Annotated in this window: 64 protein-coding genes and 1 tRNA gene; 23 read left to right on the forward strand and 42 right to left on the reverse strand. The window is 60.5% G+C overall.

Annotation, left to right across the window (positions count from 1 at the left end):
* The 4 genes from sucC to AB4037_RS08410 all read left to right on the forward strand — a co-directional run.
* Positions 1-1,167 (forward strand): ADP-forming succinate--CoA ligase subunit beta (gene sucC / locus AB4037_RS08395; protein WP_441771199.1); only part of this gene is annotated, 1,167 nt, incomplete at its 5' end.
* Entirely contained in the window at positions 1,167-2,093 is a 927-nt protein-coding gene (sucD, locus tag AB4037_RS08400; protein ID WP_441771200.1) for a succinate--CoA ligase subunit alpha, read from the forward strand. The genes sucC and sucD, both read left to right, overlap by 1 nt.
* Positions 2,094-2,175: 82 nt before the next feature.
* Positions 2,176-2,910 carry a GntR family transcriptional regulator gene (locus tag AB4037_RS08405; RefSeq protein WP_434955189.1) on the forward strand — a complete coding sequence of 245 codons (735 nt, stop codon included), beginning with the start codon at positions 2,176-2,178 and terminating at the stop codon, positions 2,908-2,910.
* A 181-nt stretch (positions 2,911-3,091) separates the two neighbouring features.
* Positions 3,092-4,090: an NAD(P)H-quinone oxidoreductase gene (locus tag AB4037_RS08410; RefSeq protein WP_441771201.1), complete on the forward strand. Its 999-nt coding sequence runs from the start codon at positions 3,092-3,094 to the stop codon at positions 4,088-4,090.
* 328 nt (positions 4,091-4,418) lie between these two features.
* On the opposite strand, the gene AB4037_RS08415 is transcribed toward AB4037_RS08410, so the two are convergent.
* Together AB4037_RS08415 and AB4037_RS08420 are read right to left on the reverse strand one after the other, a co-directional pair.
* Entirely contained in the window at positions 4,419-4,928 is a 510-nt protein-coding gene (locus AB4037_RS08415) for a MucR family transcriptional regulator (RefSeq protein ID WP_441771202.1), read from the reverse strand.
* Between the two features lie 306 nt (positions 4,929-5,234).
* Positions 5,235-6,758, reverse strand: coding sequence for an MFS transporter (locus AB4037_RS08420; protein ID WP_441771203.1), 1,524 nt, complete (start codon positions 6,756-6,758; stop codon positions 5,235-5,237).
* A gap of 140 nt (positions 6,759-6,898) precedes the next feature.
* On the opposite strand from AB4037_RS08420, the gene AB4037_RS08425 reads away from it, so the two are divergent.
* On the forward strand, positions 6,899-7,528 hold the full coding sequence (locus AB4037_RS08425) for a TetR/AcrR family transcriptional regulator (RefSeq protein ID WP_441771204.1): 630 nt from the start codon (positions 6,899-6,901) through the stop codon (positions 7,526-7,528).
* A gap of 21 nt (positions 7,529-7,549) precedes the next feature.
* Here the strand turns inward: AB4037_RS08425 and AB4037_RS08430 are convergent, their stop codons facing one another.
* Entirely contained in the window at positions 7,550-7,771 is a 222-nt protein-coding gene (locus AB4037_RS08430) for a hypothetical protein (RefSeq protein ID WP_441771205.1), read from the reverse strand.
* Between the two features lie 435 nt (positions 7,772-8,206).
* Between AB4037_RS08430 and AB4037_RS08435 the strand changes: the two genes are divergently transcribed.
* Positions 8,207-8,647 carry a baeRF12 domain-containing protein gene (locus AB4037_RS08435; protein ID WP_441771206.1) on the forward strand — a complete coding sequence of 147 codons (441 nt, stop codon included), beginning with the start codon at positions 8,207-8,209 and terminating at the stop codon, positions 8,645-8,647.
* A 123-nt stretch (positions 8,648-8,770) separates the two neighbouring features.
* On the opposite strand, the gene AB4037_RS08440 is transcribed toward AB4037_RS08435, so the two are convergent.
* From AB4037_RS08440 to AB4037_RS08450, 3 genes are all read right to left on the reverse strand, one after another.
* The gene (locus AB4037_RS08440) at positions 8,771-9,463 is read right to left on the reverse strand and encodes an alpha/beta hydrolase (protein ID WP_441771457.1); all 693 of its coding nucleotides are present in this window, start codon (positions 9,461-9,463) and stop codon (positions 8,771-8,773) included.
* Positions 9,464-9,689: 226 nt separating this feature from the next.
* Positions 9,690-10,034 carry a hypothetical protein gene (locus AB4037_RS08445; protein WP_441771207.1) on the reverse strand — a complete coding sequence of 115 codons (345 nt, stop codon included), beginning with the start codon at positions 10,032-10,034 and terminating at the stop codon, positions 9,690-9,692.
* A gap of 305 nt (positions 10,035-10,339) precedes the next feature.
* Positions 10,340-10,879 (reverse strand): hypothetical protein, encoded by a 540-nt coding sequence (locus tag AB4037_RS08450; protein WP_441771208.1) that lies wholly within the window; start codon positions 10,877-10,879, stop codon positions 10,340-10,342.
* Positions 10,880-11,390: 511 nt separating this feature from the next.
* Between AB4037_RS08450 and AB4037_RS08455 the strand changes: the two genes are divergently transcribed.
* Positions 11,391-11,600, forward strand: coding sequence for a cold-shock protein (locus AB4037_RS08455; protein WP_434955179.1), 210 nt, complete (start codon positions 11,391-11,393; stop codon positions 11,598-11,600).
* A gap of 304 nt (positions 11,601-11,904) precedes the next feature.
* On the opposite strand, the gene AB4037_RS08460 is transcribed toward AB4037_RS08455, so the two are convergent.
* Genes AB4037_RS08460 through AB4037_RS08470 form a run of 3 tightly spaced genes read right to left on the reverse strand, consistent with a single transcriptional unit; the run spans position 11,905 to position 13,456 of the window.
* Complete coding sequence (locus AB4037_RS08460; protein ID WP_441771209.1) at positions 11,905-12,207, reverse strand: hypothetical protein; 303 nt, start codon at positions 12,205-12,207, stop codon at positions 11,905-11,907.
* A complete protein-coding gene (locus tag AB4037_RS08465) occupies positions 12,204-13,049 on the reverse strand; it encodes a KilA-N domain-containing protein (RefSeq protein WP_441771210.1) in 846 nt (281 codons plus the stop codon). The genes AB4037_RS08460 and AB4037_RS08465 overlap by 4 nt, the downstream gene beginning before the upstream one ends.
* Before the next feature lie 11 nt (positions 13,050-13,060).
* On the reverse strand, positions 13,061-13,456 hold the full coding sequence (locus tag AB4037_RS08470) for an Arc family DNA-binding protein (RefSeq protein WP_441771211.1): 396 nt from the start codon (positions 13,454-13,456) through the stop codon (positions 13,061-13,063).
* 71 nt (positions 13,457-13,527) lie between these two features.
* Between AB4037_RS08470 and AB4037_RS08475 the strand changes: the two genes are divergently transcribed.
* The 5 genes from AB4037_RS08475 (at position 13,528) to AB4037_RS08495 (ending at position 16,416) form a co-directional block, all read left to right on the forward strand.
* On the forward strand, positions 13,528-14,028 hold the full coding sequence (locus tag AB4037_RS08475; protein ID WP_441771212.1) for an Arc family DNA-binding protein: 501 nt from the start codon (positions 13,528-13,530) through the stop codon (positions 14,026-14,028).
* A gap of 174 nt (positions 14,029-14,202) precedes the next feature.
* Complete coding sequence (locus tag AB4037_RS08480) at positions 14,203-14,451, forward strand: hypothetical protein (protein ID WP_441771213.1); 249 nt, start codon at positions 14,203-14,205, stop codon at positions 14,449-14,451.
* Positions 14,452-14,588: 137 nt separating this feature from the next.
* The gene (locus tag AB4037_RS08485; RefSeq protein WP_441771214.1) at positions 14,589-15,137 is read left to right on the forward strand and encodes a hypothetical protein; all 549 of its coding nucleotides are present in this window, start codon (positions 14,589-14,591) and stop codon (positions 15,135-15,137) included.
* 118 nt (positions 15,138-15,255) lie between these two features.
* Entirely contained in the window at positions 15,256-15,789 is a 534-nt protein-coding gene (locus AB4037_RS08490; RefSeq protein ID WP_441771215.1) for a hypothetical protein, read from the forward strand.
* Positions 15,790-16,005: 216 nt separating this feature from the next.
* Positions 16,006-16,416, forward strand: coding sequence for a hypothetical protein (locus AB4037_RS08495; protein ID WP_441771216.1), 411 nt, complete (start codon positions 16,006-16,008; stop codon positions 16,414-16,416).
* 298 nt (positions 16,417-16,714) lie between these two features.
* Here the strand turns inward: AB4037_RS08495 and AB4037_RS08500 are convergent, their stop codons facing one another.
* The 23 genes from AB4037_RS08500 to AB4037_RS08610 all read right to left on the reverse strand — a co-directional run bounded on the left by AB4037_RS08500 (position 16,715) and on the right by AB4037_RS08610 (position 40,661).
* Positions 16,715-17,752, reverse strand: a complete 1,038-nt coding sequence (locus AB4037_RS08500) for an IS110 family transposase (RefSeq protein WP_441771217.1) — start codon at positions 17,750-17,752, stop codon at positions 16,715-16,717.
* A gap of 142 nt (positions 17,753-17,894) precedes the next feature.
* Positions 17,895-18,314, reverse strand: a complete 420-nt coding sequence (locus AB4037_RS08505; protein ID WP_441771218.1) for a hypothetical protein — start codon at positions 18,312-18,314, stop codon at positions 17,895-17,897.
* A 94-nt stretch (positions 18,315-18,408) separates the two neighbouring features.
* On the reverse strand, positions 18,409-18,705 hold the full coding sequence (locus tag AB4037_RS08510) for a hypothetical protein (protein ID WP_441771219.1): 297 nt from the start codon (positions 18,703-18,705) through the stop codon (positions 18,409-18,411).
* Positions 18,702-19,499, reverse strand: coding sequence for a glycoside hydrolase family 108 protein (locus AB4037_RS08515; RefSeq protein WP_441771220.1), 798 nt, complete (start codon positions 19,497-19,499; stop codon positions 18,702-18,704). Before AB4037_RS08515 ends, AB4037_RS08510 begins: the two co-directional genes overlap by 4 nt.
* Before the next feature lie 59 nt (positions 19,500-19,558).
* Positions 19,559-19,954 (reverse strand): hypothetical protein, encoded by a 396-nt coding sequence (locus AB4037_RS08520; RefSeq protein WP_441771221.1) that lies wholly within the window; start codon positions 19,952-19,954, stop codon positions 19,559-19,561.
* 7 nt (positions 19,955-19,961) lie between these two features.
* The gene (locus tag AB4037_RS08525; RefSeq protein WP_441771222.1) at positions 19,962-21,632 is read right to left on the reverse strand and encodes a hypothetical protein; all 1,671 of its coding nucleotides are present in this window, start codon (positions 21,630-21,632) and stop codon (positions 19,962-19,964) included.
* An 828-nt stretch (positions 21,633-22,460) separates the two neighbouring features.
* A complete protein-coding gene (locus AB4037_RS08530; protein ID WP_441771223.1) occupies positions 22,461-24,524 on the reverse strand; it encodes a hypothetical protein in 2,064 nt (687 codons plus the stop codon).
* Entirely contained in the window at positions 24,521-26,923 is a 2,403-nt protein-coding gene (locus AB4037_RS08535) for a hypothetical protein (protein WP_441771224.1), read from the reverse strand. Before AB4037_RS08535 ends, AB4037_RS08530 begins: the two co-directional genes overlap by 4 nt.
* Positions 26,924-27,020: 97 nt before the next feature.
* Positions 27,021-27,374, reverse strand: coding sequence for a hypothetical protein (locus tag AB4037_RS08540; protein ID WP_441771225.1), 354 nt, complete (start codon positions 27,372-27,374; stop codon positions 27,021-27,023).
* Positions 27,374-28,393, reverse strand: coding sequence for a tail fiber domain-containing protein (locus AB4037_RS08545; protein WP_441771226.1), 1,020 nt, complete (start codon positions 28,391-28,393; stop codon positions 27,374-27,376). Before AB4037_RS08545 ends, AB4037_RS08540 begins: the two co-directional genes overlap by 1 nt.
* Complete coding sequence (locus AB4037_RS08550; RefSeq protein WP_441771227.1) at positions 28,377-28,802, reverse strand: GNAT family N-acetyltransferase; 426 nt, start codon at positions 28,800-28,802, stop codon at positions 28,377-28,379. The genes AB4037_RS08545 and AB4037_RS08550 overlap by 17 nt, the downstream gene beginning before the upstream one ends.
* Positions 28,802-30,271, reverse strand: coding sequence for a hypothetical protein (locus AB4037_RS08555; protein WP_441771228.1), 1,470 nt, complete (start codon positions 30,269-30,271; stop codon positions 28,802-28,804). Before AB4037_RS08555 ends, AB4037_RS08550 begins: the two co-directional genes overlap by 1 nt.
* A gap of 101 nt (positions 30,272-30,372) precedes the next feature.
* Entirely contained in the window at positions 30,373-31,080 is a 708-nt protein-coding gene (locus tag AB4037_RS08560) for a phage adaptor protein (protein WP_441771229.1), read from the reverse strand.
* Positions 31,080-31,721: a hypothetical protein gene (locus AB4037_RS08565; RefSeq protein ID WP_441771230.1), complete on the reverse strand. Its 642-nt coding sequence runs from the start codon at positions 31,719-31,721 to the stop codon at positions 31,080-31,082. Before AB4037_RS08565 ends, AB4037_RS08560 begins: the two co-directional genes overlap by 1 nt.
* A 72-nt stretch (positions 31,722-31,793) precedes the next feature.
* The gene (locus AB4037_RS08570; RefSeq protein WP_441771231.1) at positions 31,794-32,570 is read right to left on the reverse strand and encodes a hypothetical protein; all 777 of its coding nucleotides are present in this window, start codon (positions 32,568-32,570) and stop codon (positions 31,794-31,796) included.
* Positions 32,571-32,581: 11 nt separating this feature from the next.
* Positions 32,582-33,583, reverse strand: coding sequence for a phage major capsid protein (locus tag AB4037_RS08575; protein ID WP_441771232.1), 1,002 nt, complete (start codon positions 33,581-33,583; stop codon positions 32,582-32,584).
* 24 nt (positions 33,584-33,607) lie between these two features.
* On the reverse strand, positions 33,608-34,735 hold the full coding sequence (locus tag AB4037_RS08580) for a hypothetical protein (protein WP_441771233.1): 1,128 nt from the start codon (positions 34,733-34,735) through the stop codon (positions 33,608-33,610).
* Positions 34,736-34,778: 43 nt separating this feature from the next.
* Entirely contained in the window at positions 34,779-35,138 is a 360-nt protein-coding gene (locus AB4037_RS08585) for a hypothetical protein (protein ID WP_441771234.1), read from the reverse strand.
* A gap of 2 nt (positions 35,139-35,140) precedes the next feature.
* Complete coding sequence (locus tag AB4037_RS08590) at positions 35,141-35,416, reverse strand: hypothetical protein (RefSeq protein WP_441771235.1); 276 nt, start codon at positions 35,414-35,416, stop codon at positions 35,141-35,143.
* Complete coding sequence (locus AB4037_RS08595; protein ID WP_441771236.1) at positions 35,416-36,426, reverse strand: hypothetical protein; 1,011 nt, start codon at positions 36,424-36,426, stop codon at positions 35,416-35,418. The genes AB4037_RS08590 and AB4037_RS08595 overlap by 1 nt, the downstream gene beginning before the upstream one ends.
* On the reverse strand, positions 36,426-38,612 hold the full coding sequence (locus AB4037_RS08600) for a hypothetical protein (RefSeq protein WP_441771237.1): 2,187 nt from the start codon (positions 38,610-38,612) through the stop codon (positions 36,426-36,428). The genes AB4037_RS08595 and AB4037_RS08600 overlap by 1 nt, the downstream gene beginning before the upstream one ends.
* The gene (locus AB4037_RS08605) at positions 38,612-40,183 is read right to left on the reverse strand and encodes a terminase (protein ID WP_441771238.1); all 1,572 of its coding nucleotides are present in this window, start codon (positions 40,181-40,183) and stop codon (positions 38,612-38,614) included. The genes AB4037_RS08600 and AB4037_RS08605 overlap by 1 nt, the downstream gene beginning before the upstream one ends.
* Entirely contained in the window at positions 40,149-40,661 is a 513-nt protein-coding gene (locus AB4037_RS08610) for a terminase small subunit protein (RefSeq protein WP_441771239.1), read from the reverse strand. The genes AB4037_RS08605 and AB4037_RS08610 overlap by 35 nt, the downstream gene beginning before the upstream one ends.
* Before the next feature lie 91 nt (positions 40,662-40,752).
* Here AB4037_RS08610 and AB4037_RS08615 point away from each other — a divergent pair, with 91 nt between their 5' ends.
* From AB4037_RS08615 to AB4037_RS08630, 4 genes are all read left to right on the forward strand, one after another.
* The gene (locus AB4037_RS08615; protein ID WP_441771240.1) at positions 40,753-41,043 is read left to right on the forward strand and encodes a type II toxin-antitoxin system RelE/ParE family toxin; all 291 of its coding nucleotides are present in this window, start codon (positions 40,753-40,755) and stop codon (positions 41,041-41,043) included.
* A 2-nt stretch (positions 41,044-41,045) separates the two neighbouring features.
* A complete protein-coding gene (locus AB4037_RS08620; RefSeq protein WP_441771241.1) occupies positions 41,046-41,330 on the forward strand; it encodes an addiction module antidote protein in 285 nt (94 codons plus the stop codon).
* Between the two features lie 64 nt (positions 41,331-41,394).
* On the forward strand, positions 41,395-41,847 hold the full coding sequence (locus AB4037_RS08625; RefSeq protein WP_441771242.1) for a hypothetical protein: 453 nt from the start codon (positions 41,395-41,397) through the stop codon (positions 41,845-41,847).
* A gap of 56 nt (positions 41,848-41,903) precedes the next feature.
* Complete coding sequence (locus AB4037_RS08630) at positions 41,904-42,104, forward strand: hypothetical protein (RefSeq protein WP_441771243.1); 201 nt, start codon at positions 41,904-41,906, stop codon at positions 42,102-42,104.
* Positions 42,105-42,501: 397 nt separating this feature from the next.
* Here AB4037_RS08630 and AB4037_RS08635 read toward each other — a convergent pair whose 3' ends face one another.
* From AB4037_RS08635 to AB4037_RS08655, 5 genes are all read right to left on the reverse strand, one after another.
* Positions 42,502-43,035 (reverse strand): hypothetical protein, encoded by a 534-nt coding sequence (locus AB4037_RS08635; protein WP_441771244.1) that lies wholly within the window; start codon positions 43,033-43,035, stop codon positions 42,502-42,504.
* A gap of 36 nt (positions 43,036-43,071) precedes the next feature.
* On the reverse strand, positions 43,072-44,475 hold the full coding sequence (locus tag AB4037_RS08640; protein ID WP_441771245.1) for a DnaB-like helicase C-terminal domain-containing protein: 1,404 nt from the start codon (positions 44,473-44,475) through the stop codon (positions 43,072-43,074).
* A 255-nt stretch (positions 44,476-44,730) separates the two neighbouring features.
* Positions 44,731-45,672, reverse strand: coding sequence for a hypothetical protein (locus AB4037_RS08645; protein WP_441771246.1), 942 nt, complete (start codon positions 45,670-45,672; stop codon positions 44,731-44,733).
* A complete protein-coding gene (locus AB4037_RS08650) occupies positions 45,665-46,096 on the reverse strand; it encodes a hypothetical protein (RefSeq protein ID WP_441771247.1) in 432 nt (143 codons plus the stop codon). Before AB4037_RS08650 ends, AB4037_RS08645 begins: the two co-directional genes overlap by 8 nt.
* Positions 46,093-46,500, reverse strand: coding sequence for a hypothetical protein (locus tag AB4037_RS08655; protein WP_441771248.1), 408 nt, complete (start codon positions 46,498-46,500; stop codon positions 46,093-46,095). The genes AB4037_RS08650 and AB4037_RS08655 overlap by 4 nt, the downstream gene beginning before the upstream one ends.
* Before the next feature lie 391 nt (positions 46,501-46,891).
* On the opposite strand from AB4037_RS08655, the gene AB4037_RS08660 reads away from it, so the two are divergent.
* From AB4037_RS08660 to AB4037_RS08690, 7 genes are all read left to right on the forward strand, one after another.
* Positions 46,892-47,089: a hypothetical protein gene (locus AB4037_RS08660; RefSeq protein WP_441771249.1), complete on the forward strand. Its 198-nt coding sequence runs from the start codon at positions 46,892-46,894 to the stop codon at positions 47,087-47,089.
* A gap of 116 nt (positions 47,090-47,205) precedes the next feature.
* A complete protein-coding gene (locus AB4037_RS08665; RefSeq protein ID WP_441771250.1) occupies positions 47,206-47,886 on the forward strand; it encodes a helix-turn-helix domain-containing protein in 681 nt (226 codons plus the stop codon).
* 71 nt (positions 47,887-47,957) lie between these two features.
* The gene (locus AB4037_RS08670; protein WP_441771251.1) at positions 47,958-48,605 is read left to right on the forward strand and encodes a hypothetical protein; all 648 of its coding nucleotides are present in this window, start codon (positions 47,958-47,960) and stop codon (positions 48,603-48,605) included.
* A 3-nt stretch (positions 48,606-48,608) separates the two neighbouring features.
* Positions 48,609-48,908, forward strand: coding sequence for a hypothetical protein (locus AB4037_RS08675; protein ID WP_441771252.1), 300 nt, complete (start codon positions 48,609-48,611; stop codon positions 48,906-48,908).
* A complete protein-coding gene (locus AB4037_RS08680; protein ID WP_441771253.1) occupies positions 48,905-49,246 on the forward strand; it encodes a hypothetical protein in 342 nt (113 codons plus the stop codon). The genes AB4037_RS08675 and AB4037_RS08680 overlap by 4 nt, the downstream gene beginning before the upstream one ends.
* On the forward strand, positions 49,243-49,503 hold the full coding sequence (locus AB4037_RS08685; protein ID WP_441771254.1) for a hypothetical protein: 261 nt from the start codon (positions 49,243-49,245) through the stop codon (positions 49,501-49,503). The genes AB4037_RS08680 and AB4037_RS08685 overlap by 4 nt, the downstream gene beginning before the upstream one ends.
* Before the next feature lie 155 nt (positions 49,504-49,658).
* Positions 49,659-51,266, forward strand: coding sequence for a recombinase family protein (locus AB4037_RS08690; RefSeq protein WP_441771458.1), 1,608 nt, complete (start codon positions 49,659-49,661; stop codon positions 51,264-51,266).
* Here AB4037_RS08690 and AB4037_RS08695 read toward each other — a convergent pair.
* The 5 genes from AB4037_RS08695 to AB4037_RS08715 all read right to left on the reverse strand — a co-directional run bounded on the left by AB4037_RS08695 (position 51,223) and on the right by AB4037_RS08715 (position 54,620).
* Positions 51,223-51,299, reverse strand: a tRNA-Met gene (locus AB4037_RS08695). The two genes, AB4037_RS08690 and AB4037_RS08695, sit on opposite strands and share 44 nt — an antisense overlap.
* 137 nt (positions 51,300-51,436) lie before the next feature.
* Positions 51,437-52,225, reverse strand: a complete 789-nt coding sequence (locus tag AB4037_RS08700; RefSeq protein WP_434959589.1) for an inositol monophosphatase family protein — start codon at positions 52,223-52,225, stop codon at positions 51,437-51,439.
* A gap of 138 nt (positions 52,226-52,363) precedes the next feature.
* Positions 52,364-52,810 carry a pyridoxamine 5'-phosphate oxidase family protein gene (locus AB4037_RS08705; RefSeq protein ID WP_434955174.1) on the reverse strand — a complete coding sequence of 149 codons (447 nt, stop codon included), beginning with the start codon at positions 52,808-52,810 and terminating at the stop codon, positions 52,364-52,366.
* Positions 52,811-52,866: 56 nt separating this feature from the next.
* A complete protein-coding gene (locus AB4037_RS08710) occupies positions 52,867-53,973 on the reverse strand; it encodes a hypothetical protein (protein ID WP_434955173.1) in 1,107 nt (368 codons plus the stop codon).
* Positions 53,970-54,620 (reverse strand): thiamine phosphate synthase, encoded by a 651-nt coding sequence (locus AB4037_RS08715; RefSeq protein WP_434955172.1) that lies wholly within the window; start codon positions 54,618-54,620, stop codon positions 53,970-53,972. Before AB4037_RS08715 ends, AB4037_RS08710 begins: the two co-directional genes overlap by 4 nt.
* Positions 54,621-54,705: the final 85 nt, after the last annotated feature.

Here is a 54,705-nt window from a genome sequence, read left to right on the forward strand (position 1 = left end):
CTGAAGGAATTCGGCCTGCCCATATCGAAGGGCGTGCCTGCGCTGACGGTTGAGGAAGCGGTGAAAGGGGCCAAGGAGCTTCCGGGTCCGCTTTATGTGGTGAAGTCGCAGATCCATGCGGGCGGGCGCGGCAAGGGCAAGTTCAAGGAACTGCCTGCCGATGCCAAGGGCGGTGTGCGCCTGGCCAAGTCGATCGAGGATGTGCGTGCCAGTGCGCAGGAGATGCTGGGCAACACGCTGGTGACGGTGCAGACCGGCCCGGCCGGCAAGCAGGTCAACCGGCTCTATATCGAGGACGGCTCGGACATCGAGAAGGAGTTCTACCTCTCGGTGCTGGTCGACCGCGAGACCAGCCGCGTTGCCTTCGTGGTCTCCACCGAGGGCGGCATGGACATCGAGAAGGTGGCCCATGAGACGCCGGAGAAGATCGTGACCTTCTCGGTCGATCCGGCCACCGGGGTGATGAACCATCACGGCCTGGCGGTCGCCAAGGCGCTCGGGCTTTCCGGGGACCTGGCCAAGCAGGCGGTCAGCCTGACCACCAAGCTCTACACCGCCTTCGTGGCCAAGGACATGGCGCTGCTGGAGATCAATCCCCTGATCGTCACCAAGGACGGCCAGCTCAAATGCCTGGACGCCAAGATGGGCTTTGATGCCAACGCCCTCTACCGCCATCCCGACATCGTGGCGCTGCGCGACGAGTCGGAAGAGGATCCCAAGGAGATCGAGGCCTCGCGCTACGATCTCAGTTACATCGCCCTCGACGGCTCGATCGGCTGCATGGTGAACGGGGCTGGCTTGGCCATGGCCACGCTCGACATCATCAAGCTCTATGGCGAGGAGCCGGCCAACTTCCTGGATGTCGGCGGCGGTGCCACCAAGGAGAAGGTGACGGCGGCCTTCAAGATCATCACGGCCGATCCGAAAGTGAAGGGCATCCTGGTCAACATCTTCGGCGGCATCATGAAATGCGACGTGATCGCCGAGGGCGTGATCGCCGCGGTGCAGGAAGTCGGCCTGAAGATCCCGCTGGTGGTGCGGCTCGAAGGCACCAATGTCGAACTCGGCAAGCAGATCATCCGTGAATCCGGCCTCAATGTGATTGCTGCCGACGACCTCGACGATGCCGCCCAGAAGATTGTCAAAGCCGTGCGGGAAGCCAAGTAATGTCGATCCTGATCAACAAGCAAACCCGAGTGATCTGCCAGGGCTTCACTGGCAAGAACGGCACCTTCCATTCCGAGCAGGCGCTCAAATATGGCACGCAGCTGGTGGGGGGCACCTCGCCRGGCAAGGGCGGCTCGCAGCATCTGGGCCTGCCGGTGTTCGACACCGTGGCCGAGGCGCGCCATGTCACGCAGGCCGATGCCAGCGTGATCTATGTGCCGCCGCCGGGGGCGGCCGATGCGATCTGCGAGGCCATCGATGCCGAGATCCCGCTGATCGTGTGCATCACCGAGGGCATTCCGGTCGCCGACATGATCAAGGTGAAGCGGTCGCTGTCGGGTTCGAAGTCGCGCCTGATCGGGCCGAACTGCCCGGGKGTGATGACGGCGGACGAGTGCAAGATCGGCATCATGCCGGGCAACATCTTCAAGAAGGGCTCGGTGGGCATCGTGTCGCGCTCGGGCACGCTGACCTATGAGGCGGTGTTCCARACCTCCAATGAGGGGTTGGGGCAGACCACGGCGGTGGGCATTGGCGGCGACCCGGTGAAGGGCACCGAGTTCATCGACATGCTGGAGATGTTCCTGGGCGATCCCGACACCCATTCGATCGTGATGATCGGGGAGATCGGCGGCTCGGCCGAGGAGGATGCGGCGCAGTTCCTGATCGACGAGGCCAAGCGCGGGCGCAAGAAGCCCACCGTCGGCTTCGTGGCCGGCCGCACCGCACCGCCCGGACGGCGCATGGGCCATGCCGGCGCCATCATCTCCGGCGGCAAGGGCGATGCCGGCTCCAAGATCGCCGCGCTCGAAGCCGCTGGCGTCAGGGTATCCCCATCCCCCGCTCGCCTCGGTACCACGCTCACCGAATTGCTGAAGGCGTCATCGGCTCGAGGGCGACTTATAGGCCGTTTTAGGTATACCTAATGCAAGACCGGATCGCGTATATGCGCTATGAAGAGCATGGCACTATCCGGTCGATATAGGCGTTTTGAGAGAGGAAGAGTTCGTGGCCCCCAAGATTCAAGCGCGTTGGCCAATCGCCGACGAATCCACCCCCGAACTGGTGCTGGAACGTTTCTCTCCGGAACAGACCTACAAGACCAAAGTCTATGCCGCGCTCAAGCATGCTATCGCCCATATGGACATCTACTCTTCGCCCGACCCCACCTGGATCGACGAGCGCCAGCTCTCAGAACGCCTTGGTGTCAGCCGGACGCCGGTGCGCGAGGCTATCGCAATGCTCGAGCAGCAGGGCTTCGTCAAATCCCTGCCCCGGCGGGGCATCATCGTGCTGAAAAAAACCAAGCGCGAGGTGATCGAGATGATCCAGGCTTGGGCAGCGCTTGAAAGCATGGCGGTGCGCCTGATCTGCCAGCGCGCCAGCGACCGGGAAATCGCGCGGCTGCGCACGATCTTCCACGAGTTCAACGAGGCTCATAAGCCGGCTGACTATCCACACGAATACTCGACCGCCAATATCCGCTTCCATCAGACCATCATCGAGCTCTCCGGCTCGCAGATCCTGGCCGAGATGACCGAGAACCTCGTACTGCATGTGCGTGGCATCCGGCAGATCACCATCGGCCGCGACGATCGCGCCAGCAAATCGATCGTCGATCACCTCAACATCATCGAGGCCCTCGAAAAGCGCGATATCGCCAAGGCCGAGGCCTATGCCCGCGACCACACGCTGGGCCTGGCCGATTATGTCGCCAAGCATAGCGAAGGCATCTTCGACTGACGTCCCGGCCAAAGCGCCCTGCGACCGTAAGGTAGCGAGCGAGAACCGCAAAGACGCGTCGAAACAGGGAGTGAGAACAAAGGGGCTTTTTTTTTAAAAACGCACTTTGCTCTGGGAAAGGCCGATCAAAAGCAGCTTTTTTTGCGATCGGTCCCCTCCCCTCAAATGATCGGAATCGACCATGCCCGACCTGCCCACCACCATGACCGCCATCGCCATCAGCCGGCCGGGCGGCCCCGAAGTGCTGGTGCCCGAGGAGCGCCCGGTGCCGCAGCCCGGTGAGAGCGAGATCCTCATCCGCGTCGCCGCCGCTGGCGTCAATCGCCCGGACGTGCTGCAGCGCGCCGGTGCCTATCCGCCGCCCAAGGGCGCCTCCGATCTGCCCGGTCTCGAGGTTGCGGGCGAGGTCGTCGCCGTCGGACCGAAGGCCGCTCGCTGGAAGATCGGCGACAAGGTGGCCGCCCTCACGCCCGGCGGCGGCTATGCGCCCTATGCCGTGACGGATGCCGGCCATGCCCTGCCGGTTCCTGCCGGCCTCGACATGATCCAGGCGGCGGCCATCCCCGAAACCTTCTTCACCGTCTGGCACAATGTGTTCCAGCGCGGCCGCCTGCAGAGCGGCGAAACCCTCCTCGTTCACGGCGGCTCCTCCGGCATCGGCACCACGGCCATCATGCTGGCCAAGGCCTTCGGCGCCACCGTCATCGTCACTGCCGGCTCTCCCGAGAAATGCGAGACCTGCCGCAAGCTCGGCGCGGATGTTGCCATCGACTACAAGGCCGAGGACTGGAGCGCGGCCGTCAAACAGGCGACGGGCGGGCGCGGCCCCGATGTCATTCTCGACATGGTGGGAGGCAGCTACATCGCCAAGAATTACGAGGTGGCGGCGATGGAAGGGCGCATCGTCAACATCGCCTTCCTGCAGGGTTCGAAAGTCGAGGTCGATTTCGTACGGCTGATGACCAAGCGCCTGAGCCATATGGGCTCCACCTTGAGGGCCCAGTCGGTGGCAGCCAAAGCGGCCATCGCAGCCGCGGTGGAAGAGCATGCCTGGCCCCTGCTGGCGCAAGGGCGTTGCCGCCCGCTGATCCATGCCGTCTTCCCCCTGTCGGAAGCGGCCAAGGCCCATGCGTTGATGGAGAGCAGCAGCCATAGCGGCAAGATCGTGCTCACCGTGTGAGCCCGGCGGTTCATCGCACCGCCAAAGCATTTTGCGATTTCATGAAATCACCTGGAATCGCAAAAAGGCCCCAGCCAATCCGTCGGATTGGCTGGGAAACAAAGAGTTGGAGTAAAAGTACGGTGCAGAGAAATCGCACTTTGCTCTCGTAAATTCAGCCCGATCGTATCCGCTCTTTTCCGCAGGTCCGAAGTCCTCATGCTGCGGCAAGACTATGAGGCCGGGGCCTCATCCCGTCTTTCGATCATCTCTTCGGTAAAACGCAAAAAAGCCGGCACGGTCCCTCGCGGGACCGTTCCAGCCATCAACTCGAGATAAGGCGAGCCCCTCAGCCAGCCTTGGCGGTCTTGGCCGGCGGCGTGCTGCGCCCCCAACGCAGCGACCCAAGGCCAGCGGCCTTGGCGAGGCGGGAGCGTTCAGCAGCATAATTCGGCGCAACCATGGGATAGTCGTCCGCAAGACCCCATTTGCTACGGTATTCCTCCGGCGACATATTGTATTTGCTGCGCAGATGCCGCCTCAACGATTTGAATTTCTGGCCATCTTCCAGGCAGACGATGAAATCCGGCGTAACCGACTTGCGTACTGGTACAGCTGGACGCAACGGGGTGGCTTCTTCGACTACTGGCTGCTCCCGCAGCTTAGACAGGCTGTCGTGAACCATTGATATGAAAGATGGCAATCCGTCCGTCGGAATAGAATTATTGGCGACGTAAGCTGCGACGATATCCACCGTAATATCGATTAAATTATTGTGAGCTTCCTGCATATCCGAAATGATCCCCGAGTTACGTTTGACGAAAGCAGCATTTTGCCACGTTGGGCCAAAAAAGCACATTACATTTCGTTATAGTTAGGAATCTCTGCCTGGATCGGTATCCAAAGACCGCGACATATTGAGGCAGCGGCATAGCTAAACCGGGAATATTTGCTCAAATACCATCTCTCCTCATTCCTCAGACATGCCTTGGTTTACTGAGCATGCAACAACACAGATGATCGCCTTGCTTCCTCTGCTAACTGGCGTCGGCGCATTGGGTTGCGGGATTCGGGTCATCCAACCTCTTTTTCTGAGCAAGTAGCCCTCGGCGCTCCCCCGCCCCCTCCACCAGCCCATCGCCAGGTTCCCTTCGCCCGAGAGCGGTTAGAGATCGTCGAGGGCGGAAAGCGGCTCGGAGCGTTGCACACCGGTTCGAGAGCCAAGCACCAGCACCAGGACCGCCACCAGACCGACAAGGCCGGCGATGACGACGGCCAGGCAGAACCCGTCCGCAAAGGCACGAGCGAGCACGTGCCGGAAGTCGTGTTCAGCCATGATCAAGCCGGTCGGCATCTCATGCCGACGCACGGCAAGACTGGCCAGCGCCAGCGGAGACGTGACACCGGCTCCAGCCAAGGCCTGCGCCATCGTCGCCACCGCGCGGCCAGCCATCATGGTGCCGAGCAGGGCGATACCGACGGTCATGCCCCCTTGGCGCAGAGCGTTCATGGTTGCGGATGCGGCGCCGGACCGCGCGCGCGGAGCAGCGGCCATGATGGCTGCGCTGGTTGCCGGCACCGCCAGCCCCATGCCGATGCCAAGCAGGGCAAAAAGCGGCGCGATGGTGAAATAGGGCGTGTCCGGCTTGAACCGTGCCATCATCAGCATGGCGCCACCGAGCAGCACATAACCGAGCAGCATCAGGCGCTGCAGGCCGTAGCGTGCAGAGAGCCGGCCGAACAGCACCGCCGTCAGCGCCATGGCCGCAAAGACCGGAGCCATGCGCCAACCGGCTTGCGTGGCCGGCCATCCCTGCGCTTGCTGCAGGAAGAGCGAGAAGAAGAACAGGCTGCTATAGCCGGACAATCCGAGGGCGAAGGAGGCGAAATTGAGGGAGGCAAAAGGGATGCTGCGGAAAAGATCGACGGGCAGCACCGGACGGCTCGCTTTGCTCTCGACCACGACGAAGGCAAGGAGTGCCAGCGCCGCGGCGGCCAAGGCGCCGAGCGTCACCGGCGCGGTCCAGCCCGCTTGCCCCGCGACAATCAGTGCATAGGTCAACGTACCCAGGAACAGGATGCTCAGGAGTTGGCCGGGCGGATCGAGCGCAGCATGATCGGGATCGGCACTTTCGCTGATGCCGATCATGCCGAGACCGAAGGCGAGCGCGCCGAGCGGTAAGTTAACCAGAAAGATGCTGGGCCAGCCGACATTGTCGACCAGCAGCCCGCCGAGCATCGGGCCAAGGATCAGCGAAACAGCGCTGAAGGATGACCAGCCGCCGATGATATGGGCCCGCTCGCCGGGATCGGGAAAGGCCTGTGTTAGGATCGACAGGGCGCCCGGAATGACCAGGGCACCGGCGACGCCCTGAACGGCACTGCCGGCGATCAGCACCATGAGGGAGGGCGCCATCGCGCAGATCGCCGATCCCAGGGTGAACAAGACAATACCGATGAGCCAGGCGCGCTTGCGTCCATAGCGATCTCCGAGGGGACCGGCAGAGAGCATGAAGGCCGAAAGGCAGAGAGCATAGGAGCCGACGACCCATTGCAGGTCGGAAAGCTCGGCGCCCAGGCCCTTCTGGATGGCGGGGAGCGCCACCGTAACGATGCTGATCGCCAAAGTGGCCATGAAGGTGCCGAGATAAACAGCCGCGACGGCGGCCTTTCTGCGCAAGGAGGACATGATCGTTACCTGGCAAGGAGGATTTTTCGGCATCGATACATATCGACCGACGGTCAGTCAATCTGACTAAGCTATTCCAAAATCATTCTAAATATGGCAGAGAGCCATTCCATTCAGGACCTGGGCGAAAGAGGAGAGGCATGGCCGGAAAGATCGAGGGCCCGGGTGCGCCCATGCGGGGCGAGCGGCCGCGCCAGCGGCGCATCCAGCCGGCCGAGGTGCGGGTAGACGATCTGATGTCTGCGGCGGCGGAACTCTTTATCGCCCGCGGCATCGAGGCCACCACGGTCGACCACATCGTGGCACGCGCAGGCGTGGCCAAGGGCACGTTCTACCATTATTTCAAAACGAAGACCGATGTCATCCACGCCCTCCGCGAGCGCTTCTCGCAGGATTTCCTGTCCCGGGTCGCTGCGGCCGTCGATGCCTGCCCCCGTAACGACTATGTCGCCCGGCTTTCGGCCTGGATCGGCGGCGCCGTTGCGGCCTATCTCGCCAATTTCCAGCTGCACGACGTGGTCTTCCACGATTTCCCCCACAGCCAGCGGCAATCGCGCGAGAAGGACGCCGTGATTGCCCAGCTCGTCGCCCTGCTGGACGAGGGGCGCGCCGCCGGTGTCTGGACCGTTCCGCACAGCCGCGCGGTGGCGCTCGTCCTGTTCGACGGCATGCACGGGGTCGTCGACGACGCCATCGCCGCGGGCGAACACGAACCGCAACCTCTATGCCGCCTGCTGTCCAGCTTGTTTTCGCGCATGCTCGCGGCCTGAGCCGTCAAATCGCAAAACGCTTTAGCGCAGCGATTGGGTGAGCGATACCGAGCGGCCCGGTCCCGACATCGGCCTTTTCTTCAAGATGGCGGATTCGACGATCACGGTCAGCAGGATCGCGATTGCCAGAACGGCGACGATGCAGATGGAGAAATGGAACTGTCGACCGGCATCGCCCCGCGAGACGCGGCGGAGGCGATGGTTTTCCTCGGTGAAGTCCAACAGCGTTTCGTCGCGAGGCATGGCAGCACTCCCTCTGTCACGACAGGCTTCCGATACCTCTCAATGACAGCGGACCGGTGCTCCACTCTGTGCGAAATGGCACAGCAGTCTTTTGAAATCCTAGCTCTCCGCTGCAAGAAATGACGGTACATTTTGGTTCAAAAAAATGACGTTCCATCGTAAGATGTAAAAAATCCAGGCGTTACACGGGAAGCAATTCTGTAAGAATGCCTTCCATTTTGATGAAAGGAAGCGCTGGTTACCCCTTACGCTACGACATTATCCGGTCCCCGCGGCTGATCTCCATGCCGCTCGGATCGAAACGACATCGCATCGAAGGAGCCTCGTTCGGCAGGCGGTGGGGCTGTTGCCCAGCCGAGAGCCCTGCATCCTGAGCTTGAGACAGGAACATTTGAGCGCCTGGATGCATTCCCCTTACAGAGAGGTAGTGCAATCATGATCCTAGACGACAAGAACACCCTCGTGCTGGTCGGAGACGGCAGGAAGGCGCTCTTTCTGCGCCAGGTCGGACGTGGCAACAAGGCCAGTCTCACCGTCGACCAGGTCCTGCAGGAAGACAATCCCGCCACACGCGAACAGGGCACCGATCAGCCGGGGCGTACCGGCACCGGCACCAATGGTCGCACCAGCGCCATCAAGGAGACCGACTGGCATCGACTGGGCGAGGAACGTTTTGCGGTCGGGCTCGCCGAAATCCTGTATCGACGCGCCCATGCCGGCCAGTTCGACAGGCTGATCGTGGTCGCCCCACCTAAGGTGCTCGGCGACCTGCGCCAAGCCTTCCACCAGGAAGTGGTGGAGCGCATCAGCCGCGAAATTCCCAAGCAGCTGACCTCGCATCCGATCGAGGATATCGCAAAGATGCTGCGGGACTAGCCACGCCGCCATCCGATGCCATCGAACTTGGCCTGAGTCCGGAACACCAAGCCGGCAAGGGAGAGGCAGCAGCCTCCCCGCCCGCTTCCTCATCCCTCCGCAGCGATGCCGCGGCTGCTCGGCCTATCCAACCGCGCCTGCGGCTTCGTCGATCAGCTGACTGACCTCCACCGGCCTGGAGGCGAGCGAAGCATGGCTGGCCTCGAGCGTAATGACCTTGCGCGGGTTCATGCGCGCGGACATGCGCTTCTGGTTGTCGGGTGCGATCATGCGGTCATGGCTGGAGATGTGATACCAGACCGGCTTCGCCTTCCAGGCAGGTGTGGTGACATTGTCGCCGAAGGTGGAGGTCAATGGCGCTTTCTGTGTGACGGCCATGATCCTGGCTTCCTCCGCGCTCAGATCCTGGCAGAAACTCTCGCCGAACTTGTCGTATTTAATCCAGAGATAGCCATCGCTGTCCGGCGCGATATTGCGGAACGCCTCGGGCGGGCTCTGCTGGCTGATCGCTCCGGGGTTCTCGCCGGCATCCGGCGCGAAGGCGGCGACATAGACCAGGCCCGCCACATTCGGCAGGCCTCCGGCCTCGGTGATCACCGCGCCCCCATAGGAATGGCCGACCAGCACCACCTTGCCTTCCTGTTGCTTGACCATCTTGCGGGTACGCTCGGCATCATCGGCCAGGCCGGTGAGCGGCAGTTCCACAGCGCGGACCTTGTCATATCCCAGGCGCGTGAGTTCCGTGATCACCTTGGCCCAATGGGCCGCGCCGCCCCAGAAGCCATGGACGAGCACAATCGTCGTATCCTTAGCCATCATATGCCTCACCTGTGCTGAGTGCCCTTGCGCGCGCCATTCTATCGCGCTTTTGGGTCGGCCACGCATGAAATGACGCCAAGGAAGAACGCAGTTTCGTAACGGGCATCGCCGGAACGCGCCCTCGAAGGACCTGGACAGCCGTATCGCGCGGGTTCATCCGCTGTGGCCCCACCAGGACCTCATACGCCGGTTATCGATTTTCAGGTCGCCCCATGGGCACCCTTTAGGGGGCCGGACCGCACAACTCGGAGAGTGCCTGGCTCAGGGTCACATTGACCGGGCGCAACCTGGCCTGGGGATGGCGGCCAATATATCGCTCAAGCAGTTCGACCACCGCCTTGTCGGTCACGCCGGCGAGGCATTGCCTGCGGTGGCGTGTAAGGCTGCAGCCCTCACCGAGGCAGGTCGAGAGCTGTTCCATCACAACGGCCAGGGCGAAGCCGCGCTTGTAGTCGTCGGGCCAGGCGAGCCAGGCATCATAGCCCTGGGCCTGCACCGGCCCGCTGCACGGCAAGAACGCCGCTCCAATGAGCAGTCCGCCTATCGCAAGCCAGTTGCCGCCCTTCATCGCGCGCTCCCGACGTTCCGGATGGCAGTCTTGCATCTTTTGCCGAAAGCCGGCAGGTTTTTCAGATTGGGAAAAGACGCCAGAACAACCGGTTGCGGACGAGGTTCGCTTCACGGGCATCACGTCTTGTGGCGACCAAGAAGAAGCTATTTGAACGGGCGCGCCCATTCGGCAAGCTCCGGGCAAACGAAGGTGCACCGTCAAAGTAATTCCTGTTGTCCAGCGAAGGTGCATTCGATCGCTCAACGCCGGTAGAAACGGTAATTTTTACCGGACATCTTATCGATGCCGGCCTCCCTTCCGCTCTACGGCGGCGCCGCCTCGACGGCCGGCGTCTCAAAACCCCGACGATAGCTCCAAAAAAGCGAAACTGCGGAAATCCTGCTATCGGGCTGTGAGGCAGAGCAACGGCGCTTGAGGGGCAGCCCCGTTTGATGATCCAGCCAAGTGTGACAGGCTAGCGCCTGCCGAGCATTCGGTTTTTCATCCGCGTAGCTGAACTGATAATTCCATATGTCGTAGTCCTTGCCCAAAAGGCGCTCGGAACCGGCAAGGACGCAATCGGAATGGATGGCCTCTTTTGGCAGCCCATCCCGCCTGAATACGAAATTGCTTTCAACGTATTTCGATCCGGGATTGTTGCGTCGGTAGGCCTTCGTTCCGATCACGACAAGCTCACCATGGACCACCTTTCCATCGGAGTATTTCAGGTCTCTGACGACCTGAAACTGCTCAAGTGACCCTAGCTTGTCATTGGCCTCGAGTAGCGGCTGGCAGGAAGCATCGACTACCGCTTCCGCGGCGGCGCCTGCCGATGAGCAAAGGGCGACGATCACGATGCCCAAGGCAAGAGTCTTAGACGCAGGTCCCATTGCAGCTTCGCCTCAATCTCGAGGAAGCATGCGTTGCCTCGCCCTGTTCTGCAAGTCCCGCCCGCATCGTGAATGAAAACGAATAAGCGAGTGGATAGGCACCTAACGAACCGCGCGACCTGTTCTGCGTTTTTATCGCCAGCATGACTGTCCACCGCAGGCAAGCACGCGAGCCATGCCTGCTCCATATCACTGGATATCCGCCCCCTTGTCGGGAGCATCACTTCGGCCAGGTTGGCGGTAGCGTGAGAGCGTTTCGTTCAATCTCACCGACAAAGTATCCCCTACGGTGCGGGAACGGTGGCCGTCCGGGGATGGTAGGACAGTTCAAATCAGAGGGAGGGATTTGAACTGCCGACACCTCCCGTGTGAAGGGAACGCCCTCCCTCTGCAGCCCAAAAGCCAGAATGCAACCTGTTCATGAGGCCGATCGGGGGGTATAAGTTCGACGCGCCGAAAGGCTTTTTTATGGGATGAATTCGATATGAGCACTGGAACGGTCAAATGGTTCAACGAGCAAAAGGGCTATGGTTTCATTCAGCCGGATGACGGCTCGAAGGATGTTTTCGTTCACATCAGCGCCGTAGAGCGTGCTGGCTTCCGTTCCCTGCAGGAGGGCCAGAAGGTCAGCTATGAGCTGGTTGAAGATCGCCGTTCCGGCAAGCTGTCGGCAGATAACCTGCAGGCCAAATAAGGCCTCTGAAGCGCAAAGCCCTCTGGCCCGAAGGCCAGAGGGAACAAATCTGAAACGAAATCCGTGGAAACGGCACAAAGTGGGGAAGCGGTGAGTACCTTTGCACCCTCCCCGCGCTTGGCGCTATCCCCTCCGATAACGGCATGAAAAGTCGCGGGAAAATTCATTAGCGCAACTCGACTGCAGGAACCGGAAGTTCGCGTGATGTTCCGGGGTGAGCACAACCCTACTAGGGGGCGTCTGCAGGGGACAAAACAAGAAGACCGCCCCGAAGGACGGCCCTTGATTTCGTCAGTGCCGGTCTTCAAGCGCCATAACAGTCGATGGCGCGGAGATAGTCGGTTTTCAGTCGTTCTGTCAGTTGAGCCACGTGACGACAAGCAAAGTTCAACTGGTCCCGCTCGTACTCGGTGAACTGGCGCATAAACACCTTTGGCGCGATCTGTTCGACATCCACAACAAAGCTCGCAACAAGATCGTGAGCTAGATTTGCCATCTGGTTAACCTGTTCCACGATGTCCCCAAGATCCGACAAGTGATTGGTGGGGCCTCGCCCGGTCGGCATGGCGACAAGAGAGCTGATCTTGTCCACTAAGCCGACCATCATGCTTTCTCCATCTGAAGTTCGGCGCGGAGCGCTTCGAGCGTCTGTGTCGTCCACATCAACTGACGAACTGGCGTGCCATTGCTATGGCGCTTGCCGGTATCGGCCATATAGCCGCCCGCGACCTTGCCCTTGGCGGTCGGCTCGTAGACCAAATGACCTTTCGAATCGCGAAACGCTGTCTGATAGCCGAGCCGCGTCAGATCGATATTGACATCGCGGGCGCCCTTGCCGAGTTCGCGACCGATGACCGTGGCATTCATGACAGCGTTGTCAGAAGGAGCAATCAAATGCGTTACGCCCATTGCCGCCATCATGTCGATGCCAACCGTGGACTTCACCGCGTTGCTGGCTGAGATTACTGCCTGATTACCCTCGATCTTCATCATGCGGGCCATCTTCATGTAGTGGTTATATGAGAGGCGGGCCTCGCGGGCACAGTGCGCAGACGATGAAGGCGCTGGCGCCGCAGGATGGATCGATGCCGATCCTCCTTCCATGCGCTCCCGCACCACGGTGTTGCACCACACGTGGAACTCGGGGCTGAGATACTTCGCGTAGGCCAGAGCGATCTGCCAGTGGGCGAAGGTGCCCGGGGATTTGCCGCCGTTCTGAACCTTGAAAAGCTCAGTGTCGGATTTTCCGATAGTGACCTCGACATGTTCCACGAAGGATTTTGTCGTCGGCAATGCTCGCCATTTGGCGGGAGCCTGCTGCGGGTCGCTTCCTCCGGCCTTCCACATATCGGTAAGCGAGAGCATGTCGCCGCGATCGCGAATCGCACGGCCATCGAAGGCGAGAATTTGCGAATTCCGCGAATTTAGACTATCAATCTGGACGTTCATCGAGGTTCCTTTCAAACCTGATGCTCAGAATTTGCAGCCTTGCAGGGCTGCGGTTCATGGCGACGGTGGGGGCTGCTTTCCACGGCTTGATCCCCCACCGTCGCTCCACCCGGCCAAGGCCGAGTTGATTCGTTGTATCTGCCATTATAGCGCGACCGAGGCTCCAGAAGTGGCTCGGTACATAATCCACATTGATCCACAGCCTCACCTTTGTTCTGGCTTTGGCCTGCTGGCCGCTCCTCACGCTCCAGCCATGCACTGACGGCAAGAACAAATTCGCTGTTCATGGAACGGCGATTGCGCTTCGCCGTGGTTTTCAATCGCTCCCTCATATCGTCTGGAAGCCGAACGTTGATTTGTGGCTCTCGGGGCATCATCTCCTCACATAGCGACTCGCTATATATCATTCGTAGCGAGTCGCTATGATTGCGTCAAGCAAGGAATGATAGTTAGTCGCTACTATCAGTGGAGAAGACATATGGCCCGTGGTGGATACCCCAGCGACAAGCAGGATCAGTTTATGATCCGCTTCCCGGATGGGATGCGCGACCGCGTGAAGGCGTCGGCTGAACGTCATAAGCGATCAATGAATGCCGAGATCATAAGCATGATAGAAATGGCCTTCTTGATCGACGCGCAGGTAGAAGGATCCGATGTCGCGCCTCAGCCGAAATTGTCACCCGGCGCACAGCGCGTCGTGGAGGCTCTCACAGAGAGAGTCACCTCAAGCGAATTCCACGCACGATTAAAAGAGGCAGCCGCTAAAAATAAGCGGTCCGTGGATGCCGAAATTATTGATCGGCTCGAAAACTCTTTCGATGAGGATCGGGTGAACCTAACGATGGACAACGTACAGAAGCTCATCTCCCTCACAATCGACACGACCATTCGACAGTTGAAAAACAATCAGCGGCCGGACCTCGGCAAAAAAGGCTCTCGTCTACTGCTAGACAAGGATGAAGATAAAAAGCCTGATTGACCAGCCGATAAGGCAGTCTCGGAGTACGCTCAAATCTGAGCAGTCCAACGATTCCAGCGGGTTAAAGCCGCTTTGAGCTTCCTCGGAACAATCCAAGCCTGACTGATCTTTTCACGCCTTCGTCACGCCAAGTATTCGGGAATAGCGCGCGTAACTTAGGCGGGAGAAAATCAAATGCCGAACCAAGGACGTGACTGGCTCGACCAGTGGGTCGGCGAGAACCTGGTGGTGCCGCAATATATGGACAGCCCTGACCAATTGGCTGACGAAGTCAGAGCTTGCCGAAATGATGCTAGAGCTGCTGGCATCTCGCCCGAAGATCTCGAGGCTGCAGCCGACGGCGATCTCGCCGCATTTTTGTTTGATGCGCAGAACGCTCTCACGGATCGAGAGAGACGGCGCCTAGAGGGAAACGATCCCTAAACGCAAAAAGCGTTCCGCCAGCATACGGGCCGAAGGGATTGCTCGAATCTGAGCAATCCAAGGATTTCAGTCGGTTAGCTGCTGGGGAGAATGCCGTTATCCGAGAGCACTAGAACGCGATACTCAGGCAGGGGCATATGCTGGCATTTTACATTGCAGCGGGCATTGTCATCGCGGTTATCGTGATTTGGCTGTTTAAAGTCATAGTCGGCGCCGCGGTTCCCATCGAAGCCGGTGGTCGCATGCTGCTCAAGAGTGATCTGAAAAAGATGGGGGTCAATGTAGCCATGATCCCCGATGCCGCACTGGATGAAATCGTCTCTTATGCAATCAACCAGGCTGATGTAATGCACCGAATGGGTATGTCAGAAATGCCTATTCTTCGTGCGGCGAGGGTGAAAAGCATTGAAGATATGGCCAAGATAGCCATCGTAGAGATTGAGAAGAACAGGGATGGGCAGGAACCAGTCGGGAGCGTTGGGGAGATTCTCCTTCGATATGGTGTCTTGAAAAGCCCAGACGCGATGCTCAGAGCAAAGCAGGATCGGGCGGTTGCGCCCCTGATCGAAGCGGGCCGCCGGCTCGGAGCAAAATCAGCCCGAGAAGCAGCAGAAATGGCATCTGGTCGCGCGCTGAGCGATGTCGAATGGGAAAGACTCCGCCCAGGGTGGGAGAGGAACTGGTGACCTGCCGCGCGTTCCGATAGTGAGTTTTTGCAAGCAAATTCGATCAGTAACCTGGGATTCCCTCGCGCTGAAATCATGCTATGCAATTGCCCTCGGAGCGTCAGGCGGGGTCGTTTCCATGAAATTGGTCATCGAGAATTCGGACAAGGACCTGGCCAGGAACGCGGCTTCGGAGGAAGTCGAGAAGACGCTTAGGGAATTTGCGATCAATTTCCTGCGGGTGGTCGCTGGCGGCGGTCGATCATACGAGATCTACGGCGACATGGTTGCGTGCATCGAGGCTGCCCAGGCCTATCAAAAGGTCCATGGCCTCCTCCCCTCCTCTTGGGACATCTCCAACGCGGTCGACGGCAATAGAGCTGATCGTGAGCGGATGGAGAGCTGGTCGCCAAAAGACAGAGAATGGTACTGGACGAATGGCGAGGCGGCCATCATCGACGCGAAAATGGACATTCGCCAGGCAAGCCTGCGCATAATCGCTGCCCAAATGGCAGGGCAGAGAACAATTCAATACAATGCCCAGAACCTATTCGATAAGGGCTTGCGACGGCTCGACGATGTTCGTGAAGAACGGCGGCGAGAGCGCGCGGAAGCCGCCAAGCCACAGCGAAGGAAAGGCGGCAAGTCCAAGTGGAGCACCCCTCGCCTGTAGTTGTGATATCCGCCGGTGAGGCTCAATTGGTCGGCCCACACCACCACAGCCGCCGTTCTTCCCGCGCTGCAGCCCCTGCCTTCCACGGCCTAGCCAGGTCTTCGCGAACCAGCTGCATGCCAGCATTGACTTTGCCGTCCGCCTGCCGAAGGCTTGGGCACTAGTCGCGGTCTAAATTAGAGTGTTTCGAGTTCGATTTTTGCAATAGGAGCTAGCATGTATTCGAGGCTGTGCGCGACACTCAGCGCTGTTTTGCTTTGTTCGTGCGTCGCAACGCATGACACGAGCGCGCCGCCGAATAGAAATCTTGTATCTCTTAGCAATGCGGAAATCGAAATAGTCAAACGAGATCTCCTCAAATCACTCAAAGGCGCTGCGTCGGCAACATATGGTCGGATGCACGCGTCGAGTGACGGCAAATGGATCTATGTATGTGGCTTGGTCAACGGTACGAATAGGCTTGGAGCCCCATCAGGAATGGAGCCGTACTTTGGAATTCTTGAGGGTCCGCCGGATAATCCTACTGTATTTTCACCGATTATTTTAGGAACCGATGGCAATAAGCAGGCGGAAATTGATACGATGTGCGCCAAGTTCGGGACTTACGTCGAGCAATTCCCAATGTGATCGAGGATCAAGCCCGGTTCGCGCGACAATATCGAACCAGATCCAGCCGACCTGATGGTCCCGTATCCGTCAAATCTCATGGACATGTGGCCGATCTCCACGAATGTGAATTCGTCGGCCTACAACGAACCCGATATTCTCCACCCGATCTGAACGCAAAAAGCCCCTCTGGCCCAAAGGCCAGAGGGGTGAGTGTGCTGTAACGCTACGGTAGACAGAACCAAAGCAGTGGGGCGGCAAGCCAGCCTATAACGCGGCTTTCGAGGGCTAGACCTCGACGCCATATGATTCCCCGACTTCACCGCCCCGTCCCTTGCGGGACCTCGCGCCGGAAATCTTCGCTGTTGACCCACATCTGATGCAGGATGACTGCGATCTTGCGCGCAAGGGCCACGGCGGCCTTCTTGTGGCCTCGTCTCTCGGCGAGATGTAATGCCCAAATCCGCAGGGGGAACAGCTTCGTCACCCGCGTCATCATCACCTGGGCGGCATCATAGAGAGCGGCACGAAGCATGCCGTCTCCCATTCTGGATACGCGTCCAGACCGGTCGACCTCCCCCGATTGAAAGCCGCGCGGTGTTAGTCCGGCATATACACCAACCGTGCGCGACCGAAGGAACCGCGTCGGCACGTCGATCACAACACGGTATGTCAGTGCGATAACGGGCCCGACGCCGGGCATGGTCATCAGCCGCCGGCACACAGGATCCTCTCTGGCGACGCGCAGGACCATACCATGCAATCGGTTGTACTGTTCTCGCAGAACTCGCCGCGCCGTCAGCGCTGGATCAACGATGGCCGAGATCACTGGGTCAAACGCGGCAGCTTGGCACACCTTCTCCTCGTATATTTCGGGGGCGACGCTTCCGATGCGGGCGCCAAAAGTTTTCAGAATTCCGCGAAGGTCGGCTTCGATAGCGAGGAGCTTGGATTTTACGATTTTTCGCACTTTCAACAGAGCGCGTATCCTCTGGCTACGTCGCGTCTTGATATGAACGGCCCGGAACAGGCCGAGACGCATCATCTCGGCAATGCCGCGCGCATCATTTCGATCTGTTTTATTTTGCCGCTGGGCGCGCAGAACCTGTGCCATGTGCCGCGCGTCGACGCAGACAACCCGGAAACCAGCTTCGCCAAGAGCAGTATAGAGAAGTTCGGAGAACGTCCCAGCTTCCAGGCCAACGCGTGAAATATCCCGCGCAAGAGGGCTCAGAGCCTCAATCAACTCGCTGGGGCCTGTGGGGACTTTCCATTCACGTACGACGTCGTTCTCGGCATCGATGATGCAGACGCTCGTCATATTCAGCGAGACGTCCAGCCCTGCAAAATAAGGCATTGCTCTGCTCCCGCTCGCAAGAGGAGGGCATAGTAGTAAATAGCATCAAGCCCAAAAGCACCATCAACTATAGTATGTAATTGCGCGGAGACCCCTTTGACCAATGTCAAAGCTAGCCCCGCCCTCGGGCAGGGGAATCGTTTTAGCGCGGGCCGTTCGAACGGCTGGGCGTTCCAAGATCGTCGCCACGTTGCGAGCGCGCGTCGATCGAGCGCGTCAGAACGGCGATCGAGGTGTTGACCGATCCGACATCTTTCCGAAGCTCTTTGAGCTGATCGGTGATCGCGTCAACGGCGCGGTCAACGCGAGCGTTGATGGCGCTCATGCTGGCTTCCTGCTGCCCCATGCGGAAGGTGATGCCCTCGATCGGGGAAACCTTCACCTCGAGCTTTTCAAGCCGTTTGTCATACTCGACGCGCCAGACGTCCATGGCACCGATCGCGGCTTGCATTTGAAAGAACGCGGCCAGGCCTGCAACGACGATCGTGCCGATTGTCAGCCAGTTGCCGAGCGAGATGGTGGTTGAGAAAGACGGCTTCTGCATGGGGGAGATCTCCGTCATTGTTTATTTCCAGCATCCTGCGGCCTTGCCGCGCTCATAATGCGCGCCGAGACGGCGCTCTCCCTCGCTCGAGGTGGCCGCGACGCCGACCAAGCTATCGCGGATCACGCCGCAGGGTTTTGTCACCGGGACCGGTGAGGCACACCCGGTTAGCCCGATCCCAGCTACCGCCAGCAGAGCGGCACTGATCAAAGCGCTGGTAATAATCCGTCTCTGCCTGGTCGGCGTTCTGGTTCGCGGCATCGTTCGCCCTTTCGATTTTCTGGACAGCGTTGTCCGCGGCGGAATGCTGGATGTGTTTGACGAAGCCCACGGCAGCCATCAGCACGAGCGCGATACCCACGATGGCAGCCCATGCGCGCGCAGGGACGAGGGCAAGTAGCGCACTCATGCTGCTGCCTCCCGGTGCTTCATCTGCTGGTAGGCAACGACGGCCAGGCCGACGATAGCGGCGAGGCTTCCTCCGACCACCAGAACGGTAAAGACCGTGTCGACAAAACCGCCATTGCCGGTGAGCGGGGATAGGGAATCCTTGGCCGCACCAATCGCAGCGCCCGCCGTGCCGATCGTGGCCGTGATCGTGCCCTTGCCGGCGGGCGTGGACGAAACTTTGGTGTCCTTCGGGTCGGCAGTTTCCTGGCCACCAGCGGGGGCCGGGCGTGGCGCGACAAGTCCGCGCGCCATCGTGAGCGCCGCAACGCGGACATGCTCCACGCGGTTCGTCCAGCCCTTGCCGAAGGTGGGCCACGTCTTGAGACCACGCAGAAACTTCAGGCGCGCATCCTGCAGCTTGTCGATAAGCTCAACGCTCATGACCATGGCATCGAGCGTCTTCGCGCCCATGATGCCGTCCGCCTCGACCCCAAGAACCCGCTGCAGGGTCTTCACGGCCTGGGCCGGCCCGGAGTTCACGGCGTAGTCGAACAGGGCGTAGTCGAGGCCGGCCGGCAGCTCCGAATACCGCAAGGGCTGGGCGTACTGCTTGTCCAGGATCTGCGCGGCTTCAGCCAAGGTGAGGCGCCTCACCTCATCCGGCGTGGCCTTGCGGCCGAGTCGGCGTGAGGCGCCGAGCGTAGCAGCCGTGATGCCGTATTTGGTGGCGCCGCCCGGGTCTTTCGGATGGTTCACATAGCCGCCCTCGGAGCCGAAGACGAGCTTGATGGTCTGGGCGAGGGTATCGCTCATGGTGGCCTCAATAAAAAAGCCGCCTCGAGGGCGGCTGGTGGACAGAGTGGGAGGGGAAATCAGAACCGGGCCGCGAACGCCGCGAGTTCGGGGGAAAGGCTTGGCCAGTTACCGTCGTCTCGATAGGCAGCGTTGCCGATCAGCCCGGCGCAGGCGCCGCGCATGGCGTTGATCCAGTCCATTGCCGCGGCGAAGGTGATCAGGTCGGATTTCTGTGCATCGGTCAGCGTGCCGCCCTGCAAGGCCTTGGCGTTCAGCAGGTTGATATATCCGTTCAGATTGGCCTGCGTGGCCTGTGAGGCCGCGGCGTAGATGCGCCAGGCACATTCGGCGCGCACCGCCTCTGGAGTGGCCTTGCGCCCTTCCCACGCGGCGATTTCGTCAGCGGCAGCATCCCGGTCTCCCGGCTGACAATCGCCAAGATAGATCTCACCCGTCTTCGTATCGATCCACATTCGAGCCTCACCAAGTGCTTGTTGCGATCAGGATGTAACGCCAGTTGGCATTAGTGAGCGTCAGGCCAGCGCCATTCGTCGCGTTGAACAGGACGTAGCCATTCAGAGCGCCGGGCGTGAAGTACATCGCGTTCCTCAGCATCACGGGCTCAAGAGGTCCCCACCAAGGGCCGCCGCCGGCCTCCGTGGCAACGCCATAGACGATATCGCCCACCGCGTAGTTGCCCTCGGCGATGGCGCACTGAAGCGCAAAGGCGCCCATGATGCCGACAGCGGTACCGACGTTGTGGTTTTTCGAGGTCTTGGTACCGGCGGCAGGGAGCGAGCCGGTATCGGTATATTGGAAAGACCTCTGATAGGCATAGGCCACCGTCGACGTGATCGCGCTGGCGCTGGCAATTGCCTCACCAATGAAGACGCGATTGGTCGGCGCCGCGACCGAGCCGTTGCCGACGTACATCTGCCCCTGGCCGATGATATAGGTGTGCTGCCCAGATGCCACGCTGGCTGTGCCGCCATACTGATAGATGGGAGCCAAAGCCGCCACGCCGAGAATGCCGGTATCATCGAGCCAGATAAAGCTGGTGGCCGAAGCATTCACTGTCACTGCGAGATTGCTATTGACCACGACAACCAGGTCCTGCTGACCCTGGGCGCCGAAGCTCTGAGCGATCGTCGCGATGAGCTGGCCCGACGAGCTGACATTCTGCATTGTCAGCGTGAGGTTTGCCGAGGTCGCAGGGAAGAAGGTCGGCAGCCCATTGGTATCCATCGGGCCTTGCAGCACGGTTTGGCGCTTCGGGACCTCGATGCCGGTCAGAAGGAGCGACGCCCGCTGATAGGTGATCACCTGCCAATTGCCGCTTCCGAGATAGAGCGCGATGGCGGTGTCGCCCGCCCTGGTCAGGATATTCGCTGCGCCTGGCAAGATCAGCGACGTGGCGTTGTGGGTCAGCGTCAGGGCACCCGCGAAGGTCAGGAAATACAGCGGGAACGCCGTGCTCGCGGCCGAGCCAAACGAGGTGATCGTGGTGGTGCCAGTGATGCCGATGTTGCGGCTGGAGATCGTGCCAAGGTCGGTCGTGGCAGCCGATGCGAGAGAGGTTCGCGGGCCGGTTTCTGCGGCCACATTCTGCAGCAGGATATATTGCGTCCCGTCATAGAGAGCTTCGGTCTCCTGTCCGACGATCATTTCCCCGCCCGCCAACGGCAGAAGGCCAAGCGGGCTCATTTTCATGATGTTCTTGGCCGCGATGACGGGCGCGGTGATCGCGAGCGTGGTCGGACCGGTCGGCGTAAAGCCAGGCGTGAAGACGATGCGATAGCCGGCCGTCAGCGTGAAGGTGTTTGGGCTGACGCTGGCGAGAACCTGGGCGCCGGCCGTCCCGGTCGTGGTGCCGCCAATGAAGGTCGTGGCGCTGCCGGAAATCTGCCCGTCGACATAGCTCTTCGTCGCCGCGTCCTGGGCGCCGGTGGGATTGGCGAGCAACGTAATCCGGTTGTTGCCCATGGGCAGCGCGGCGTTCATCGCCTTCGTGCCGGAAACGTTCACCGAGTTCGTCAGTTCGTTCCCAATGTCAGCAACCAGGTTGTTGTAAGGCGTGGCATAGATGACCTCACCGTCAACACCAGCGGTGCCGGCCGGCTGAATGTAGGTTCCAGAGCCGTTACGAGGCATCGGGCATTCTCCAAAGTAAAACCCGCCACTTAGGGCGGGCTGGATTTCACGGGACGGTCACGGTGAATGTCGTTCGAAAGAGGTATCCGCAGTGGTGCGGATCAGGGGGCCATCTCGATGATCAAGATTGTGTTCGCCGCGTTAGTCGCGGCGATGTTCTCATTTGCAGTTGCACCGGCCTTCGCCGGTAGCTGCGATCATTCCTGGCAGCAGGCTAAGGACGGGTCCTCGTGCGGCGATCGTGCCGCGGATCGGCGTCAAGGTGGGGATGACGATTAAAATATTCTGAGCGGGGTCCAGACTCCGCTCATAACCGCCTGGGGGCTAGAATGAAGTCAGCGCTGAATACAATTTTTAGCAGCGTATTTGGTATTGTTTGGGCGCTAGGCGGCCCGATAACCTACATTCTGTTGGTTGTGGATACATGGCAAGGCAGAGCCTCCCCATTCGTCAAAATATTGATAAATCTTACCCTTGACGCGTTTCTTGCTACCATATGGCCGATTACAGTAGTTTTTTGGGCACTTCGCGCAGCTTTTCCAGGAGTGTTCTAGATGAATGGAATCGCAGTCATTGTTTCGGCTGGCGTTGACGTGGCGGCCAAGCCCCTAGGTGCACAGCAGAGCCCGGCTAATGCAGGGAACTTAGCACTGTGATATTGAGGTGGGATGCGCCAAACCAAATCCGACACAGACCCCAAGGAGCCCTTTTTTGGGCCGAACGCGATTCCGTGGGTCCTATCCCTGGCGTTCGCCATCGGCGTCATGTGGCTTATTAAGGAATACGCGTTGCCAATCCTTGAGCCCTATAACGCCTCGATCGCACATTTTATTGTGACCAAGCTGGGCCTATAGCCCTCCCCTCCATACCGCTCTGCTGGATCAAGGCATTCACCACCGCGCGCACTCCTGGGGAGAGTTGCGGATTGGTCTTGCCGGCCTGGTAGTTGATCAGGGCATTGACGATACGGTCGCGAGCATCGCCCTGCGCGACCGACAGGCGCCCGAGCTGGCTTGCAAAGTCGGCTGCTGCCTTCTCTCCATTTCGGCTGAGCACCTTGTCGAGCCCCTTCTTGGCGGCCCAACTGGCAACACCAAGTGTCGTCACATTGGGCGGCAGATCTGCAGGCTTCTCGATAGCCTTCATTGCCTCGCGGAAGCCCTGCGTCATGCCAGTGTCGGAGCCGTTTTCGACGCGGTTCTTCACTGTGTTGAACAAGGCTTCCCGGTCGCCTGCGGCCAAAGCCGCGTCAGCATTGTCCCGACCAAAGAGCAGGCCGAGCTTCTGGCGGTTCCAGTCGCCTTCGCCCTTCATGAGCTGGCTGAAGGCAACCGGGTCATTCGCTTTGGTGCCGAGGGTGCGGTCTATCTCGGCGCGAACACCTTGTTGGAGACGCAGAGGGGCAGCAGAAGGCCCTATTAGCGTGCCATTGGGCTGGGCCATTTCCGTGATCTGGCTCTGGAGATCAACCGGCCGAATGGTGGTTTTGCCGCTATCGAGGATCTTGTTCCCCTGCTCAAGGGCTTCCCGCTGCTGCATGAGCTGCTGAAACTGGGCATCTGGATCTTTGATGCCAGGCACAGCCCGTTGCAATTCCGCGTCCACCTGATTGCGGGCCTGTGTGAGCGCGGCAACTGCCTTCGGATCCGCCTCCGTCGAAATCATCCCGTCAATCGCCTGCCGGGTCTGAAACAAGGTATTCGGGCTTGGGTCAAGCTGTCCAGGAGCGCCCGTGATATCGAGCATGTTCCTGACACGCTGCGTTGACTGTTGTGCAGGGCCACGCAAATTGACAGCATTGGTTTCGAGGCTGGCCGCGAGAGGCTCCGTATTCACGGCCCGCGCGTTTTGGAAAAGCGGCCCATACTGCTGACGTGTAGTAGCGAGGCCCTGATCCACAGTGCGGTTGATTGCTGAAGGCTCAACCACTTGCCCGAGCGATGCGTTCAGATCGTTCGCAAGCCGAGCATTTGCGCCTGAGCCCCGCTGCAGCAACGCGTCGACTACGGCACCCCGGCTGTCAGGCACTGAGGCAGCGCCGCGTGCCACGCCGAGCCATTCGGGGGAGACATCCGCCAATGTGCCGAGTGGTCCAAGCTCTTGGGCAGATTGCAGCACATCGGGGGAGATATTCCGGCGCGCATAATCGAGGGCTGGTTTTGAAAGACTACCGATCTCAGGATCGCGGAAGGCGGTGATATAATTGGCGATTGCAGGAATTGCCTTGCTGGCTGCTCCGATCGCGGCGCCCCCGCCCCCGCCGATTTCCGCGCCGGTCAAGGCAGAGTCGAGCCGTTTCTGTACGCCTCCCTCCCCCGAGCCGAAGCCCTGGAGAGCACCATACCCCGCGCCTTCTGCCGCTCCCTTCCAGATGCTGGGGGCGCCCTTGAGCAAGGTCAGTCCAGCCTCCTGAGCCTTTCCGCCCAACATCAGGCCGCCAGCGAGATTGCCGGCGCCGGTTGCAATCGGATGATCCGTTTCGGCCTGGTGAAGCGTGCCGCGCTCGCGATCAAGGGCGCGGCCATAGGCATCTGCCATACGCTGGCCAAAGCCCTTGTCAGCGTCTTCGCCGGTGATAGCCCCCTTCAGCGCCTCGATCGGAGATAGAGCGCCGGCCATGAGCTCATCACCGAAGCCGAGCGTCATGCCTTGCTGAATGCCAGTATTACCGGCGGCCAGCGCCCCTCTCGTCGCGAACCGATGCAGGGCGCTATCGTCATCCTGACGCCCCGCCACTGCATCAGGCGCAAACTGACGATTGATGGTCTCGACTATCTGGACCGCATCAATTGGTGGCGTGAGGGCCGGTGCGGCATATTTCGCCCATGGCGGCACGTCTGCTGGAGCGGCTTCAACGGGCGCAGCATATTTTTCCCACGGTCCGGCCATCACTGCACCTTTTCCCAGCTTTCAGGCTTGCTCGGGTCACCGCCCTTGAAACGAAAGCCGCCTTCAACCGTACCAGGCTGCGGGACGCCAGGAGGTGCCTGCGTGGCCTGTGCGGTCGGAACAACGCCGCCCTGCTTCGGTGCCTCCTGGGGCCCTGTCGCCGCCTTCAGGGCGGCGAACGGATCCGGCAGAGATTGCAACTGCTTCATGCCTTCCTGTCGGTTCATCTGGTTGGTGGTGACCAGCGTCGCGATGCGGGCCTGTTCAAGCCGCTGCTGCGCCAGGGCTTCCATCGTGTCCATGATCAGCGCGTTGCCTTCTGGGGTGTTCGACAGCTTGGGCAGCGCGTCGCGGAACATCTGCACGTCGCGATCGGACGCAGCGCCCGGCATGCCCTGCCGCTGAGCCGGCGTGAGCTTGGACAAGATGGCGTTGGCATATTCGAGGTTGCCGGCGTTCTCGCCCAGCTTGATGCCGTACTGGTTCGCGATGGCCTGGGCACCACCGAGGAAACCGCCGGGCAGCGTGGCAATCGCCTTGCGCAGATTGGCGATATTCCCCAGATCGGCCTTGGCCTGCGGGCCATCTTCAGCGAGACCGAGGAACATCTTGCCCTGGCCCTCGCCAACGGTCTTGTCGAACTGGCTTTCGCCGCCCTGGATGCTGACCGAGGTCTGCGGGCCAAGGCTGGCGGGCTTGCCATCGGGGCCGAAGTAGAGAGGCATGCCGGGGGCGATGCCATACTGCGCGCGCTCCTGATCGGTGGCAGGACGGTAGCCTGAAGGCACCCCGTCTGGCGTGACATCGCGAGCGCCACCGCTGCGTGGATCGAAGGCAAGCGCGCGCCCGTTCAACTCTTTATATTCCTGGTTCGGGGGCGCCTGGAAGACGACTTGCCCGGTCTTGGTATTGACGATGTTGTTCCCGACAGTCGCGGTCGGCGGTGCCGAGAAGTCGGCCACAACTTTTCCATCCGGCATGACCAGTCTGTCACCAACCTGCATCGGCTTCGGCGTGGCCTGATAGATCGGTGCCACCGTGCCGGTGCGCGGATCGGTGCGGAGAATCGTGCCGTCAGGCAGGCTCTGGAAACCGTATTCATTCGGCTTCATGCGCTGCTGGATGATGCCGGCGACAAGCTGCTTGTCAGCAGGCGAGGCGAAGGGATCATTGAGCACCGAGGAGAACTGTTGAAGCTGCTGGGGCGAGAGGCCTCCCTGAGCTGCAGCGGCCGGGGGCGGGCTCATCGCGTTTGCCACGGCCTGCCCACCCGGGGAGAGATTCGGCGCGGCCTGCGCGACCTGCTGGGGAGCACCCGCAATGGCATTAGTGACCGCTGCCGCGCCAGACTGCGGCGCTGTCTGCGGATTTCCCGCAGATGGCGAGGCCTGGGCAGCCGGTGCGGCGGCACCCTCCTGGTCCCAATTGATCGCCTCGTTCGGGACATTATAGCCATTGTTGGCATACTGTTTGGCCTGATCTGGCGACAGGGAGCCAGGCTGGAAATTGCCTTGCTTCAGATCGGCGCCAGGCGTGAACGGGCTTGCGGGCTGCCCTGAGGCGCCAGCGGAGGCCGGAACAAAGCTTGGATCAGCCGACGCAACCTGCACAGGAGCCGGGGCGGCCGGTGGCGCGGCAGCAGCCACCGCACCGTTGCCGTAATGGCCCAGATTGTTCGCATAGGCTTGGGCAAACCGGTTCTGATTGGTGCCAGCCTCGATGCCACCAGGAAGGCTAGTCCATTGCCCGGAAAGGGCTTGACCGATCCCACCACGCGCGTTCGGGTCATTGAGATCGGCGTTGAGATCGCGGCCGGTCTTCTGAGCATAGGTCGTTGCTGCCAGATCCCAGGCCGCGAGATCCTGGTTCTCGGGAGAGAAATCCTTCAAGCCCAGCTTTTTGGCCTGACCATCCCAGGTCGAGCCAAGGAACTGGTAGCGGCCGGCCGCTGACGACGTCTTGCCGGCATTTGGGCCGCTGGCGATCGGCACCGCAACATTGGGATGCGCGGCATAGCTCTCAAACTTCTTGCCGCCGTACAGCGTGTTGTAATCCGGGCTTTCCGTACCGGCGATCGTATCAAGCAGCGCCTTCTGCGTCGGAGAAAGGCTGGTGTTTGCCGCCTGCGTGACCCGGCCGCCCGAGGGAGAAGAAGACGCTCCACTGCTGCTAGTGCTCAGAGCGGTCACCGCGGCTTGAGGCCCAGCACCACCACCCAACAGCCCGCCAAGCAAAGACGACGTGCGCTGAGAACTCGCATTGCGCGCGTTCTTCTCGTCGGTATCGGCCCAGTAGTTCTGAAGCGTGCCGGACAAAGCATCCGTGACGCGGGCCACGCCTTGCCAAGGGGATTGGATCGGGGAACTGTCCGAACCCTGCTTCATCAAGGCCATGGCGAGCATGCGCCGACGCTCCAAGGCTTCGGGCGAGAGCGCACCGGCCTGGGCGGCCTCTTCGGGCGACGGGCCGGAAATGAACGAAAGAGCCATGGTCTACCCCTCAGAGGTGGGAACCGCCGCCCATGCCGCCATGGGTGCGATTGTCGTCGAGATAGTTGGGGTTCGCCCGGAAACCTGACTGTTGCGCCCCTTGGGCGGCCGGGTTCCACGTCCCACGCGCCGCCGAACTGGGAGAGGATCCCATCATGCTCCCCATGCCGCGCTGCGGGCTCCAGGAGCCGCCCAAGATCGCATTGGTGACGTTCTGGGCTCCCGCGCTCTGCGTGGCCTGCTGACCATTGGTGCGCCAATCCGGGCCAAACAGACCTCCGAAAATCATATCCTGCATCTGCCGCACGACAGGCTTGTTGGGATCAGCGGACATCTGAAAGGAAGAGCTGGGATCGATAGGCATCACATCACCGCCTGATCATAGTTGACATGCTTGACGCCGCCGAACTCGCGTACCGCCCAAGGCTTCACGCGCTCGACTTCCTGAGCCAGAAGGCCGATTTCACGGGCGCCACCGATCTCATAGGCATGATACGAAATGCCGTTCCTGAGCGCGCCCAGGCGTCGGATATTGCGCTTCAGGCGGCGATCTGACCGAAGCCAGCCGCCCAGGCCCATGCCGGCGATGTTGCCGATCGTGCCGAAGATGCCACCCATGCTGGCCRCATTCGCTTGGTTCTGGGCGTTGTAGGCGCCGAGCTGGGCATTGTAGGAATTGTAGACGTCACCCTCGTAATCGGCGGGTTTGATCTGCGTACTCGGCGTCTGGCCATAGGTGGGGTTGGTCACCTGGGAGCCTGACATGAGCGCGTTCAGTTCATTGATCGGCTCCTGGCGCTGCGTGACCATCTGCTGAACGGCCTGTTGGCGCCCGTTGAGCAGCATCTGGTTCCACTGATCGCTGTTGCCCTGACCCTGCAGCTTTATGGCGTTGTTGTAGGCCTCCGAGCCAGCCGTGACACCCTGGGCCGCAAGCTGGGCCTGCAGAGCCTGTCCCTGCCGGTTTTGCTGATCGGTGATGCGAGGCGAATAGAGGTCGTAGAGGTGCTGATCGATCGTGGAATCGGACAGATCCAGTGGCGTGTTCAGCAGATCGCCCATCCTCTTAGACTGGTCGACGCCGATTTGAGCAACCGTCTGCTTGGTCTGATTGCTGAGGTCGTAGAGCCTCTGCTGGTCTGGCGAATAGGTCTGCGTCGCCGTGAACTGCGGGATTTCATACTCGTGCCAAGCACCATTCGCATCCTGCATCCGGTACTTGTTCATGCCGGTCTGCGAATAATTCAGGGTGCCCTGCGGCGTGACCTGGTTCGTCTGGTTGATCAGCTGCGTGCCGATCGCGCTCGCGATGTTCTGGCCAGTTTGCGCATTCGCGGTCTTGACCGGATCCGGTGCCGGGGGTGGATCAGGCGCGTCGCCCATTTTGCACCTCTAATTTCAACCAGGGAAAATCTTCGGGCAGCAGCCCGTAAATGATGGCATCCTCATCGCCGTAGCCGCGACGCTTCACGCCTTCGATCTTGAAGCCACAGCGGCCGGCCAGGCGGTGCACAAGATGATTGCTGGCCCGCACCGTCATCGAGACACGCTGGCATCCCGCCTGCACGAAAGCGTAGTGGGCGAAGGCCTTCATTACTTGGCGGGACAGGATGCCAGGGCCTGCGATCGTCATGTGAATGTCGGAACCGGTCCAGCAATTGAAGACCGCACCACCGATCAGATCACCACCTCGAGCAACGCCGATCGAGACGAAGGGCGGCGACAAGGTGAAGCCGATCAGATCGCCGACCAACCGGGCCACTTCCACATCGCGGCCCGTGACGATTTCCATCAGAAATAGCCGCCCGGCTCGTACAGGACGTTCATTTCAGTGATCTTGCAGTTCACGCCGACATTGGGCGTTGCCGGCAGAGCCTTGATCGAGACCGCCGCCGCCATCTGGTAGCCTTCACCGGTCACTGCAACCCACTTCGCCATCGTATTGTTTTGAGCCGCCCAGCGGGCCGTGCCCCACCGTGCCGAGCCCCAGAGAGACCCGCTCAGCACCGGCGACGATTGGGCGGCGGTCGGCGCCACGATATTGTAGTCGACGCAGACGGCCACCTGGGCAGCGATGCCGGGATCCGTGATGAATACTGGGCGCGCCATGCGGGCCGACTTCGTGCGCCCTTTGATGCCCAGATCGTTGAAAGCAGAGATCCATGTCGCGGCGATCGCGGTGTTGTTGTCGGCACTGCCGATTTCGGCCTGGAACACCTTGCCGGCGACGTCGCCGAAAAACAGATCGTCGCGCCGGATTCCCCAGGATGAGGCATTGAGCCCGAGATACCGGCACCAGGCACCCGTAAGCACGTTCATCACATACTGGATCGAGGTCACGCCCTCGGCGGTCGGTATGTTGATGATCGCCATGTTGCCCTTGGCATAGCTCAGGATCTGCCATCCGAAGTTCTGGCCATAGAGGGCATAGGCGTCGGTGAAAGCCTTCTGGATGTTCCAGGTGAAAGCAGCTCGAGCAGCAGCGGCGCGATCGATATTGATCGCCTGCGAGCCCGGCATCAGACCATCGGAGCACAACAACACCACGTCAGCGCCGATGTTCAGCGTGCAGCGCCTCCCTATCGGCCGGCCGACAACGAAGCGCGCCACTATTGACCATGTGGTACTGCTGGCTGGGTCGGTGCCGGCATAGACGAAAACCTCTCCCTCGGATGAGAGGAAGACGCAGTAATCTTGCGGTCCCTGGCCAGCATCATGCGTCCAGGTGCAGCCGCTGATCAGAGAACCGCCTTTCACCATCAGGGAGCCCAGAGGGAATTTCGTCGCGGCGCCGCCAATGGAATTCGGGGCGAGATACCAGGCGTCAGCCGTGCCGCTCTCAATAAACCAGAGGCGCCGCTTTGAAGCCCAGACATGGACGAGCGCGTTCGGATTTGCCGGGCCGGTGATAGCCGGTGACGTGCTCCAGCTCGTGCCATCATAGAAGCGCGGGGCATCGAAGCCGTTGACGGCCACCAGAAATTGCCCACCAGGCGTCGAGAATTCCAGCCATTGCCAACGATTGTTGCTCAGTCCAGAGACCGCGGCCGATGCGACGTTGCCGCCATTGGTGACGTCGTAGATCTTGTTGCCGACGCAGGCGAACATCTTGGTAGAGCTGCCCCCTTGCCAAACCATGATGGTTTCAACCGGCGTCGTTTCCGGCGTCGTGGCGAAGACCTGAGAACCGGGGCGCCAGCGGAGGCCATCCGGGTCGGGAAAGAAATTGTCCAGCACGACAGCCGCTTGCGGGTCCATCATGCTGATCGCCTCGTTCGCAACCCATCCCTTCGTTGAGGCCGGGATGGTGTGCTGGCGAGAGATGACATTCCGACCATTGCCGGGGCGCAGCGGCTTCCTCATCACGGCCCCGGATAGCTGATGATGCCGGGGTACCACGTATCCGCCGGCTCAAGGAGTTGGGTCGTGCTGATTTCTCGCCCGGTGTTCTCCTGGCCGGCATTGGTGTCGAAGGATGCTTCATAGCTGCGGAATTCCTCCGCATAATCGAGACCCTTGGACCGCTTCCACATCCAGATCGTGCCGAGCATGATAAGGCGCTCGGGAATGATCGAGGTGTCAGTGTCGGCGCTCCATTCGAGTTTCCGGGTCACACCGTCCTGATCGAGGATCCAAGGCGCCGTGGCATAGACATAGGTCGCTACCTCGCCGACGCCGAGAACCGGGAAGAATTCGATCTTGTTGTTGATCAAACGCCAGCAGGAAGGCTGCACCGAAACCGGCAACGCCTTGAGGCGCAACAGATCCTCTTCGTTGACCGGGCCTGGCATCGTCAGCGTGGGATAGCTGCTGGAAATGAAGGTATCGGAGGGCGACAGCGTCGCGAAGTTCGCCGGCAAAGGGAACTGTGCGGTTGCGCCATCGCCCGTGAAGGTGGCATTGCTCGATTTCAGATTGCGCCATGTCCAGCGCTCGCGCAGATCGTCGCCTGCGTCTTGGGCGAACGCCACAAGCTGCTGAATGGTCGGATCTGGGGAGCTGAAAGCCGATTGCGGAGGCAAAAGCCCTATCCGCGTGGCGGCTTTCTGGACGATGGACAGCAGGGACATCAGACAGCGTCCTTCCTGGGTCGACCAGGCCCGCGGCGCTCGTCGTCAGACTGGGATTTGACGAGGGCCGAGAGTTCAGCGAAATCGCTTTTGAGAGTGGCCATTTCATCCTTGAGACGCTGGTTCTCTTCGGCCATTTCGATCGCGAAAGCGTTGTCCGCGGCGTTCTTCAGCCATGCCGACGCCTTGTCGCGCCATTCACGCAAGCCGTGGTGCTTGGACAACTGGGCATCGGCGACGGCTGCCAGTCCTTCCACGTTGAAGATGGCCAAGGCCTCGAATTCCTTGAGCCGGGCCGGCGTCATCAATGGCCACTGCCTGAGCGGGGTGCCGGTGATTTGGTCGGCGTTCTCGCGATCTGCCTTCCACTTCCCATAGGCTTCGGCGAAGCGCTCCCGGTAATGGTCGGTAACCGGCGAGGAAATCTGATTGAAGGGGTCGCCAGCAACGAAGATTCGAACGGTCTCGATCTCATCGAAGATCGGGCGCCCTGCCTTTGCGGACGCAGCGGGATTTTCGACCGGCTCCATGTAGAAAATGGGGGTGACGCCCCTATTCATTTCAATCCATTGCTCATGGCCGTTGTGACCGATCGTCATCATCGGGTCGCCGGCATCGCCGAGCATGTCGGTATAGCTCATTGGGGTTTTTCCTGTTGATGGGAAAAGAAAAGAGGCCCCGAAGGGCCTCTCTGGTGTCATCAGCCAACCGGATCAGTTGGTCTTGTCGATGTACGGCCATTTGAAATAGGCCTCGACATAGCCGTTGGCAGTGATCGCCACCGCCGTGCCGTTCGCCGTGGCATTGGCGCTCAGCGTGATCGTGTAGTTGCCGGGATTGCCGTTGATCGAGGCAATCGTGGTGGAGCCGGGGATGCCGGTACCCGCCACGGTCTGACCAGGATAGAGGCCGGCGGTGCTCGAGATATTCGTCAGCGTCGGCGAGCCGTTGGTGGTGTTCGCGGTGAACGCCACATTGGTTTGCGCCAGATAGAGGCCGACGATGAGCTTGGAGCCGACAGTTGCCGACGCCGGGGCATTGGCTTGGCCGGCCGTTGCCGTGGTTTCAGCCAGGTTGCCGGCAGCGGCAGCGGAAGCCGCCTTGAGCAGGCTGACGCCCGAGCGCTGAACCCAAATCCCATAGGTGCCCGTGGCCGGGAACACATAGGAGAAGGGAGTGGCAGCGGGATCACCATAGCGGCCGCCCAGATAGAAGGCGCCGACAGACTGGCCGCGAACGCCGGCAGCCGTGGTGAGCTGCGTAGCGGTGCCGTTGTTGTCCCACTGGAACAGGTCGCCCTGGTTCACGGTGAGCGGGGCAGAGCCGACAGTGAAGAGGAGAAACACAAACTCCGCTTCCTGATCGCCGCTGACCACTTCGCCAACGCGGAAGGACGGCAGGGGGCCGGACTTGCCGGTGATGTCGAGAGGGCCTTCGGGCGCGTAGAGACGCGGGCCAATGCCCCCATACTGGAGGTATGCAATGGTCATTGTGAGGATCCTTACTGCCAGAGCACGCCCTGGAGGGACAGGTTGTCAGCGGACATGTTGCCCGCCCACGCGTAGATCCGCACCGTGGCGTCCTGATTGGCGTTCTGGCGATTGCCGCCAACCACCTTGAAATTCCGCTGAGTGTGAGGGCGGTATTTCAGGAAGTCGGTGTTCAGGAAGTACATGGTGTTGACGGGGATCTGGCCGTTCTTGCCGCCATCGAGGATGACATCGACCGACTTGCCGGCGCCGTAGTATTTGAGGCCGGTGAAGCCCATGCCAACCTTGTCTCCGCCGCCATCCGTGATGCGCTGGATGCTCTGCAGGGAGCTCAGATAGGCGAGGTAATAGTTGTTGTCGGCCACGATCAGATTGACGCCATCCTGATTGCGCTTCAGGCAGATCGTGGTCTTGTTCATGTACTGGACGACGTTGGTCGACGTGACGACGCCCAGCGGGTCGGTGTTCGCGTTCACCGACACGTTGCGCCACCAGGGATTTGCAGCGCGGTCGATACCGCCGATCAGGCCGGTGGTCGGCGCCTTGGAGATCAGGGCCGCAAGGCCGGTGATCTGCTTGCCGGACCAGCCGGTACCATCGGAATAGATGCCGGCAGACATCTGGTTCCAGAAAGTATCTTCGGCGCCGTCGACGCGAGCTTCGATGAGGTCGATCATCTGCTCTTCGCCGGTATTCTGGAGCTGCTCAAGGCCGGAAATCACGACCGCGATCGATGCCTGTTTGATGGGGAATCGCGCGGCGGTCATGGTGTCGTTGAGCGTGATGTTCAGGAACTCGTAGCCCGAGTAGAACATGAACGTCTGGTTCTGCGCGTAGCGCAGTTCCTCGATAATCTCGCGGCCACCGGAAAAGGGCTTGCGGCTCTTATCCTTCATGTATGCGAGCAAGGCGTTGTTGTTGGTGATGTTGTCCGAGAGCTTCTTGGAGCGGTTCTCCAAGGTGGTCGTGACGACATCGCCCCAGTCAACGGAAGTGACGAGAGGTGCAGGCATCTGCCTATGTCCTTATGATGATACTCAGGCCTCGCCGCGCTGCTCTGCGATAGAGCGCCGGATAGTCTCTCTGAGCGATTCATTGGCGGGTGGCGCGTTGGTCGGGGTCTCACCTCGAGCCGGTGCGCCGGTCACGGCTTTGGAGGCCTGGCGGGCTTGAGCTGCCGCATTGGCCTTTGCCGCGTTTGATGCGGCGGGAGTGGTGGCACGCTCGTTGATGAGCAACTGCCTGACGTCGGGATGCATCCAACAGGCCGTTTCGTAGATCGCGGGAAGGTCGATTTTCTGCCCGCTGGTGTTGGCCTGGTTGATGAGGCTCACCATGATCTCCGACACGTTGTCGGCATACCTGTTCTTGGGATCGGCGAAGAACGTGTCGACGTTCTGAGCCACGGTCTGCCTGTGCTGATTGGCTCGTTCACTCTCTTGATTGGTGACGATGCTTTTTAGCTGGGCAAGTTCCTGGAGCAGAGCCGGGTGGATCTGCACTGGATTGGTATCGTCGCCTGACTGCGTCGATACCTGACCGCCGCCAAGGCGCTGCAAGAGACCTTGCGCAAACTGTTGAGGATGGATCCCAAAGTTACTGGCAAGATGGGCGACGGCAGCGAAGGGGTCGCGCCTGAAGGAATCTTCCCAATTCGTATAGTTGGTCAGGGCACCTTCAAGCGTAGTACGGGCCTGACGCGCCCGTTCTGCAAAGGGTTCCAGCCCCTTATATTCCGTGAGCTTGGCAAACCCCTGGTTCACCTCCTGCTCGCGCTTGACGATATCGGCCTTCACCTCGGGCGGCAGGCCGTCAAAGGCGGCCTTGCTCTTGGGAGACCAACCGGGAGGCGGCCGGATAGCTTGCTGATCCTCCTGCGGAGTCTCAGGAGCGGCATTGTCGCCCTTCGGGGCATCAGCCGCGCCGGCCTTCTGCTCCTTGCCCTCTTGGGGCTTCTCCAGAGCCTTCTCCTGGCTGGCGAACCGGCCGCTCTCGTCGCGGGCGCGGGCCTGCTTTGCCTCTTCCTGCTCATTGGCAAGGGGAGTTTCAGCCGGGGTCTCCGCTACAGCCGCCCGCTGCTGCTCAATAGCCGCGGTGATCGTCGCACGCAGGTCATCGCCTGCTGGCGTCTCAATGACGCCCTCGTTCAGGACTTCGTCGGTCATGCTCTCTTGGGGGTTGCGCCGCTACCCGTTGATGTCGGGCTGGCTATTCGTCCTCAGGAAGGACAGAGGTCGGAAGAGGATCGGGCTTGTAGCCCTGCTTTACCTTCTGGACTGCCTCGGCAATCTCAGCCTTGGTCACCGGGGGGCGATCGGGCCGGGACGGTTCTTCGCCGGCTTCCATGATGCGAACGCCCTGGTCTTTGTAGGAGCGATAGAGAGCGGAACGGCTGTCGTAGAATTTGCCGTCCTGCATGCTCTTCACGGCGCCGATGTCATCGCGAACGAGCATCGGGCACGGCAGGTCAGAGCGCGCGCCGCGTGAGCGCTCAGGCTTCACCGTCTCGATCGGCATCGACCAATCGATCCGCTTGAAATTGTCGCGGTATGCCTGGTCTGCGTTCATGCTCAGTGCCCCCAAGGCAGTGTCACCGGGACGAACAGGGTTTCGCTGTCCATGATATGGATCGGAAGCGTTCCCAGCGAAGGCACCCAAGCGGCATAGGCCGGATCGTTCAGGAGACGCGCCGGCAACACGAAGAGGCCCACCAGCGTGCCAAAGCCCAGATTGTTGGCCAAAGTGTTGGTGACCACCTGAGGCATTACCGCAGCATCGGGACTATTGAGCGCGGCAGCCGCGTTCTTTTGGTCTGTGTCGAGCACGATGAAGGCTTGGACGGTCATTAGACGTTTGCTCCTATCGCGGTCATGTAGGCCTGGATAGCGGTGTAAAGCTGCCCCTGCATCGTCACGCCAAGGCTTGCTCCAATCGTGGCACAGCCAACTTGATCGGTGGTGAAGCCAAGAGAACCGCCGTCAGATGTAATGAATAGAATGCCGAATTGAGCGGCGTTCGTCGGGGCGGTGCTGGCGATCACCGACGTTCCAACTTGCGCTCCGTTCTTGAACGCCAAGAATTGCGCAGAGGATGCGCGGTCAATGGCATAGAGGCCGGGGTTTGCGGCATTCGCTATTGCCGGTGCCGAACCAGCATCGTTGAGGGCTTGATTAAACTGATCACCGGTGCCGCGTGTTTGTAGGTATGTCGCCGTCGAGCCGGTGAATACTCCCATTTGGATTGAGGCATCGGCCGCGCGCACCGAGCGATTGTAAAAAGAGATATGAGAGCTGTCCTGCTTGAACTTGAGACTGGCTGTCTCTGGAGTTATTCCGGTGACAAGGCTCGATGTCGAGCCGTCGCCAGCGTATCCACGGTCCACGGTGAATGTAGGCGCGTTTATCGCCGTCAGATTGTAGAGGTCCTGTACCCAGTTAAGCCGAGCGGACTGCGCATCATGTGCGGCCGTCACGTAAAGCGCGTCTGCCTTGGCCCATATGCCGCTGGTCTTCAACCCCACGATCGTGGAGTTGATGAGCGCCTTCCGGGTGTTGTCGGGCTGCACGGTCATGCGAGCAAAGAGAGCAGTGGCGGCCGGGTCGAAGAGCGCTGCCGGGAACGTACCGAGGGAATTCCAGTCCGGTGCGCCGTTCGCAATCGCAAAGGCGGCCATCGCCCCGTTGATCTCGGTGTAAGGGGTGCCGAGCTTTAGATTGATATAAGCCAGCAGCCGGCCGTTCCAGTCATAGGCAGGCACGCCGGCCAGGTCGAACAGGGCGGACCAATCGCCGTTATAGTCGTAGGCGGTGCCCGTGGCGGCCCGCACTGAGGCTTGGCGCAGCGCCTGGTTGGACATCAGGGTTGCCCCGTGTTCTTCGGCCGCAGCATCCCGTTCACGGCGTCCTGTGCCACCATGCGGCGCTCGTCCATCAGAACCTGCTGCTCAAGAGTGCGCATCTTGATAGCGTGATCGGCCTGCATGGCCTCCATGCCCATCCGATGCTCTTGGGCGGCCCGATCCATTTCCATCTTGGTCTGCCCCATCTTGGCCTGAGCTTCGAACTGGGACGTCTGGGCCTCGGTGTTCGCCTTCTGGATCTCCGCTTGCCCCTTGATCTTGGCGGTTTCCATCTTGATCTGCTCATCGGGCGACGGCTGGGGCGGCGGCTTGGGCTGGCCGGCCATCGCCATCAGCTTATCAGTGGTTTCCTCGATCACGTTCTGCAGCTCACGAGCGACAGGGAAGGCACGGACACCAAACAGCAGGAACTGACAGGCCATCGGTGCCAGGTCAGGCTGCTGCTGAACCATCGGCCCCCAGACCGTCATGAACTGGCTCACTGCCTGCAGGAACTCAGTGCGGTCCTGCTTCTCCTGCGTCTCGTCGGCCGACACAGTGCTGTCAGTCTCGATATCGAGGCGGAAGCGGCGAAGAACACCATTGCGGAGCAGTTCCTGAACGTCTTCCTGTGTCGGCCCGAGGTTGTTCAGGACCTGCGGCGGCTGAGGTTGGGGAGGAGGCTGCTGGCCCTGCTGCTGCGCCATCTGAGCTGCCTGCTGCCATTGCGATTGAGCCTTCTGGAACTCAAGCGCGGCCTGCTGCTGCTGCATAGCCACATCCTGCCGAGTGGGAAGCTGCGTTTCCGACACTTCCATCATCGTGGAGAGCTGGAATTGCTCGGCGATGATCTCCCCCGCCATGCTGACGATATCGCGGGCAACACGGGCAAGCTCCTTCTTGCGATCCCCCATGCGGGACGAGCCGTATTGCGCCTTGAGATTCTGCGCATGCGCCGTCTCGTTCGGATCGGTATCGCCACGCATCAGGTCGGAAATGCCGGTGATTTCCCGAACATCATCCTTGAGCTGTTTGCGAAGGTTGATGCACTCGACAATGATCTTGGCGACCTGGTCGACGGGCAGCCAGACGATCGGCGCCCCGCCCTGGGCCTTGTCGGTGAAAGCCGCCCAAGACTTCACCGCGATCATCTTGTTTTCGACGCCGGGCGTCATTGCACGCTCGATTTCCGGAGCGCCTTCGCCCTGCGGTCCAGCCGGATAGAAGCCGATGAGCTTTAGAGCATCGGTCAGGGCCGCGATCCGGTTCGTCAGGTCGTCAATTTCCTCCGTCTGATCCTGGTAGAAAATGAAATCCGGGATCGGCTCCAAGCTGTCATTGGTCAGCGTGCCATAGGCAGGACGAGGTGACGGATAAAAGCCGCTCAGCTTGAGATAGGGCGCACCCTCCTCCAGGACCTCGGCGCATCCCTTGGCAACCCACAAGACGCGCTGGTTCACCTTGTCCCAGATTTCGAATATCTCAGCCTTGCGGGTTTCGCTGTCCGAAGGCTGCCCGTCATTGGTTTCGCGGCTTTCGGAACTGTTGAGCGGCACGGCGCCGCGATAGTCGGGGAACCTCTCCTTGAACTGCTTTCCCGTCAGATAGGCCCGATATGCCAGCCAGGGCAGCTCTTCCCACGTTCGGCCCTTGGGGTGAATGAAATCCTCACGCTGCACATAGTCCAGCCGGACATTTTCAAAGGCGAGCACTTCCGTAGGGCCTGCCTCTTCGGCCTCGGCGCGCTGCTCCTGCGGAGCCTCGGTAAGGCCGTCTTCGACATCGCCCTCTTCGAACACCGCTTCATAGCGCAGCCTGGGAACGCCGCGGGCATAGAGCAAATAGTCGTCGCGGATCTGCTTCAGGAATCGGTCGAAATCGTTGGCGTCGAACTGGAACTGGATTGTCCGCTCGAGCAACTGCGAGGCGATGCGGGCGACAGGGTTGCCAGTGCGAAAACGGGTGTCCACCACCGCCTTGGGCGTCTGGGCATAGACGGCCGGCTTCATGGTCTCGATATTCGACCAGAACAACTGGAACCGCCGACGCTTGGCCGTGCGGCTGCTATCATACCGGTAGAACCTACGGATCTTGTTGCACCGCGTGCGGTATGGCTGCATGTCGCGCTGGGCGGCCTCGATCTCCGATAGCCATTTCATGGCCACGGTGCCGGGCTGTTCGCGCGAATTGTAATCGTCTGCCATCAGGCGCGCTCTCTGCGATCTGTCATCAAGTTCGCGTCCTCGTGCAGCTCATCAAATGTCCAGTCGGACAGCCCGAGCTTGGGCTTTTCTTCCTCTGGATCCTTGGGAACCAGCACCTCAGAAATCATGTGCCGGCTCACCGACAGGTACCGGAAAGCGTCGGCGCCATGGCTGGGCCAACCGTGCCAGGGCTTATCCAGCCACATGCCCCGATCGTCGGACCACTCCTTGCGGTAGGCAGACAGGGCCTTGCGGCCTTCGCTTGTCGCGCCTTCGTCAAAGTCGCAGAGCGGCAGCGTGGAGCGCACCGCGTTGATACCGTCATCGATGCTGAGATCGGCGCCGATGATGATCTTCAAGCCGTGCTGCAAGCCTTGCTCGACACGGCCCAGGCCTGAGCCCCATTCCGTCACGCGGCCATCGTGTGGCCAGATCTGCGTGCCGAGCGTCCAGCCGCGCTCCTTGGCCAGATCCTTGATCTCCTTGGCGTGGTGCGGCAGCCCCTCGCCGGCAAGCTGGTAATACCCGACAATACGAATGCGCCCGCCAATGAACTGGAAAAACCAGATCGCCGTATAGTCGTGCTTGCCGATATCCCAGGCGCCGAGAACCAAATAGCGCGGATCTGCCGGGAAGATGCCGATTCCGCCGCGAAGCTCCAGCTTGGCCAGCTCATCAGCGTAATAGGCACCCTCAACAGCCGCCTCGAAAGCCTCTTCGGGTGTCGACGGATATTCCCGCTTCATGTCCGAAAGCTGAGTTTCCGCCTTCTTGACGTACCAGGCCTTCTGACCAGGCCGCAGGCTGACAACGGTCTTGGCCAGCTTGTCGAAATACTTGGCCATGTCGTCGCCGATGACGACGACGGCCGGGTCAATCTCGTATTCCGGGTTCTTCCACCATGGGAAGAAATGGAATTTGAAATCGAGTGTCGTCAGAGGCGTGCCGGTGCGCTGTTTGGCCTGGGCAATCGTGCACGTCTCGTAATAGTGGCCTTCCTGCCCTTCCGCCGTGCTCTCGACAAAGACAAGCTGTCCAGCCTGCACGGTGTTCAGCGCGCCAGTTCGAACCTCCCTCGCCTTCTCAGGGAACTTTGCGCAGAGCTTCCCATACTCAGACACATGCAGATATTGCAGTGTGCCGGATCGGAGCGACGTGCCCACCCTCACGCTCGAATTGTTCTTCAGCAACAGTTCCTGCGAGTTGCTGTTGACGATCGGCACCGCCTCTTTGATGCCATCGGGCAGATGATCATAGGGGAGCTTCACCTTGTCCCGAAAGATTGTCTGGGCATCGCCCAGGGTGTGAGCGATGGTGCCGCACCGGATGTTCGAATTGAACACCGCGGCGTCCAGCATGAAAATCTGAATGAACGTCGTGAAGCCGAGCTGACGCGCTTTCAGGATCACGTTCTGGTAGTGCATCGCATCGAACAGGGCTTGCTGAGCCCAGTTCATCCGAAACGGTACGCGGTGCCCCTCCTTGTCCACGATCCAATAGAGGTTGCTCAGCCTCCAGCGGACGTCAGAGAACTGCTCAACCGCCGCTTGGAAGGCCGCGCGTTGTGCCATCGATCGCTTTCAGCAGTTCAGAGACTTCGCCGCTCACGCCGTGTTCAACAGCGGTCTTTTCGCCGTAGACCTTGGGCCGAAGCTTGCCCGCCATCCATCGCCGCGTCTCGATCCGCAATTTGGAGCGCTGGATATTCTCGCCATTCGCTTGCCAGCCGGCATTTTCGGGGTCGTTGCGCCGCATCCAATCGTTGCTGCCATCGTCCGCAATATCCAACGACTCGTCGAAAAGCGCATCTGCCTGGGCCTCCCGCGCGTGGGCGTACTGCTCGCGAAAGCTGGCGTTCGCCGCCAGCCAACGAAAAACTGTCGACTGTGCCGGCATGTTCCCGTCAAGGCAGATGCTGCGCAGGCTCTCCCCGTTTGCCAGCCGCTCGCAGATGGCGTCTGCAATGTCCTGCGTGAAGCTGGATGGGCGCCCTGTCTTGGGAGCGGCTGCCTCATCAGCATTATGTGTAAGATGGGTATCATCAGTCATGGAAGCTCGCCCGGTTGACGGGGCGCCTTCTGGTTATTCCGAACTGTGAATTATAGTTGACAATTACGAACTGTGAATTATAGTTCACGGCATGCCAGACATTCGCCAGACAGAAGACTTCGCCAAATGGCTCCGCAAGCTGCGGGATCAGGCCGCTGTCGCCCGGATCAACATTCGCATTCGTCGCCTGCAGATGGGCAACCCTGGCGATGTGAAGCCGGTCGGAGAAGGCGTCAGCGAAATGCGCGTGGACTATGGCCCCGGATATCGGGTCTATTTCCATCAGCGCGGCGAAACTCTGGTGATCCTTCTGTGTGGCGGCGACAAGCGCACGCAGGAGGAAGACATTGCGAAGGCCAAAGCCATGGCAAAGGAGGTTTGACAATGGCCCTTAAGACAACCCAATGGGATCCGGCCGAATACCTCGATACCCCCGAGGCGATGGCCGCTTATCTTGAAGCCGCTTTCGAAGAAGGCGATCCCACCCTTATCACCGCTGCCCTTGGCGATATTGCCAGAGCGAAAGGGATGACCCAGCTTGCCCGCGATACCGGCCTTACCCGGGAAGCTCTCTATAAGGCTCTGTCCCCCGATGGCGACCCGCGCCTGTCTACCTTCTTCGGCGTGATGAAGGCGCTCGGCATGAAGATCGAGGCGCGGGCAGCTTGAGGTGACCATGTCGGTGACATCACCGAAATGATCATGCGGAGCTTGGACTTTGAAGGGATCAGCGATGACAGGCTCGGTGAACGTACGCGGTCGAGGTGCACTGCTAACCCTCGTTGTCATCGCCCTGCTGTCCATCCTGCCCTCAGAGCGTAGCGCTGCAGCTGAAGATCTGTTTGGGACACCAGAGCAGGACCGCGCGGAGATTGTCACCCTCTGCCAGCGGAAGACATTCGGCCAAGACTGTTCTTGTGTTGAGAGTTTTTCGAACGAAATTATAGATGAAAGTCGGAAATATCTTCTGCTGGTTTTGAGAGAACAGCCTGAGAAAGCAGGCAATTATATTATAAAGTACCTAATGTTATCAAAGAGCAAGAGTGCCGTTTATCGCGCTCTTGGCGCATATGCTTACGATAAAATTACATTAAACTCCGTCGAGATAAGCATCATGTGCCACTTTAAGCCGCTTATATTTGCCTATGTGGCCGGCAAAGCGCAGCCATTCATCCGCAAGCTATGAAGCCTCGGCCTCGCCGGTCGTGCTATGATGAAAGGGAACTCGAAGAGAGAGCCCTCATGTCGAAGCTCAAAAAGATCGTTCTACAGATCTTGTTGTTCTGGTTGGCCTTTTGCGTCGCCAGGGCCGCGATCGACTGGCATCGTTTCGTATCGAACCCGATGGAGACGCTGTATGCATCTCTGATTTCAGGATTGGTCGGCGGCGGCACGCTGGCAATCTTGAACAGTATTCCCAATGGCAGGCGGGACAGGAAATAGTGCCATATCAAGCAGGGCAGAACCGGGCGAGCGCCATCCCTCGTCCGTCTGCCTGCTTGAAACTTACACGTGGCTTGGAAACGACGAATTTATCTGCAGCGTAGCTCTCGGATCGTTGGTCCCTGCCAACGACGCTGATTGCCGCAACACCAACTGGAGCACACTTGCATATGCTCGGCATCCTTGGCCTTAGCATCCCAAGGACGAACACGTCGACAACGCGCCTTCATGCGGAGAAGATCGCGAATGCGGCGGCCTCGTTTCGGTTCCTGAATTTTAGCCATATCGCACATCCATTGGTTCGGTGTGCGAAAGCCCGGCAGCTTCTTAGCTCCGGGCGCGAATATCCTCAGGTACCATTAGAGACGATGAATTTCTGACATGGGGGTTGTCAAGCCTAACTGGTGCCAACCCTTAGAAATATGCGGTAAATTGCCGTGAGACCGATGCGCAAACCGCCGTACATGTGGGGCAGGTTCGGCGTCTGGCGATCGAGTATGTGATCGAAGGCCGAAATGATCGGCATGCGGGCGATTGTGGACGCGACCTGCAGGCAGCTCATGATATCGTCCCACTTCAAAATCGTGCGCCTGCACCAGCGAGCATAGGCCTCCGGGTCGCTTCCCTCCTCTGGCAGGACAACACGGTTCGATACGGCGCCAGGCGCGGCAATCGCCTGAAGGTATTCATTCCGCTTGCCCAGATACCATTCTGCTGCCTGGAACTGGTCCTTGTTCAGCTCGCCTTGGATCCGCAGCCATCCCTGCGTGGTGCCGACATTGGGCTTCCCCAGTTCGGGCCGGCCATCCACAAGGCTCTCAGGCAAACCGGTCTGACGCATGCGGGCAGAAATCATCACGGCCTTGATATCCTTCTCGCGTTCGATCCTGGCTGGCTTCGAGCGCGATAGGCGCCCGTTCGGTTCGCGCATGCCAGGCTGTCGCTTGCGTCCTGCTCGGGCCATAGATCACCTCGTTTCATAATCGGTGGAGACGTAGCGGCGCTTTTCAAGGTCGTAATTCAGTCCGACCTTGCAGACGTAGCCCAGCTCTTCGAAGCGGGCTTTCCGCTGGTAGAGGTCTGCTTCTGTGCAGCGCTTGCCGTCCTTGAAGAAGTCAGGCCGATGCACGACAAAGCCCTGGTCCACCCTGTTGAACCAGTTCATGGAACCTGAGATGTCCTCCAGTTCCGGCGGTTCCTTCCTCAGGTGGCCATCGCGCTTGGACGGGTGGGCCAGGATCTGGACATGGCAGTGCATGTCCCGAGCGAACTGGATGACCGCGTTGAGGCAGCGCCCGATATAGTCGGTCTCGCTCTCGCGATTCTCGCGCTTGTGCTCCATGCGGTTCCAAGGATCGACCTGGATCGCCTTGACGCCGTAGCGCACAACCGCGACCTCGGCTCGATCGAGGAGCCAGTTCAGATCCGGCTGCCCTTCGGGGTGCTTGAGGAACACGTAATGATCGTCAATGAAGCGATCGGCGGCGGCCATCATCCGGCCATCCATGTTCATCTCAGGGACGAGGCTGTGCAGGGTGCGGATCTGCCGGCGAAGGTGGGGCTTTTCGCCGGTCTCGAAAGACGCCATCGCTATGCGGAATCCGTATTTGCGCACGATCTGGAACCAGATCTGAGCCCATAGGACCGTCTTTCCGTGGTTGGGCAGACCGGTGACGACACTGAGCATGCCTGGCGCGAGCTTGATCTTGTTTTCCCATTCTTCGAAGCCGGGCGACCACGTAAATATCGGTGGCGGTTCCGGGATCTCGCTCATGAGATACAGACCGTCTACCGGCCAAGGCAACGAGCCTTGTTCGACCATTTCGCGAAGCGCATCGGCGCCGTCGCTCAACAGGAAATCGTTGGCGTCCTTCACCCCGTCCGGCCATTCGAGGAAGTGAAAGCGAGCCTGCCCGAGGATCTTCGCCATGATGCGGCGCAGGATCCGTCCGGGGCCGTCACTGTCGCCACACCAGACGAATTTCCGAACCTTGTTCAGGCCCATCGCAAGCGCATCGAGAACGTACCCGAAACCGTCGGTGCTCTCCTCGTCCTCCTCGCGCAGCTTCTCAGGCGCGCCACCAGGGACCGACAGCACGCGATTGAGGGAGATGCCGGCCTCGATCAGCGATGCCGCGTCAAACTCCCCTTCCGTGATGTAAACAGCATCGAGAGGGCCGCTCAGAACGTTGTCGAGATTGAAGAACGAAGCCTTGGCGTCCTTCTGCGACACAAAGGTTTTTTCCGAGAGCGCCCTCGCCTTCCAATAAGTTCGCTGGCCGCCAACAAAATAGGGCCAGAAAAGTGCCTCGTCCCGCCGCTCAATGCCCGGGAAAAAGGTTGTACCGGACTCGGCGCTGAGCCGATCCAAAGTCGCTGAACTGATGCCCCTGCTCGCGGCGTAGGCCGTAGCCGCTGCGCTGCGCTTCGAAGAATTCGCCGCCGTTCCATCCGCAGTGGTGGCAGTACCACTGGGCGCCGCTCCCATCGACCTTGACGGAGAGGCACCGGTCGCGCTTGTGCTTCCGTTTGGCGCTGCACTCGGGGCAAACTGTTCTGAAACGTCCATTGCGGTTCGACCTGGCCTGAATGTGATGTTCTCGGAAAATCTCGTCGACGTTACGCGCTACCATCCGGTCAGCCTCCCCTCGTCGTCGTAGGTCTTGCCGCGGGATGCCCATTGGTTCGGGCCGATCGGCGTGACCGTCTCGCCAGCCTCTCGCCATTCGCTCACCCAAGGAGGGACCTTTTTGCCGTTCTTGGCCTGGGTGATCTGCTTGGCCCTGGTGACGCCGGCCTCATCCTCAAGCTCTCGGATGGTGGCGCCAAAATAGGTCGAAGGGTCTTTTGCCTTCAGGCAGCTCTGCACCAGCCGCGTGGCTGCCGGCATGGTGGTTGCCCCAGCGTGGGCCAGCTTCATGAGCTTGCCGAGACGCGAACGGGTGATGCCCTTCGCCTCGCATTCCTTGGCCAGGGACCAGAACAAGTCTTCGTCGGACTGTTCTTCGGGCAAGGCGGCCGCAGGCTGGGCAGGCGGCACCTCGGAGGTTGATACGCTAGTATCAACCGTAGAGGTGGAACTATCTAATCTAGCTTCTGGAATATGGTACGCGGACGTGCGCGTACTATGGGCTTTATCCTCCCCCTTATCCCCTTCATCGTCTTGGGGGTTAACCCCTCCGTTAACCTGAGGGATAAGGTTCGGGTTGCCTCCCCCTTTACCGTTGTTTCTGTCGCGCTCCGCTTTCTCGATATCCCGCACCATGCGCCGGCTATAGATCGCGCCGTCTTCGCTCACGCTGTAGACTGCTGCCTCCTGCAGCTCCGCGAGGAGAGCAGAGCATTCCTTCAGGCTGATGCCGGCCAACGATGCCAACTGCTTGGGCGTAACCGCTCGATCATTCACCAGCAGATGCCCGCGCTGGCTGGACTCCCACATCAGGCAAATGACTTCCATCCACAGGCCGCGCGCCGCAATGCTGCACATGCGCAGCTTTGGATCTGCCCGCCAATCGGTGGGGTAGAATTTCAGCCAGGGGCTTTTGCGTTCAGTCTTTGCACTAGCCATTGCTGAGCCCTGCCGCCGCCGCGATGATGCGGCCAGTCTGGAAATCGATGATGGAATTGATGGCCTGATCGGCGCACAGGCCGACGGCCACGCGGATCTCCGTGCCGGTGAAATGGAAGGCGCCGATGCCGTTGGCGCGCAGCTGGTTCGCCCATTGGAAATAGTCGTCGATCTCTGGCGATGTCTTCTGATCCCAGCCCACGGGATCGATCGTCACGGCTAGAAAGAAATCTGCGCCGTGAAAGGTCATGCTCACCAACAGGTCTGCATTTCGGTCGCAAACCAATCTGTTGCGCTCGATCGCTATCGTGTCGTTGCCACCAGCCCGCTTCGAGACCTGATAGCCAAGGTCAAGCGCCAGCTCACACAGGCAGGCCCGGAAGGCGTGAACGAGGTCAGACTTCTGGCGGCTCAGGGTTGTCATTCGGCGCGCCCTCGCCGGGTGAGCCTTTCAACCGTCGTGATCGCCTTTTGCATCGCAGCCTGAGCCGCCAGAATTTCACCGTTATCAGCGCCGACACCACACTGCTCAGCAAAAGCAATCTCTGCCTCCAGCGTGCGGATTTCCTTTTCAAGCTCACGTATCACAGCTCCTTGGATGCGCACGAAGAGGCCAACTGAGATGCCCTTTCGCCGGCCGCGCCGGATGTTTTCAAGAGTTCCTGAACCAGCGCCGATCGCGCGGGCTGCGGCATCCCGGCCGCGAAGGTTCTCGATACGCTCCACAAAGCTACGTGCAGCATCGTCGTAATCGATCGCTGTCGCGGCACTCATTTTTGCCTCGTCTGGAGAAAATGTCCGGTTCTGGCGGATGAAACTGCTCGGCATGTCGTGCTCCTTATGGGGTGCACGACGGGCACGGTTCTCACCGTTGCCGATCCAGTAGTTGAGCAAGGGCTCAGCGCGGCGACTGCCAGGAAGACGCGCGGGTCCGAGGAGAAACGATGCGAAAAGGCGGGGATCTGTCGCTCCGCGCCATCACAAAACTGAAGCGCGAGAGAAAAAGGGCGAGACGGCCGGCGTTGCACCGGCTGCCTACCCACCGATATCGACGTGTGATCAAGGGGAAGGGCGCAGCGAAGTGAAGCCGCGTTGCAAACGAGAGCGGATAGATTGCCGGGGTGAGCAATATCGATGTTCATGCTAGCGCGGCCTTGCTCGGCTCACGCGCGCCGCGCGCCGCGCGTACTGTGCGGCTCTGACGTGACGATGAACCTGTGTGGCATGGCTCGTCAAAAAACCAGGCATCATTCCAGGGAATGCCGTGCTTCCTGGCGTGTTCGCGGATTCGCACCATTTCCACTTGGGTTGGGTAAGCTTCACCGCGATCCCAGCGCGAGACCGTGGATTGCCGGACGCCAGCTATTTCAGCGAAAGCAATCTGCCCAAGCTTGAAGATGGAAACTCGGATGAATGAAATTTGGCTCATAAAACGCATATATGCGCATACTGATATTTTCGCAAGCGAGAAATCCGGCAGTTATCGGCTGCCGCATATTGCAAGCGCGCCCAGGCCGGGTTAGCGAGGAAGGCATGAACGCTTATTCCAAGGTAATCGCCGAGCGCGTTATTGAATTCCGCAAGAAGCACGGGCTGACGCAAACAGAGCTCGGCACGAAGCTGGGGGTTGGCCAATCCACTATCGTTCGATGGGAAAAGGGCGCACTTCCCAGATTTGCCGCCTTCAAAAAATTCCTCGAATACGCCAGAGAATCCGGCGATGAAGACATAGCAGAGGGGTTTCTCAGCGGAAAAACCGAGCCCCTTTCTCCTAGAACTTTTATCGTCATTGAAGGCACAATCGGCAATGCCAGCGCTGTCACCCAGTTCGGTAAAGTCCCTGAGGAAAATCGCGCCTTTGCTTGGGTCAATTTAATGTTGCCAGCTTCATCCTGGGCACTTCTCGTCCTAGGCGATGGGATGAGGCCGAAATATGATGAAGGTGACCTTGTCTGCCTTTCTGAGAAAGTCCCCAAGAAGATTGATATGCCGTTCCTGGGCTACGTGGAGGACTGGAATGGGAATGCCTTTCTGGGCCGGGTTATGAGGGCGGCGAAATCCGATGAAGTTCAAGTCTTTTGCTTCAACGCCGATCCCATCGCGGGATTAAATCCGAACTCTATAAGCGCGGTCGAGGCTGTGATTCCGCGCGGCAAATGGAGTTTAGATAGGGATCCCAGTCGATTTTTGCCGCCCAAATTCCAAAACGGATAATATGCGTTGACAGATAATATGCGTTAGTCGATAACAGGCTCCTCCGGATCATCGGAATGGAGAGCCTTGCCATGAATGCTTTGACCCCTATCGCCGCCCACACCCCAGTCGTCAGCCTTGCCGCAATTGAATATGCAGATGCTGAGCTAATTGAACTGGGCCGCCGGATTGATGCTCTGGACATCCAAATTTCGGAGAATTGTCGGCAGGATGCAGAACTAATCCCAATCCGTGACGCATTCTTCGACGACGTCCCAGAGTCGCTACTCGTCACCAATGATGACCGGTACTGGTGGCGTGGCACAGGCGGTGAACCTTTGCGTGCTGGCGACACGTGGAACTACTATCAGGCGGAAAAACTCGAAGTGCCCCGCGGCGCAGTTTACTCCGGCTCGCTAAAGCGAATTACGGCCCGAGTTGCTGAACTTCGGCGGGCCGCAAAAGAGCACCTTCTGCGCTACAAATCCTTCGTGATCGAAATCGGTGCAAAAGCCATCGAAGACGAGTACGGCGCTCTTTGCGAAAGGCGCGACCTCCTAGTTCAGCAGGCAATGTCGATTGTGCCCCATACGGTCAATGGTCTTGTTGTGCAGGCGAAAATCGTCCGAGCTGAAAGCCTCCTCTGGAATAAAGATCAAGCCAATTTGGATACCGGCGAATGGGAAACGATGAGCTTTGTGAGCAACGTCCTGGCATTCGCTGCCATGCAGGAGGACTGAGCGATGAACATCGCTATTCGCCAGCAGGAAGGTAGCTCGACAGAGATCGCAGCGACCTTCCTCGAACCTTTCACAGCCGCCGACTACCTCGCGACCGAACGCATGGTTGGCCACGAGGTTTCCTATTATCGCGATCGAGAGAAGCTCTTCATCTCCGTCTATTTCGGCAATCGAAAATACAAAAAGGCGACGAGGAACGCCTACATCGACGGCTTGTGGCGCTTTCGTTCGTGGCAGGACGCCAACCCCAACTGGAAAGAGCAGGTGGTTGCCGAGCTTGATCGAGAGAAGGCCGCGGCATGACCAACATCATCAACTTCACGGCGCCTCAGGCGCCGTTCTCCCGCCTCGTCAAGGACCTCATGGACCGGATCCAGGCTGGCGGCCTCTATTGGCACATCATCATCCCGGACGAAGCCCACCGGGAACGACTGATACCTCCAGATCTCTCCTTCGGCCTCATCCCTCCCAACATCCCGCCGCAAGACGCGCTCGACGCGGCCGCGGAGCTACGAGAGATCTGGTACAGCGACAGCGCCATGCGGGTGAAGATGATCCAATGGCACGCCGAGCGCGGCCTCCTGCACGAAAAGCTGCCGATGACTGATCCGTCGACATGGTCTGAGGGCGGCGTCGCATGAGCAGCCTTCGTATTCCGGTCGAATTCGACGTCGCCGACATGCCTGAGCCGAAGGAACTTCTGGACAAGCTGTCAAAGGACCAAGAACGGCGCTTCCTTGCCGTGCCCGCGCGCAAGCTGACCACCTATGACCGGGCGCTTGAGAAGGCCAGGAACATGGTCGAGCGCAACGGCATGACGGTTCGCGTCATGGAGGTTCGGGAGACGATCTATTGCCTGACCAAGAACGCGAAAGAGAGGCATTGCGCCGATGGCTAGCCCAGCCCTACCATCCTCCGCTCTTGGGGGCGGCCGTTGCAGCCAATTGCAGCGGCCGCCAGATCCGCTCTTAATCGAGTTCGTTCAAGCATTGGCACGGCGTCAGGCGCGTATCGATCACGCCCGCCTCATCGCAAACACATCGGGAAGCGGCAATGACCACCAAGCGCGGGGCGATCTACGCCAGATACTCGACTGACCTGCAGAACGATCGCAGCGTCGAGGATCAAATCGCGCTTTGCCGCTCCTACGCAGAACGGAACGGCATCAATGTGGTTTCCACGTTTCACGACCGCGCCCGTTCTGGCGCCTCTGTATTCGGGCGCGACGGGCTTCTCAGCCTGATCGACGCGTCAAAGACCGGCACCTTTACCACCATCATCGTCGAGGCCCTGGACCGTCTCTCCCGCGATCAGGAGGACCTTGCCGGCCTTTACAAGCGTCTATCATTCCGGGGCGTTGAAATCCTCGCTGTCCATGAGGGGAAGGTCGATCAGGTCCAGATCGGCGTTCGCGGCATGCTCGGCAGCCTCTATCTCGCTGACCTCGCCAACAAGGTACGTCGCGGCCTGGCTGGCGTCATCCGCGACAAAAGGCATGCCGGCGGCCGTGCCTATGGCTACCGGCCGATTCCTGGCAAACCAGGTGAAATGGAGATTGTTGAGGAAGAGGCCGCCGTCGTGCGTCGGATCTTTGCCGAGTACCGGGCAGGATCCAGCCCGAGAAGTATTGCCATCGGCCTGAACCAGGATGGCGTAACCGCGCCTCGAGGTGGCCGCTGGGCAGCGTCAACGATCAACGGCAATACCAAGCGGGGCAATGGCTTGCTGCAAAACCCGCTCTACAGCGGCCGGCTTGTCTGGAACCGCGTGCGCATGGTTCGCGACCCTGACACCGGCAAGAGGGTATCGAGGCCAAACCCTGAAAACGAATGGCAGACGGTCGACGTGCCGCATTTGCGGATTGTACGGGAAGATGACGCCGGTGAGGCAGCCGCCCGAAAGCAGGCTCTGGCGCGTGGGCCGAACTCTCGCGGCGGCCGACCGGGGAAAAGGCTGCTGTCCGGTCTGATGCGCTGCGGTGCCTGCGGCGGCAGTATGGTCATTCAAGGCCCCGACCGCGGCGGCCAGCGCATCATCTGTTCGAACCATAAGGAGGCTCGAACTTGCGACAATCAATCCCGGTACTATGTCGAGCGGATCGAGGCGGCTGTCGTCGACCACCTGCGAGCACAACTAAAAACGCCCGAGCTGCTGGCGGCCTATGTCGCTGCCTATCGGGAGGAAAGGCGAGCGCTTGAGGCTGCTTCGCGGCGCGGGCGTGCGAAACTGGAGAAGGGACTGGCGGACGCTAAAGCCGGGATCAGCCGTATTGTCGATATGATCGGGGCGGGAATTCTTGACGCTGGCGAGGCCGTTGAGCGTCTGGCGCCGTTGCGCGCCGACCGGGACCGCTATGCTGCGGAGCTGGCGACAGCCGCCAACGAGACGAACGTGATCGAGCTGCACCCGACTGCCGTGAAGGCCTTCCATCAAAATCTGGAAATGCTGCGCGTGATCCTGAGTGGAGGATTCGGCGATATCCCCGCCGATCTACGCAATCTCTTCCGGGTATTCGTCGAAGCCGTAACCATCCGCCCAAGGCAGGCGCACGAGCCATATGTCTTTGAAGTGACTGGCCACCTTGCGCCGCTCTTGAGCGATCTGTCGGTGAATTCGATGGTAGCGGGAGAGGGACTTGAACCCCCGACACGCGGATTATGATTCCGCTGCTCTAACCAGCTGAGCTACCCCGCCACGGGGCCCGGCACTGCCGGGACGGGCGGCTTATGCAAGGCTGGGCCGAAACTGTCAAGCGGGCGGGAGAGGAAATCTTCTCCCCTCCCCGTTTTTGCTGGCGTCTCGCCCCAGCGGCCGCGATGTCAGGCCCAATATCAGGCCTTGGTGAGCAGACCGAGCAGGCCCTTGTGGATGGCTTCGTTGCCGGCCACGATGTCGCCGGTGTCCAGCATGGTGTCCCCGCCCCGGATGTCGGAGATGAAGCCGCCGGCTTCGCGTACCAGCACGATGCCGGCCGCCAGGTCCCAGGAGGAGAGCCAGCGCGCGGCCAGGCCGTCGAGCCGGCCGGAAGCGACATAGGCCAGGTCCAGGGCGGCGGCGCCGAAATTGCGCACGCCGGCAACCTTGCCCATCACGGTGCCGAGATCGGCGAGGTTGGTCTGGTGCTGGCCGCGGCCGAGGCGCGCCAGGCTCATGCCCACGATCGAATCCTCCATCAGGCGGCGGCCGGAGACACGGATGCGGCGTTCGTTGTGGAAGGCGCCCTTGCCGCGCTCGGCCACGAACAGGTCCTCGGTGGCGGGATTGTAGACGACGCCGGCTACCAGCAGGCCCTCGCGCTCCAAGGCCACGGAAACGGCGAAGAAAGGCACGCCGTGCAGGAAATTGGTGGTGCCGTCGAGCGGATCGATATGCCAGCGATGGGTCTTGTCCGCGCCTTCGACGACGCCGGCTTCCTCCATCACGAAGCCATAGCCCGGACGGGCCCGCTCCAGTTCCTGATGCAGCGTGCGCTCGGCCTTCTTGTCGGCGACGGACACGAAATCGCCCGGCCCCTTGGTCGAGACCTGCAGGTTCTCCAGCTCGCCGAAATCGCGCTTGAGACCCTTGCCGGCCTTGAGCACGGCAGCAACCATCACATTCATCAAAGGTGAACGCAGCATCATGAAACTTTCAAATAACAGCCGCCCCGGAGCACGGGGCACGGGAATGGGAAGCGGCCTGTCTAATGGAAAATGCCGCCGATATGAACGGGAAAATGCGACCGGCGTGAAAATTCGAATCGCAGCGGCCCTTAAGGTTCACAGGCCCTGATAATAGGCCTTCCAATGGCTGCGCAGTGCCTCTTCCTCGGCGCCGATGTCATAGGCGGGCGATGAAATCGGCTTCACCGTCTCGACGCGAACACGCACGAAATGGCGGATGCGGTCGGCCAGGGCGCCCCAGCGGTCGAAATGCGGACGCAAAGCCGCGAAAGCCTCGCTCTCCTTGGCGATGACCTCGCAACGGCCGCGGATGCGCACGCCCTTGCGGGCCAGCACATCGACGAAATTGATCTCCACCACCGGGCGCTCGCGTATGTTGCGCAAGGTTCCCGGGGAGCGCGCCTCCCCGAAAACGATATGGTGGTCGTCCAAGGCCAGCATCATGCCCTTGGGCGACAGATTGGGCGTCCCGTCAGGATTGACGCTCGCCACATAGCCGAGCGAATGGCGCTCGATCACCGCCCTCGCCGCCGCATCCAGCACCGCCAACCTCCCCTATCGATCCTTCGTACCAACCTGAAGAAAAAGATCGGTTGGCATTACATGCCGTAGTAGCGGGCGCCCTGAATGGCCGCCGCCCGCACCTCCGGCGTTTGTCGGGCGACATATTCGTCGAGCTGCTTGTCGTCGAGCCCCGCCGCCTTGGCGAGCAGATGCCACATGCAGGCCAGCACCGGATTGGGCGCCAGGCCAATGCCGGCCGCATACATCCGCGCCAGGCGATTGCGGGCGATCGGCGAGCCACGCCGGGCCGCGCGCTCGAACCAGTCGGCCGCCATCTCCTGGTCGCGCGGCACGCCCTCCCCGTTGAAGAGGGCGATGCCATATTCCACCATGCCGTCGATATTGCTGGCATTGGCCGAGGCCAGGAAGAACTCGGTCGCCTTCTTCTTGTCGGCCGGCACGCCCTTGCCGTCCTTGGTCAGCACGCCGAGCGAATAGAGGGCATCGCCATTATTGGCGAGAGCCGCCTGGCTGAAGCGCTTATAGGCGGTGGCGTAGTCGGGCGGACCGTTGGTGGTACGCAGGGCGATGATGCCGAGATTATAGGCCGCCTCGGGCACGCCCAATTCGGCGGCGCGGTTGAGCAGCAGCATGCCACCCGGCTCGTCCTTGGGCACGTTCTTGCCCAGGAGCTTGGTCATGCCATAGGCGAACATGGCGTTGCGATCGCCGCGCTCGGCCGCCTCGGAATACCATTGCGCTGCCTTCACAGGATCGGGCGGCACGCCCAGGCCATTGGCATAGAGCTGGGCGATCAGGGTCATCGCCGCAGGATCCTTGTCGGCCACCACGCGCTTGGTGGCTTCCTCCAGCGCCCTGAGATAGTAGCCGCGCTGGAAAGCGCCATAGGCAAGATCCGGCGGCGGCCCGCCCGGCACGGCGGGGGCTGCCACCTCCGCGGGCTTGGCGGCACCGGATGGCGGCGCGGCCTCGCCAGGCGCGTTCTCCGCGGGCTTGGCGGCTTCCGATGCGGGTTGAGCAGCCGTGGCCGGCGCACCTGCCTCTGCCGGCTTGCCCGCCTCGCCGCCATTGGCTTCGGCCGGCTGTGCGGCGTCGGCAGGGGGCGAGGGTTCCGCGCGGCCCGGCAACGAGGCGAGAAGGACCGGCAGCGCGAGCGCGGCCGCAACAGCGATGCGCTTCATGCGAGACTTCCTCTCTGCTTCAGCAGCCGGTCCGCCAGCGCAACCGCTTCGGCGGGCCCCTGCTCGTGATTCCAGACGGCATTGCCGAGCGCCACGAAATCGGCACCGGCATCGGCGAACAGCGGCACCGCCGCCAGATCCGGCGCGAAGGCGACGCAAGGCACTTCGAAGAGCTCGGCCCACCAGGCGGTGCGCTCTACCACGCCCTCCAGCGGCGGCAGGCGGCCATCGCGCGCCGGCTCCCCGAACATGACATAGTCAACGCCGCTTTCGGCCACGGTCATGGCCTCGTCACGCGTGCGGATGCCGCCCGCTCCGACGATGCGCTCAGGCTTGAAGCTGTCGAGCGCGTCGGTCAGGCCCTTGCGGCCGTCATTGAGATGCACGCCATCGGCACCCGCCCGCGCCACCACCGCGCTCCAGCCGCTGACGAGCAGCGCCGCGCCCGCGCCTTGCACCACCGGCGCGATCTCCTTGATCAGCTTCTTGGCGCCGTTGTCGTCGCCGGCCACCGGGGTGAACAGCACGCAGGCAATGTCGCCGGCCGACAACGCGGCCCGCAGGGCCGGCAGGAAGGGGGCGACATCGTCGAGGGCCGGGGTGACCAGATAGATCTGGACGGGAGGGCGGGATGGAACTTCAGCCATGGAGGGAATCCCGGGCGTCCTTCTTCTTGCTACGGCATCGGGGCCGATCCCGGGATCGGCTCCGATACTGTACGATTTCGTTGTC

It is taken from the genome of Labrys sp. KB_33_2 (assembly GCF_052114505.1).
Taxonomy (GTDB): Bacteria; Pseudomonadota; Alphaproteobacteria; order Rhizobiales; family Labraceae; genus Labrys.

Coding starts and splice junctions, on each gene's coding strand:
- AB4037_RS08650 (WP_441771247.1), bottom strand. CDS start 46,096: ATGACAACCCTGAGCCGCCAGAAGTCTGACCTCGTTCACGCCTTCCGG.
- AB4037_RS08440 (WP_441771457.1), bottom strand. CDS start 9,463: ATGGCTAAGGATACGACGATTGTGCTCGTCCATGGCTTCTGGGGCGGC.
- AB4037_RS08585 (WP_441771234.1), bottom strand. CDS start 35,138: ATGAACGCAGACCAGGCATACCGCGACAATTTCAAGCGGATCGATTGG.
- AB4037_RS08615 (WP_441771240.1), top strand. CDS start 40,753: ATGCCAGACATTCGCCAGACAGAAGACTTCGCCAAATGGCTCCGCAAG.
- AB4037_RS08480 (WP_441771213.1), top strand. CDS start 14,203: ATGCCGAACCAAGGACGTGACTGGCTCGACCAGTGGGTCGGCGAGAAC.
- AB4037_RS08425 (WP_441771204.1), top strand. CDS start 6,899: ATGGCCGGAAAGATCGAGGGCCCGGGTGCGCCCATGCGGGGCGAGCGG.
- AB4037_RS08410 (WP_441771201.1), top strand. CDS start 3,092: ATGCCCGACCTGCCCACCACCATGACCGCCATCGCCATCAGCCGGCCG.
- AB4037_RS08460 (WP_441771209.1), bottom strand. CDS start 12,207: ATGATGGTCGGCTTAGTGGACAAGATCAGCTCTCTTGTCGCCATGCCG.
- AB4037_RS08500 (WP_441771217.1), bottom strand. CDS start 17,752: ATGCCTTATTTTGCAGGGCTGGACGTCTCGCTGAATATGACGAGCGTC.
- AB4037_RS08505 (WP_441771218.1), bottom strand. CDS start 18,314: ATGACGGAGATCTCCCCCATGCAGAAGCCGTCTTTCTCAACCACCATC.
- AB4037_RS08430 (WP_441771205.1), bottom strand. CDS start 7,771: ATGCCTCGCGACGAAACGCTGTTGGACTTCACCGAGGAAAACCATCGC.
- AB4037_RS08550 (WP_441771227.1), bottom strand. CDS start 28,802: ATGGAAATCGTCACGGGCCGCGATGTGGAAGTGGCCCGGTTGGTCGGC.
- AB4037_RS08715 (WP_434955172.1), bottom strand. CDS start 54,620: ATGGCTGAAGTTCCATCCCGCCCTCCCGTCCAGATCTATCTGGTCACC.
- AB4037_RS08680 (WP_441771253.1), top strand. CDS start 48,905: ATGACCAACATCATCAACTTCACGGCGCCTCAGGCGCCGTTCTCCCGC.
- AB4037_RS08700 (WP_434959589.1), bottom strand. CDS start 52,225: ATGCTGCGTTCACCTTTGATGAATGTGATGGTTGCTGCCGTGCTCAAG.
- AB4037_RS08465 (WP_441771210.1), bottom strand. CDS start 13,049: ATGAACGTCCAGATTGATAGTCTAAATTCGCGGAATTCGCAAATTCTC.
- AB4037_RS08575 (WP_441771232.1), bottom strand. CDS start 33,583: ATGCCTGCACCTCTCGTCACTTCCGTTGACTGGGGCGATGTCGTCACG.
- AB4037_RS08670 (WP_441771251.1), top strand. CDS start 47,958: ATGAATGCTTTGACCCCTATCGCCGCCCACACCCCAGTCGTCAGCCTT.
- AB4037_RS08560 (WP_441771229.1), bottom strand. CDS start 31,080: ATGTCCCTGCTGTCCATCGTCCAGAAAGCCGCCACGCGGATAGGGCTT.
- AB4037_RS08435 (WP_441771206.1), top strand. CDS start 8,207: ATGATCCTAGACGACAAGAACACCCTCGTGCTGGTCGGAGACGGCAGG.
- AB4037_RS08540 (WP_441771225.1), bottom strand. CDS start 27,374: ATGCCTATCGATCCCAGCTCTTCCTTTCAGATGTCCGCTGATCCCAAC.
- AB4037_RS08570 (WP_441771231.1), bottom strand. CDS start 32,570: ATGACCATTGCATACCTCCAGTATGGGGGCATTGGCCCGCGTCTCTAC.
- AB4037_RS08645 (WP_441771246.1), bottom strand. CDS start 45,672: ATGGCTAGTGCAAAGACTGAACGCAAAAGCCCCTGGCTGAAATTCTAC.
- AB4037_RS08445 (WP_441771207.1), bottom strand. CDS start 10,034: ATGAAGGGCGGCAACTGGCTTGCGATAGGCGGACTGCTCATTGGAGCG.
- AB4037_RS08590 (WP_441771235.1), bottom strand. CDS start 35,416: ATGACCGTCCAAGCCTTCATCGTGCTCGACACAGACCAAAAGAACGCG.
- AB4037_RS08635 (WP_441771244.1), bottom strand. CDS start 43,035: ATGCGCGAACCGAACGGGCGCCTATCGCGCTCGAAGCCAGCCAGGATC.
- AB4037_RS08475 (WP_441771212.1), top strand. CDS start 13,528: ATGGCCCGTGGTGGATACCCCAGCGACAAGCAGGATCAGTTTATGATC.
- AB4037_RS08605 (WP_441771238.1), bottom strand. CDS start 40,183: ATGGCACAACGCGCGGCCTTCCAAGCGGCGGTTGAGCAGTTCTCTGAC.
- AB4037_RS08490 (WP_441771215.1), top strand. CDS start 15,256: ATGAAATTGGTCATCGAGAATTCGGACAAGGACCTGGCCAGGAACGCG.
- AB4037_RS08620 (WP_441771241.1), top strand. CDS start 41,046: ATGGCCCTTAAGACAACCCAATGGGATCCGGCCGAATACCTCGATACC.
- AB4037_RS08455 (WP_434955179.1), top strand. CDS start 11,391: ATGAGCACTGGAACGGTCAAATGGTTCAACGAGCAAAAGGGCTATGGT.
- AB4037_RS08690 (WP_441771458.1), top strand. CDS start 49,659: ATGACCACCAAGCGCGGGGCGATCTACGCCAGATACTCGACTGACCTG.
- AB4037_RS08525 (WP_441771222.1), bottom strand. CDS start 21,632: ATGCCTCGTAACGGCTCTGGAACCTACATTCAGCCGGCCGGCACCGCT.
- AB4037_RS08520 (WP_441771221.1), bottom strand. CDS start 19,954: ATGTGGATCGATACGAAGACGGGTGAGATCTATCTTGGCGATTGTCAG.
- AB4037_RS08415 (WP_441771202.1), bottom strand. CDS start 4,928: ATGTGCTTTTTTGGCCCAACGTGGCAAAATGCTGCTTTCGTCAAACGT.
- AB4037_RS08485 (WP_441771214.1), top strand. CDS start 14,589: ATGCTGGCATTTTACATTGCAGCGGGCATTGTCATCGCGGTTATCGTG.
- AB4037_RS08470 (WP_441771211.1), bottom strand. CDS start 13,456: ATGATATATAGCGAGTCGCTATGTGAGGAGATGATGCCCCGAGAGCCA.
- AB4037_RS08420 (WP_441771203.1), bottom strand. CDS start 6,758: ATGTCCTCCTTGCGCAGAAAGGCCGCCGTCGCGGCTGTTTATCTCGGC.
- AB4037_RS08610 (WP_441771239.1), bottom strand. CDS start 40,661: ATGACTGATGATACCCATCTTACACATAATGCTGATGAGGCAGCCGCT.
- AB4037_RS08665 (WP_441771250.1), top strand. CDS start 47,206: ATGAACGCTTATTCCAAGGTAATCGCCGAGCGCGTTATTGAATTCCGC.
- AB4037_RS08535 (WP_441771224.1), bottom strand. CDS start 26,923: ATGCTCGCCATGGCCTTGATGAAGCAGGGTTCGGACAGTTCCCCGATC.
- AB4037_RS08625 (WP_441771242.1), top strand. CDS start 41,395: ATGACAGGCTCGGTGAACGTACGCGGTCGAGGTGCACTGCTAACCCTC.
- AB4037_RS08655 (WP_441771248.1), bottom strand. CDS start 46,500: ATGCCGAGCAGTTTCATCCGCCAGAACCGGACATTTTCTCCAGACGAG.
- AB4037_RS08580 (WP_441771233.1), bottom strand. CDS start 34,735: ATGACCGACGAAGTCCTGAACGAGGGCGTCATTGAGACGCCAGCAGGC.
- AB4037_RS08515 (WP_441771220.1), bottom strand. CDS start 19,499: ATGAGCGATACCCTCGCCCAGACCATCAAGCTCGTCTTCGGCTCCGAG.
- AB4037_RS08710 (WP_434955173.1), bottom strand. CDS start 53,973: ATGAAGCGCATCGCTGTTGCGGCCGCGCTCGCGCTGCCGGTCCTTCTC.
- AB4037_RS08555 (WP_441771228.1), bottom strand. CDS start 30,271: ATGATGGACCCGCAAGCGGCTGTCGTGCTGGACAATTTCTTTCCCGAC.
- AB4037_RS08495 (WP_441771216.1), top strand. CDS start 16,006: ATGTATTCGAGGCTGTGCGCGACACTCAGCGCTGTTTTGCTTTGTTCG.
- AB4037_RS08565 (WP_441771230.1), bottom strand. CDS start 31,721: ATGAGCTATACCGACATGCTCGGCGATGCCGGCGACCCGATGATGACG.
- AB4037_RS08685 (WP_441771254.1), top strand. CDS start 49,243: ATGAGCAGCCTTCGTATTCCGGTCGAATTCGACGTCGCCGACATGCCT.
- AB4037_RS08675 (WP_441771252.1), top strand. CDS start 48,609: ATGAACATCGCTATTCGCCAGCAGGAAGGTAGCTCGACAGAGATCGCA.
- AB4037_RS08595 (WP_441771236.1), bottom strand. CDS start 36,426: ATGTCCAACCAGGCGCTGCGCCAAGCCTCAGTGCGGGCCGCCACGGGC.
- AB4037_RS08600 (WP_441771237.1), bottom strand. CDS start 38,612: ATGGCAGACGATTACAATTCGCGCGAACAGCCCGGCACCGTGGCCATG.
- AB4037_RS08510 (WP_441771219.1), bottom strand. CDS start 18,705: ATGAGTGCGCTACTTGCCCTCGTCCCTGCGCGCGCATGGGCTGCCATC.
- AB4037_RS08630 (WP_441771243.1), top strand. CDS start 41,904: ATGTCGAAGCTCAAAAAGATCGTTCTACAGATCTTGTTGTTCTGGTTG.